Source organism: Paraburkholderia sabiae (assembly GCF_030412785.1).
GTDB classification, from domain to species: Bacteria; Pseudomonadota; Gammaproteobacteria; order Burkholderiales; family Burkholderiaceae; genus Paraburkholderia; species Paraburkholderia sabiae.
In genome coordinates this window covers 1-57671 of the sequence record NZ_CP125295.1, presented here as the reverse complement: position 1 = coordinate 57671, position 57671 = coordinate 1, and the positions used below count along the sequence as shown (strand labels likewise).

The 57671-nt window shown below is 62.3% G+C and carries 52 protein-coding genes and 2 tRNA genes (1 of these 54 running past the window's edge); 14 read left to right on the top strand and 40 right to left on the bottom strand.

Features of this window, described 5'->3' with window-relative positions:
• The 5 genes from QEN71_RS00270 to gatC all read right to left on the bottom strand — a co-directional run.
• On the bottom strand, positions 1–348 hold the 5' end (the start) of the coding sequence (locus tag QEN71_RS00270) for an exodeoxyribonuclease III (protein WP_201648724.1). Its footprint begins 432 nt before the window's first position; the window shows 348 of its 780 coding nt (coding positions 1–348); its start codon is at positions 346–348; the stop codon falls past the left edge of the window.
• 43 nt (positions 349–391) lie between these two features.
• Positions 392–1228 (bottom strand): PPK2 family polyphosphate kinase, encoded by an 837-nt coding sequence (locus QEN71_RS00265; RefSeq protein WP_201648725.1) that lies wholly within the window; start codon positions 1226–1228, stop codon positions 392–394.
• A 106-nt stretch (positions 1229–1334) separates the two neighbouring features.
• Positions 1335–2810: an Asp-tRNA(Asn)/Glu-tRNA(Gln) amidotransferase subunit GatB gene (gene gatB / locus QEN71_RS00260; RefSeq protein WP_201648726.1), complete on the bottom strand. Its 1476-nt coding sequence runs from the start codon at positions 2808–2810 to the stop codon at positions 1335–1337.
• A gap of 2 nt (positions 2811–2812) precedes the next feature.
• Complete coding sequence (gatA, locus tag QEN71_RS00255; protein WP_201648727.1) at positions 2813–4306, bottom strand: Asp-tRNA(Asn)/Glu-tRNA(Gln) amidotransferase subunit GatA; 1494 nt, start codon at positions 4304–4306, stop codon at positions 2813–2815.
• Positions 4307–4471: 165 nt separating this feature from the next.
• Positions 4472–4771 carry an Asp-tRNA(Asn)/Glu-tRNA(Gln) amidotransferase subunit GatC gene (gene gatC, locus QEN71_RS00250; RefSeq protein ID WP_007582035.1) on the bottom strand — a complete coding sequence of 100 codons (300 nt, stop codon included), beginning with the start codon at positions 4769–4771 and terminating at the stop codon, positions 4472–4474.
• Positions 4772–5151: 380 nt separating this feature from the next.
• Between gatC and QEN71_RS00245 the strand changes: the two genes are divergently transcribed.
• The 5 genes from QEN71_RS00245 to rodA all read left to right on the top strand — a co-directional run bounded on the left by QEN71_RS00245 (position 5152) and on the right by rodA (position 11613).
• Positions 5152–6195 carry a rod shape-determining protein gene (locus tag QEN71_RS00245; protein WP_004189550.1) on the top strand — a complete coding sequence of 348 codons (1044 nt, stop codon included), beginning with the start codon at positions 5152–5154 and terminating at the stop codon, positions 6193–6195.
• Positions 6196–6322: 127 nt separating this feature from the next.
• Positions 6323–7423: a rod shape-determining protein MreC gene (mreC, locus tag QEN71_RS00240; protein WP_201648728.1), complete on the top strand. Its 1101-nt coding sequence runs from the start codon at positions 6323–6325 to the stop codon at positions 7421–7423.
• Positions 7420–7932, top strand: a complete 513-nt coding sequence (mreD, locus tag QEN71_RS00235; RefSeq protein WP_201648729.1) for a rod shape-determining protein MreD — start codon at positions 7420–7422, stop codon at positions 7930–7932. Before mreC ends, mreD begins: the two co-directional genes overlap by 4 nt.
• Positions 7933–8060: 128 nt before the next feature.
• Entirely contained in the window at positions 8061–10454 is a 2394-nt protein-coding gene (gene mrdA, locus QEN71_RS00230; RefSeq protein WP_201648730.1) for a penicillin-binding protein 2, read from the top strand.
• Positions 10455–10464: 10 nt separating this feature from the next.
• Complete coding sequence (gene rodA / locus QEN71_RS00225) at positions 10465–11613, top strand: rod shape-determining protein RodA (protein WP_028363889.1); 1149 nt, start codon at positions 10465–10467, stop codon at positions 11611–11613.
• Positions 11614–11664: 51 nt separating this feature from the next.
• Here rodA and QEN71_RS00220 read toward each other — a convergent pair whose 3' ends face one another.
• From QEN71_RS00220 to def, 14 genes are all read right to left on the bottom strand, one after another.
• Positions 11665–12375 (bottom strand): tetratricopeptide repeat protein, encoded by a 711-nt coding sequence (locus QEN71_RS00220; protein WP_201648731.1) that lies wholly within the window; start codon positions 12373–12375, stop codon positions 11665–11667.
• A complete protein-coding gene (locus tag QEN71_RS00215; protein WP_201648732.1) occupies positions 12372–13154 on the bottom strand; it encodes an HpcH/HpaI aldolase family protein in 783 nt (260 codons plus the stop codon). Before QEN71_RS00215 ends, QEN71_RS00220 begins: the two co-directional genes overlap by 4 nt.
• 184 nt (positions 13155–13338) lie before the next feature.
• A complete protein-coding gene (gene queD, locus QEN71_RS00210; RefSeq protein WP_201648996.1) occupies positions 13339–13782 on the bottom strand; it encodes a 6-carboxytetrahydropterin synthase QueD in 444 nt (147 codons plus the stop codon).
• 9 nt (positions 13783–13791) lie between these two features.
• The gene (gene queE, locus QEN71_RS00205; RefSeq protein WP_201648733.1) at positions 13792–14424 is read right to left on the bottom strand and encodes a 7-carboxy-7-deazaguanine synthase; all 633 of its coding nucleotides are present in this window, start codon (positions 14422–14424) and stop codon (positions 13792–13794) included.
• A 71-nt stretch (positions 14425–14495) separates the two neighbouring features.
• Positions 14496–15227: a 7-cyano-7-deazaguanine synthase QueC gene (gene queC, locus QEN71_RS00200; protein WP_201648734.1), complete on the bottom strand. Its 732-nt coding sequence runs from the start codon at positions 15225–15227 to the stop codon at positions 14496–14498.
• A 369-nt stretch (positions 15228–15596) separates the two neighbouring features.
• Positions 15597–15672: transfer RNA gene (locus QEN71_RS00195), tRNA-Phe, on the bottom strand.
• Positions 15673–15758: 86 nt separating this feature from the next.
• Positions 15759–16448, bottom strand: coding sequence for a response regulator transcription factor EsaR (gene esaR / locus QEN71_RS00190; protein WP_201648735.1), 690 nt, complete (start codon positions 16446–16448; stop codon positions 15759–15761).
• Positions 16449–18869 carry a sensor histidine kinase gene (locus QEN71_RS00185; protein ID WP_201648736.1) on the bottom strand — a complete coding sequence of 807 codons (2421 nt, stop codon included), beginning with the start codon at positions 18867–18869 and terminating at the stop codon, positions 16449–16451. It lies immediately after the preceding gene.
• Positions 18859–19449, bottom strand: a complete 591-nt coding sequence (locus QEN71_RS00180) for a DUF4390 domain-containing protein (RefSeq protein WP_201648737.1) — start codon at positions 19447–19449, stop codon at positions 18859–18861. The genes QEN71_RS00185 and QEN71_RS00180 overlap by 11 nt, the downstream gene beginning before the upstream one ends.
• Positions 19446–20870 (bottom strand): 16S rRNA (cytosine(967)-C(5))-methyltransferase RsmB, encoded by a 1425-nt coding sequence (gene rsmB / locus QEN71_RS00175; protein WP_201648738.1) that lies wholly within the window; start codon positions 20868–20870, stop codon positions 19446–19448. Before rsmB ends, QEN71_RS00180 begins: the two co-directional genes overlap by 4 nt.
• Positions 20871–21089: 219 nt before the next feature.
• On the bottom strand, positions 21090–21947 hold the full coding sequence (htpX, locus tag QEN71_RS00170) for a zinc metalloprotease HtpX (protein WP_201648739.1): 858 nt from the start codon (positions 21945–21947) through the stop codon (positions 21090–21092).
• Between the two features lie 103 nt (positions 21948–22050).
• The gene (locus tag QEN71_RS00165; protein WP_201648740.1) at positions 22051–22692 is read right to left on the bottom strand and encodes a LysE family translocator; all 642 of its coding nucleotides are present in this window, start codon (positions 22690–22692) and stop codon (positions 22051–22053) included.
• Positions 22693–22792: 100 nt separating this feature from the next.
• Complete coding sequence (gene fmt / locus QEN71_RS00160; protein ID WP_201648741.1) at positions 22793–23776, bottom strand: methionyl-tRNA formyltransferase; 984 nt, start codon at positions 23774–23776, stop codon at positions 22793–22795.
• A gap of 23 nt (positions 23777–23799) precedes the next feature.
• Positions 23800–24303, bottom strand: coding sequence for a peptide deformylase (gene def / locus QEN71_RS00155; protein WP_201648742.1), 504 nt, complete (start codon positions 24301–24303; stop codon positions 23800–23802).
• A gap of 255 nt (positions 24304–24558) precedes the next feature.
• Between def and dprA the strand changes: the two genes are divergently transcribed.
• The 3 genes from dprA to QEN71_RS00140 all read left to right on the top strand — a co-directional run bounded on the left by dprA (position 24559) and on the right by QEN71_RS00140 (position 29121).
• On the top strand, positions 24559–25734 hold the full coding sequence (gene dprA / locus QEN71_RS00150; RefSeq protein ID WP_201648997.1) for a DNA-processing protein DprA: 1176 nt from the start codon (positions 24559–24561) through the stop codon (positions 25732–25734).
• Positions 25735–25788: 54 nt separating this feature from the next.
• The gene (locus tag QEN71_RS00145; RefSeq protein WP_201648743.1) at positions 25789–26166 is read left to right on the top strand and encodes a thioredoxin family protein; all 378 of its coding nucleotides are present in this window, start codon (positions 25789–25791) and stop codon (positions 26164–26166) included.
• A 294-nt stretch (positions 26167–26460) separates the two neighbouring features.
• On the top strand, positions 26461–29121 hold the full coding sequence (locus QEN71_RS00140; RefSeq protein WP_201648744.1) for a DNA topoisomerase III: 2661 nt from the start codon (positions 26461–26463) through the stop codon (positions 29119–29121).
• Positions 29122–29220: 99 nt separating this feature from the next.
• Here QEN71_RS00140 and QEN71_RS00135 read toward each other — a convergent pair whose 3' ends face one another.
• Positions 29221–30309, bottom strand: coding sequence for a LysR family transcriptional regulator (locus tag QEN71_RS00135; protein WP_201648745.1), 1089 nt, complete (start codon positions 30307–30309; stop codon positions 29221–29223).
• A 334-nt stretch (positions 30310–30643) separates the two neighbouring features.
• The gene (locus tag QEN71_RS00130; RefSeq protein ID WP_201648746.1) at positions 30644–32500 is read right to left on the bottom strand and encodes a phosphoenolpyruvate carboxykinase (GTP); all 1857 of its coding nucleotides are present in this window, start codon (positions 32498–32500) and stop codon (positions 30644–30646) included.
• A gap of 351 nt (positions 32501–32851) precedes the next feature.
• Between QEN71_RS00130 and QEN71_RS00125 the strand changes: the two genes are divergently transcribed.
• Positions 32852–33865: a D-2-hydroxyacid dehydrogenase family protein gene (locus tag QEN71_RS00125; RefSeq protein WP_201648747.1), complete on the top strand. Its 1014-nt coding sequence runs from the start codon at positions 32852–32854 to the stop codon at positions 33863–33865.
• A gap of 79 nt (positions 33866–33944) precedes the next feature.
• Here the strand turns inward: QEN71_RS00125 and QEN71_RS00120 are convergent, their stop codons facing one another.
• Both QEN71_RS00120 and QEN71_RS00115 read right to left on the bottom strand, forming a co-directional pair.
• Entirely contained in the window at positions 33945–34811 is an 867-nt protein-coding gene (locus QEN71_RS00120; RefSeq protein ID WP_201648748.1) for a patatin-like phospholipase family protein, read from the bottom strand.
• 55 nt (positions 34812–34866) lie between these two features.
• Positions 34867–35271 (bottom strand): PaaI family thioesterase, encoded by a 405-nt coding sequence (locus QEN71_RS00115; protein WP_201648749.1) that lies wholly within the window; start codon positions 35269–35271, stop codon positions 34867–34869.
• Between the two features lie 213 nt (positions 35272–35484).
• On the opposite strand from QEN71_RS00115, the gene QEN71_RS00110 reads away from it, so the two are divergent.
• Positions 35485–35560: transfer RNA gene (locus tag QEN71_RS00110), tRNA-Lys, on the top strand.
• A gap of 66 nt (positions 35561–35626) precedes the next feature.
• Here QEN71_RS00110 and QEN71_RS00105 read toward each other — a convergent pair.
• The 11 genes from QEN71_RS00105 to QEN71_RS00055 form a co-directional block, all read right to left on the bottom strand.
• Positions 35627–35896: a DUF4148 domain-containing protein gene (locus tag QEN71_RS00105; protein WP_201648750.1), complete on the bottom strand. Its 270-nt coding sequence runs from the start codon at positions 35894–35896 to the stop codon at positions 35627–35629.
• 176 nt (positions 35897–36072) lie between these two features.
• Positions 36073–36906: an anti-sigma factor family protein gene (locus tag QEN71_RS00100; protein ID WP_201648751.1), complete on the bottom strand. Its 834-nt coding sequence runs from the start codon at positions 36904–36906 to the stop codon at positions 36073–36075.
• A complete protein-coding gene (locus QEN71_RS00095) occupies positions 36903–37421 on the bottom strand; it encodes an RNA polymerase sigma factor (protein ID WP_201648752.1) in 519 nt (172 codons plus the stop codon). The genes QEN71_RS00100 and QEN71_RS00095 overlap by 4 nt, the downstream gene beginning before the upstream one ends.
• 147 nt (positions 37422–37568) lie before the next feature.
• Positions 37569–38306, bottom strand: a complete 738-nt coding sequence (locus tag QEN71_RS00090; RefSeq protein ID WP_201648753.1) for an anti-sigma factor family protein — start codon at positions 38304–38306, stop codon at positions 37569–37571.
• Between the two features lie 174 nt (positions 38307–38480).
• Positions 38481–39272 (bottom strand): ABC transporter substrate-binding protein, encoded by a 792-nt coding sequence (locus tag QEN71_RS00085; RefSeq protein ID WP_201648754.1) that lies wholly within the window; start codon positions 39270–39272, stop codon positions 38481–38483.
• Positions 39273–39304: 32 nt separating this feature from the next.
• A complete protein-coding gene (locus QEN71_RS00080; protein ID WP_201648755.1) occupies positions 39305–40147 on the bottom strand; it encodes a carbon-nitrogen hydrolase family protein in 843 nt (280 codons plus the stop codon).
• Positions 40148–40161: 14 nt separating this feature from the next.
• Positions 40162–41316, bottom strand: coding sequence for a pyridoxal phosphate-dependent aminotransferase (locus QEN71_RS00075; protein WP_201648756.1), 1155 nt, complete (start codon positions 41314–41316; stop codon positions 40162–40164).
• A gap of 56 nt (positions 41317–41372) precedes the next feature.
• Positions 41373–41633, bottom strand: coding sequence for a hypothetical protein (locus QEN71_RS00070; protein WP_201648757.1), 261 nt, complete (start codon positions 41631–41633; stop codon positions 41373–41375).
• Between the two features lie 3 nt (positions 41634–41636).
• Complete coding sequence (gene dbpA, locus QEN71_RS00065; RefSeq protein WP_201648758.1) at positions 41637–43028, bottom strand: ATP-dependent RNA helicase DbpA; 1392 nt, start codon at positions 43026–43028, stop codon at positions 41637–41639.
• Positions 43029–43042: 14 nt separating this feature from the next.
• Positions 43043–43228 (bottom strand): hypothetical protein, encoded by a 186-nt coding sequence (locus QEN71_RS00060; RefSeq protein ID WP_201648759.1) that lies wholly within the window; start codon positions 43226–43228, stop codon positions 43043–43045.
• A gap of 433 nt (positions 43229–43661) precedes the next feature.
• Positions 43662–44669, bottom strand: a complete 1008-nt coding sequence (locus tag QEN71_RS00055) for a helix-turn-helix domain-containing protein (RefSeq protein ID WP_233471709.1) — start codon at positions 44667–44669, stop codon at positions 43662–43664.
• Between the two features lie 360 nt (positions 44670–45029).
• Here QEN71_RS00055 and adh point away from each other — a divergent pair, with 360 nt between their 5' ends.
• Both adh and QEN71_RS00045 read left to right on the top strand, forming a co-directional pair.
• Positions 45030–46550, top strand: a complete 1521-nt coding sequence (gene adh / locus QEN71_RS00050; protein ID WP_201648761.1) for an aldehyde dehydrogenase — start codon at positions 45030–45032, stop codon at positions 46548–46550.
• 79 nt (positions 46551–46629) lie between these two features.
• Positions 46630–47022: a DUF779 domain-containing protein gene (locus QEN71_RS00045; RefSeq protein ID WP_201648762.1), complete on the top strand. Its 393-nt coding sequence runs from the start codon at positions 46630–46632 to the stop codon at positions 47020–47022.
• Between the two features lie 53 nt (positions 47023–47075).
• Here the strand turns inward: QEN71_RS00045 and eutC are convergent, their stop codons facing one another.
• From eutC to eat, 3 genes are read right to left on the bottom strand one after another with little or no spacing between them, the layout of a single operon-like run.
• A complete protein-coding gene (gene eutC / locus QEN71_RS00040; RefSeq protein ID WP_201648763.1) occupies positions 47076–47870 on the bottom strand; it encodes an ethanolamine ammonia-lyase subunit EutC in 795 nt (264 codons plus the stop codon).
• Positions 47867–49261: an ethanolamine ammonia-lyase subunit EutB gene (locus QEN71_RS00035; protein WP_201648764.1), complete on the bottom strand. Its 1395-nt coding sequence runs from the start codon at positions 49259–49261 to the stop codon at positions 47867–47869. The genes eutC and QEN71_RS00035 overlap by 4 nt, the downstream gene beginning before the upstream one ends.
• A 60-nt stretch (positions 49262–49321) precedes the next feature.
• Complete coding sequence (eat, locus tag QEN71_RS00030; RefSeq protein ID WP_201648765.1) at positions 49322–50725, bottom strand: ethanolamine permease; 1404 nt, start codon at positions 50723–50725, stop codon at positions 49322–49324.
• A gap of 250 nt (positions 50726–50975) precedes the next feature.
• Here eat and QEN71_RS00025 point away from each other — a divergent pair, with 250 nt between their 5' ends.
• Both QEN71_RS00025 and QEN71_RS00020 read left to right on the top strand, forming a co-directional pair.
• Positions 50976–51842 (top strand): AraC family transcriptional regulator, encoded by an 867-nt coding sequence (locus tag QEN71_RS00025; RefSeq protein WP_201648766.1) that lies wholly within the window; start codon positions 50976–50978, stop codon positions 51840–51842.
• Between the two features lie 25 nt (positions 51843–51867).
• On the top strand, positions 51868–52101 hold the full coding sequence (locus QEN71_RS00020) for a hypothetical protein (RefSeq protein ID WP_201648767.1): 234 nt from the start codon (positions 51868–51870) through the stop codon (positions 52099–52101).
• A gap of 68 nt (positions 52102–52169) precedes the next feature.
• Here the strand turns inward: QEN71_RS00020 and gyrB are convergent, their stop codons facing one another.
• The 3 genes from gyrB to dnaA all read right to left on the bottom strand — a co-directional run bounded on the left by gyrB (position 52170) and on the right by dnaA (position 57671).
• A complete protein-coding gene (gyrB, locus tag QEN71_RS00015) occupies positions 52170–54641 on the bottom strand; it encodes a DNA topoisomerase (ATP-hydrolyzing) subunit B (protein ID WP_201648768.1) in 2472 nt (823 codons plus the stop codon).
• A gap of 113 nt (positions 54642–54754) precedes the next feature.
• Positions 54755–55858 (bottom strand): DNA polymerase III subunit beta, encoded by a 1104-nt coding sequence (gene dnaN, locus QEN71_RS00010; RefSeq protein ID WP_201648769.1) that lies wholly within the window; start codon positions 55856–55858, stop codon positions 54755–54757.
• Positions 55859–56114: 256 nt separating this feature from the next.
• The gene (dnaA, locus tag QEN71_RS00005) at positions 56115–57671 is read right to left on the bottom strand and encodes a chromosomal replication initiator protein DnaA (protein WP_233471710.1); all 1557 of its coding nucleotides are present in this window, start codon (positions 57669–57671) and stop codon (positions 56115–56117) included.

The window sequence follows — 57671 nt, the reverse complement described above, 5'->3', positions numbered from 1 at the left end:
GCCGCTCGAACCCGACGGCACATACACCGAAATCACCGACAGATTGCCGAAGCGCGCTTCCACGTAGCGTCCTTCGGGATCGAACTCTTCGCTGCCGAAGCCGATCACGACTTCATCCGGCTCGTGACGCGTATACAGGCCCGCACCGCTGTAGCCCTTTTTCACCGCGTGCTGGAAATAGCCCGTGAAACCGTGCGGCGCGAGGAACTCGGGCGTCATGTCGTCCTGCGAGCACTTGATTTCCTGCACGCACACGACATCGGCCTTCTGCTCGCCGAACCATTCGAAAAAACCCTTCTTGGCCGCCGAACGGATGCCGTTCAGATTGGCCGTGATCACACGCAACATGTTTTTCCTTCGTTGTGTTTTCGTCTATTCGACGAGGTGAAGATCATTCGACTATCACGCCCTTCAGCGATTCTTTCGCCGGCGGGAATTCGAGCTTCAGCGACTCGAACGCGCGCAGCAGCAACTCGCCGACCATCACGTTGCGATGCGTCTTCGAGTTCGCGGGAATCACGTACCACGGCGCGTATTCCGTCGACGTCGCCGCGAGCGCATCCTCGTACGCATCCTGATACTTGCCCCACAGCTTGCGTGCGTCGAGATCGGAGACATCGAACTTCCAGTGCTTGGTCGGATCGTCGATACGCGCCTGCAGACGCTCGCGCTGCTCGTCCTTCGAAATATGCAGCATGCACTTGATGATCGTCGTGCCGTTTTCCGCGAGCATCAGCTCGAACTCGCGAATGTGCCGGAAGCGGCGTTCGCGATCGTCCTTGCTCAATGTACCGAGCACGTATGGCACGAGCACGTCTTCGTAATGGCTGCGGTTGAAGATCGTCAGTTCGCCGGCGGCGGGCGCCTGCGAATGAACGCGCCACAGGAAGTCGTGCGCGAGTTCGTTGAGCGTCGGCGCCTTGAACGGCACGATGCGCAAGCCGAGCGGATCGACTTCATGAAACACCGCGCGGATCGTGCCGTCCTTGCCGCTCGTGTCCATGCCTTGCAGCACGAGCAAGACGCGCTGAACGCGCTGCGCGTGCAGGCGTTCCTGCTGCGCATCGAGCGCCGCGCCGATTTCGGCGAGACGTTCGCGGTCGGTGTCCTTCGCTCCCGTCGAAAACGGCTTCGTCGACGGATCGTCGTCAGCGAGGGAAAACTTCGATTTGCCGTCTGCGTCGAAAAAAGGCACGCGATATTCGTCGAGACCGCTCTTCTTTGCCATCTTCGGGTTCTCCTTTGCGACGCTTTACGCCGGGTGAAAAAGCAAACGGGCCGTTGCGCGACTTTCGATGCGACAACAGCCCGTCCTGCCCGTACTTCTACCGCGTTCAGCCCAGCTTTTTCTTCAACAGCTCGTTGACCTGCTGCGGATTTGCCTTGCCCTTGGTCGCCTTCATCGCCTGACCGATCAGCGCGTTGAACGCTTTTTCCTTGCCGGCGCGGAATTCCTCGACCGACTTCTGGTTCGCGGCGAGCACCTCGTCGATGATCGCTTCGAGCGCGCCTGTATCCGAAATCTGCTTGAGGCCCTTCGCTTCGATGATGCGATCGGCGGCGGCTTCGTCGGTGGCCTTCTCTTCCCAGATCGCGAGGAAGATTTCCTTTGCGATCTTGTTCGAGATCGTGCCGTCGGCGATACGTTGCAGCACCAGCGCGAGTTGCGCGGCGGAAACCGGGCTGTCGGCGATGTCGAGGTCTTCGCGGTTCAGTTGCGACGACACTTCGCCCATCAGCCAGTTCGCCGCGACCTTCGCCTGCGCCGCGCCGACCTTCGCGACGACGGCTTCGTAGTAAGCAGCCATCGCCTTGCTCGACGTGACGACGCCCGCATCGTACGGCGTAAGGCCGTATTGATCGACGAAGCGTTGCTGCATGGCAGCCGGCAGCTCCGGCAACTCGCCCTTCACGCGCTCGACCCACGACGCATCGATCACGAGCGGCATCAGATCGGGATCAGGGAAATAGCGGTAATCGTGCGCGTCTTCCTTACTGCGCATCGAGCGCGTTTCGCGCTTGTCCGGATCGTACAGACGCGTTTCCTGCACCACCGTGCCGCCGTCTTCGATCAGTTCGATCTGACGGCGCACTTCGTACTGGATCGCTTCTTCGAGGAAGCGGAACGAGTTCAGGTTCTTGATCTCGGCGCGCGTGCCGAATTCCTTCTGCCCGACAGGACGCACCGACACGTTCGCGTCGCAGCGGAACGAGCCTTCCTGCATGTTGCCGTCGCAAATGCCGAGCCACACGACGAGACCATGCAACGCCTTCGCATACGCAACGGCTTCGGCCGCGCTGCGCATTTCCGGCTCGGTGACGATTTCGAGCAGCGGCGTTCCCGCGCGATTCAGGTCGATGCCCGTCATGCCCGCGAAGTCTTCGTGCAGCGACTTGCCCGCGTCTTCTTCGAGGTGAGCGCGCGTCAGGTTGACGGTTTTCTCGTACGCTTCCTTGCCGGCCTTTTCGTTGGCCGGAACCTGGATCGTGATCTGGCCGCCCTGCACGACAGGAATCTCGTACTGGCTGATCTGATAGCCCTTCGGCAGATCAGGGTAGAAGTAGTTCTTGCGCGCGAAGATGCTGCGCGGCGCGATCGTGGCGTCGATGGCGAGACCGAACTGGATCGCGCGCTCGACGGCGCCCTTGTTCATCACGGGCAGCACGCCCGGCAAGGCCAGATCGACGGGGCAGGCCTGCGTGTTCGGCGCGGCGCCGAACTGCGTGGCCGCGCCCGAGAAAATCTTCGAGACCGTCGACAGCTGCGCGTGGGTCTCGAGACCGATAACGACTTCCCATTGTGTTGCCATGCTCAAACTCCTGCCGGCGCCTTGCGATGCCAGTCGGTGACGCGCTGGAACGCGTCCGCCACTTGCAGCATGCGTGCTTCGTTGAAATAGTTGCCGATAATCTGCAAACCGACGGGGCGCTGCGCATTCGCGCCCGCGCCGAAACCGCACGGCACGCTCATGCCCGGCAAACCGGCGAGGCTCACCGACAGCGTGTAGATGTCCGCGAGATACATCTGCACGGGATCGTCGCCCTTCGCGCCGATATCCCACGCGACGGACGGCGCCACCGGGCCCATGATCACGTCGCACAGCTTGAACGCTTCCTGGAAATCCTGCGCGATGATGCGGCGGATTTTCTGCGCCTGCAGGTAGTACGCGTCGTAGTAGCCGTGCGACAGCACATACGTGCCGACCAGAATGCGGCGCTTCACTTCGGGGCCGAAGCCTTCCGCGCGCGACTTCTTGTACATGTCGAGCAGATCGCGATATTCCGACGCGCGATGGCCGTAGCGCACGCCGTCGAAACGCGACAGGTTCGACGACGCTTCCGCCGGCGCGATCACGTAGTACACGGGAATCGACAGTTCCGTCTTCGGCAGCGAGACTTCGACGAGCGTTGCGCCGAGCGCTTCGTATTGCTTGAGCGCAGCGTCGATCGATGCACGCACGTCGTCGGCGAGACCGGCGCCGAAATATTCCTTCGGCAAACCGATGCGCAGGCCGACGAGCGGCTTGTCGTTCGTCGCGCCCGCGCCCGACCAGTTCTGGCCGAGATAGCGTGTGTAGTTTTCGTGATCGTGCGTGAGACTCGTCGAGTCGCGCTCGTCGAAGCCAGCCATCGCGTTGAGCAGCAGGCCGCAGTCGGCGGCCGTCTGCGCCATCGGACCGCCCTGATCGAGCGACGACGCGAACGCGATCATCCCGTAACGCGACACGCGGCCATACGTCGGCTTGATGCCCGTGATGCCCGCGAACGACGCCGGCTGACGGATCGAGCCGCCCGTGTCCGTGCCCGTCGCAGCGGGCGCAAGGCGCGCGGCGACAGCCGCCGCCGAACCGCCCGAAGAGCCGCCCGGCACCGCCTTGCGGTCCCACGGGTTCTGCACGGGGCCGAAATACGAGTTTTCGTTCGACGAGCCCATCGCGAACTCGTCCATATTGGTCTTGCCGACGCACACCATGCCCGCCTGCGCGAGTCGATCGACGACAGTGGCATCGAACGGGCTCGTGTAGTTTTCGAGCATCTTCGAGCCGGCCGTGGAACGCCAGTTGCGCGTGACGAACACGTCTTTATGCGCGATGGGCAGACCCGTCAGCGGACCGGCCTTGCCGGCTGCGAGCAGCGCGTCGGCGGCTTGCGCCTGCGCGAGCGTCTGCTGCGCGTCGACATGAACGAATGCGTTCAGCGCCTTGTGGTCTTCGATCCGCTTCAGATACGTCTGCGCCAGTTCGACTGCGGAGCATTGCTTCGCGTCGAGCGCGGCGCGCAGTTCGGTCAAGCTTTTCTCATGCATTGCGTTTTTCCTGGAAAGCGCGACGGCGCAGTGCGCCGCCGTTTGGGCATCCGTTTGGGCATCCGGCCGCCCGCCGGCACGCCGGGCCGAATAGAGCGGGCCATGTTGCGCGCGCATTCGCACGCATGACACACAACCCTGTGCTAAATAACGACGTTTCGGCGCTTATTCGATGACCTTCGGCACCAGATACAGGCCGTCCTGCACAGCCGGCGCCGGACGCTGGTAATCGTCGCGATTCACGTTTTCCGTCACGGCGTCGTTGCGCAGACGCAAGGCGACGTCTTCGATCTGCTCGATCGGATGCGCAAGCGGCGCGATGCCGGTTGTATCGACCGCCTGCATCTGTTCGACGAGGCCGAAGAAGTCGTTGAGTTGGGTGAGCGTGTGCTCGGCATCGGCATCGGGCAATTCGAGCCGTGCGAGATGGGCGATGCGTTTCACATCGGTCAGAGTCAGGGCCATGCAGTCACCGGAAAAGTGGCGCCCGGCCGCAGCGATGAAAAAACAATGCTGCGACAGCGGGTTAGGTCATTGGAGCAGGCCCTCGAAATTGGGGCCGGCGATGGCAAAAAGTGCCATTCGTTTCCTTTAAATCAAGCAAAATTATAAGGTATCATTACGCGTTCGACCCAAACCCGGACCGACTTACCAAGGCCTTTCTGTCAATTTCAGAGATCGCTGAACGACAGCTCGGCTGCCTTGCTATAGCCTCCGGTACGTTCCCCCGCAGTTTCATGCTTCACTCGGCCCTGTAACTGGCCGGACATGAGGCTGCTAATTTTTTCCGCTGCCGCCCTACGCTTACTACGCGAGGCCCGGCCCCCAGCGAGACAGGATTTTGCATGTTCGGTTTTTTGCGCAGCTATTTCTCCAACGATCTGGCCATTGACCTCGGCACGGCCAACACCCTCATCTACATGCGTGGCAAGGGTATCGTTCTCGACGAGCCGTCCGTCGTTTCGATTCGCCAGGAAGGCGGCCCGAATGGCAAGAAGACCATTCAGGCAGTCGGCAAGGAAGCAAAGCAGATGCTCGGCAAGGTGCCGGGCAACATCGAGGCGATCCGCCCGATGAAAGACGGCGTGATCGCCGACTTCACCGTGACCGAACAGATGATCAAGCAGTTCATCAAGACGGCTCACGAATCCCGCATGTTCTCGCCGTCGCCGCGCATCATCATCTGCGTGCCGTGCGGTTCGACGCAGGTCGAACGCCGCGCGATCAAGGAAGCGGCACACGGCGCGGGCGCTTCGCAGGTGTACCTGATCGAAGAGCCGATGGCGGCGGCAATCGGCGCCGGCCTGCCGGTGTCGGAAGCAACGGGCTCGATGGTCGTCGACATCGGCGGCGGCACGACGGAAGTCGGCGTGATCTCGCTGGGCGGCATCGTGTACAAGGGCTCGGTGCGCGTCGGCGGCGACAAGTTCGACGAAGCGATCGTCAACTACATCCGCCGCAACTACGGCATGCTGATCGGCGAACAGACGGCCGAAGCCATCAAGAAGGAAATCGGCTCCGCGTTCCCGGGCTCCGAAGTCAAGGAAATGGAAGTCAAGGGCCGCAACCTGTCGGAAGGCATTCCGCGCAGCTTCACCATTTCGAGCAACGAAATTCTCGAAGCGCTGACCGATCCTCTGAACCAGATCGTGTCGTCGGTGAAGATCGCGCTGGAACAGACGCCGCCGGAACTGGGCGCCGACATCGCCGAACGCGGCATGATGCTGACGGGCGGTGGCGCATTGCTGCGCGACCTCGACCGTCTGCTGGCCGAAGAGACGGGCCTCCCCGTGCTGGTCGCCGAAGATCCGCTGACGTGCGTCGTGCGCGGCTCGGGCATGGCGCTCGAACGCATGGACAAGCTCGGCAGCATCTTCTCGTACGAGTAAGGTTGCCAGTCTCCATGTCTGCATCGCGCACTGAAAGGCTGGCTCTGCCAGCCTTTGTGCGCTTTGTGCATTGCGCGCGCTCCTAGCGCGCCGCCGTTTCACCCACTCGCTCGCGCTCCCGGCGACCATGGAATACAGTCCGCCGCCCCTATTCAAGCAAGGCCCTTCGGCGCTCGCACGACTGATCTTCTTCGTGCTGGTGGCGCTCGCCCTGCTCATTTCAGACGCCCGCTTCCGCACGCTCGAAATCGTTCGCGGCGTGCTCGGCGCGGGTCTGTATCCGTTGCAACGCGCGGCGCTCGTGCCGCGCGACATCTTCATGGGTGCCGCCGATCTCGCCGTCACCAGCGCGACGCTGCGCGGTGAAAACGACAAGCTGCGCGCACGTAATCTGCAGTTGTCGCAGCAGGCAAACGAAGCCGCCCAGCTCGACGCCGAGAACAAGCATCTGCGCAACCTGCTGCAGCTGTCGAACCGGATGACGACGCAATCGATCCCCGCCGAAATCCAGTACGACACGCGCGATCCGTTCACGCAGAAGGTCGTTATCGGTCGTGGCTCGCAGCAAGGCATCAAGGACGGTTCGCCCGTCGTCAACGAAGACGGCGTGATCGGCCAGGTGACGCGCGTGTTCCCGCTACAGTCGGAAGTGACGCTGCTCACCGACAAAGACCAGGCAGTGCCTGTGCAGATCGTCCGCACGGGATTGCGCAGCGTGATTTACGGCACGCCGAAGGGCGACGCGCTCGATCTGCGTTTCGTGCCGATCAGCGCCGATGTGCTAGCCGGCGACGAACTCGTGACGAGCGGTCTCGACGGCGTGTACCCGCCGGGGCTGCCTGTGGCCAAGGTAGTGCGCGTAGACAAGCAGGCGGACACCGCGTTCGCGCGCGTCATTTGCCAGCCGATCGCTCCCGTGCGCGGCGCCCGCGACCTGCTTGTCCTACACTACGAGAACAACGTGCCGCCGCGTCCCGCCGACGAACCCGACCCCGCCACGGCCGCGAAAGAAGCGAAAAAGAAGAACGCGAAGACGCCGGACAAGGGCAAAGACGCGAAAGCTGCGCAACCCGCTTCGACGGCAACGGCCGCGTCGGCGCCTGCAGCGGCGGCGGCCGCACCGAAGCCCGCTTCGACGGCCAAGCCTGCAGGCAAGGCATCGAGCGAAAAGAAGCCGGCCGCTGAAAAGGGTGCGAAGCCGCAAGCCGGCCAGGGGGCCAAGCAATGAATCGCCCGCAGTACATCCTGCAGCCAGTCAATCCGTATTTCATCGCGTTCAGTCTGGCCGCCGCATTCGTGCTGAACATGATGCCGTGGGGCCGTCTGATCGGCGTGCCGGATTTCGTCGCGCTCGTGCTGCTGTTCTGGAACGTTCATCAGCCGCGCAAGGTCGGAATGGGCATCGCGTTCATCCTCGGCCTGCTGATGGACGTGCACAACGCCAGCCTGCTCGGCGAACACGCGCTCGCGTACACGCTGCTCTCGTACGGCGCGATCACGATTCACCGTCGCGTGCTGTGGATGTCGATTGGCGTGCAGGTTTTCGCCGTCATGCCATTGCTCGTCGTCGCGCAACTCGTGCCCTTCGTGATCCGTCTGCTGACGGGCGCGGCGTTTCCGGGCTGGGGTTATCTGATCGACGGTTTCGTCGAAGCTGCGTTGTGGCCCATCGCGAGCATTCTGCTTTTGATGCCGCAGCGCCGTCCGGCCGATCCGGACGATACGCGGCCCATCTGACCGCCGCGCCGCACGCACGCTCATGAACGCGCCATGGTTTTGCTGCTTTCACGAGCGTTCGATAGCACAACGGCGCATGACCGCCGCACCGATTCAAACCGCATAACCGGCAGTTCCTGCCCAACCGCATGACCGAATTCAAGGACACCCAGCAGCAGCTCACGAAATTCCGCCTGCGCGTCGCGGCGGCGGGGCTGTTCGTGTTCGTCTGCTTCGGGCTGATCGCGTTCCGCTTCCTGTTCCTGCAGGTCTGGCACTACAGCAAGTACTCGCTGCAGGCGAATGAAAACCGCATCTCAGTCGCGCCGATCGTACCGAATCGCGGCATCATCACCGATCGCAACGGCGTCGTGCTCGCCAAGAACTACTCGGCGTACACGCTCGAAATCACGCCATCGAAGCTCAACGACACGCTCGACAACGTGATCGACAATCTCGCGACCGTCATCAGTATCGACGCTCGCGACCGCCGCCGCTTCCGCAAGCTGCAGGAAGACTCGAAGAACTTCGAGAGCCTGCCGATCCGCACCCGCCTCACCGACGACGAAGTCGCGCGCTTCACTGCGCAGCGTTTCCGCTTTCCGGGCGTCGAAGTGCGCGCGCGTCTGTTCCGCCAATATCCGCTCGGGCCGACGGCCGCGCACGTGATCGGCTATATCGGCCGCATTTCGCAGCGCGATCAGGACAAGATCGACGACGCCAGCGATCAGAACGACAGCGATCCCGAGCACTACGATCCGCGTCTCGATGCGAACAACTACAAGGGCACCGATTACATCGGCAAGATCGGCGTCGAGCAGAGCTACGAGACGGAGCTGCACGGCCTGACAGGTTTCGAGGAAGTCGAAGTGACGGCGGGCGGCCGGCCCGTGCGCACGCTGTCACGCACGCAGGCGACGCCGGGCAACAACCTCGTGCTGTCGATCGATATCGGCTTGCAGCAGGTCGCCGAGCAGGCATTCGCGGGCCGACGCGGCGCACTTGTCGCGATCGAGCCGACGACGGGCGATGTGCTCGCGTTCGTGTCCGCGCCGAGCTTCGATCCGAATTCGTTCGTCGACGGCATCGATCAGCAGACCTGGGACGAACTCAACAATTCGCCCGATCACCCGCTGCTGAACCGTCCGCTGCACGGCACGTATCCGCCTGGCTCGACGTACAAACCGTTCATGGCACTCGCCGCGCTGACGCTGCACAAGCGCACGCCGCAATGGGGCTTCCAGGATCCGGGCTCGTACACGTTCGGCGGCCACACGTTCCGCAACGACGTGCCGCAGGGTCAGGGCTGGATCGACATGAACCGCGCGATCATGGTGTCGAACGACACGTATTTCTACATGCTCGCGCACGATCTCGGCGTGAACGCGATCGCGAATTTCATGAAGCCGTGGGGCTTCGGGCAGATCACGGGGATCGATATCGCGGGCGAAGCACGCGGCATCCTGCCGTCGACGGACTGGAAGCGCAAGGCATATCGCAAGCCCGAACAGCAGAAGTGGTACGAAGGCGAGACGATCAGTCTCGGCATCGGTCAGGGCTACAACTCGTACACCATTCTGCAACTCGCGCACGCGACGGCCACGCTCGCCAACAACGGCGTGCTGATGAAGCCTCACCTCGTGAAGGAAATCGAGAATCCGATCACGCGCGCGCTGCGCGCCACGGTGCCGAAGGACGATGGCCGCGTCGACGTGAAGCAGTCCGACATCGACGTCGTGAAACGCGGCATGGAAAACGTGACGATGAATCCGTCGGGCACCGCGTATCAGGTGTTCCGCAACGCGACGTATCTGTCGGCGGGCAAGACGGGCACGGCGCAGGTTTTCTCACTGCAAGGCCAGAAGTACCACGGGCATGCGCTCGCCGAACATCTGCGCGACCACGCGCTCTTCATCGCGTTCGCGCCCGCCGACAATCCGAAGATCGCGATTGCGCTGATCGTCGAAAACGGCGGCTGGGGTGCGCAGGCGGCAGGCCCGATCGCGCGACGTGTGCTCGACTATTACCTCGTCGACAAGACGAAGCCCGGCGTCGAAGCGGCCGCTGTGACGGCGGCTGCGTCGGCGACGGAGGAAAGCTCGGCGCCTGTGATCGGCAGCGCGCCGGCCGCGCCCAGCGGTGAGGTGCAGCCGGTTTCCGTTGCGGCTGGCTTCACGGCGCTGCCGCTGCCGGCAGGCGCATCGACACCGCGCGCTGCGGCGGCATCGGATGCATCCGGTGCGGCGGCGGCTGGCGCAGCCTCTGGAGCCGCATCGGCTTCGGCGCCTGCTGCAGCATCGGCGGTTGCGCCTCGCGCCGCTTCGAGCGCGAAGTCTGCGAAGGCGCCGCGCGCTGCGTCAGCGACGGCCGCGCCGTCATCGGATGCAACCGCCGCCGCGCCCGTGAAGGCGTCCGACGCCCGCAAGTCCCCACGCAAACCCCGTCCGGCCAGCGAATCGCGGCCGGTCGCCGCCGCGCCGTCGCGCAACGAGGAATCGCAGGCCGCGCCGCGCGGCCCCGTTTCCGGCGGCATCGACGAGTAAGGAGAAAGGCATGCAAATCGACAAGCGCGCCTGGCTCGAACGCATCAAGAAAATGTTTGCGGGCTTCGATCGCCCTCTCGCGCTGATCGTGTTTCTGCTGCTGTGCGTCGGCATCGTCACGCTCTATAGCGCGAGCCTTGACGTGCCTGGCCGCGTCGAAGACCAGCTGCGCAACATCATCCTGACGTTCCTGCTGATGTGGGTGCTGGCCAATATTCCGCCGACCACGCTGATGCGCTTCGCCGTCCCGCTCTATACGGTCGGCATAGCGTTACTGGTGGCCGTCGCGGCCTTCGGCCTGACGCGCAAGGGCGCGAAGCGATGGATCAACGTCGGCGTAGTGATTCAGCCTTCCGAAATCCTGAAGATCGCTACACCGTTGATGCTCGCGTGGTACTACCAGCGTCGCGAGGGCAATATTCGCTGGTGGGATTACATCGTCGGTTTCGCGATTCTCGCCGTACCTGTCGGCCTCATTGCGAAGCAACCCGACCTCGGCACGGCTGTGCTCGTGTTCGCGTCGGGGCTCTTCGTCATCTATTTCGCGGGCTTGAGCTTCAAGCTGATCGTCCCCGTGCTGGTGGCGGGCGTGATTGCCGTCGGCGCGATCGCGACGTTCCAGGACAAGATCTGTCAGCCCGAAGTGCAGTGGCCGCTGATGCACGATTACCAGAAGCACCGCATCTGCACGCTGCTCGATCCGACATCCGATCCGCTCGGCAAAGGCTTCCACACCATTCAGGCCGTGATCGCGATCGGCTCGGGCGGCCCGCTCGGCAAGGGCTGGTTGAAGGGCACGCAGGCGCACCTCGAATTCATCCCTGAAAAGCACACCGACTTCATCTTCGCGGTGTTCTCCGAGGAGTTCGGTCTCGCGGGCGGTCTTGTCCTGCTGACGCTCTACATGGCGTTGATTGCGCGCGGCCTCTACATCGCGGCGAACGGCGCGACGCTATTCGGCCGATTACTGGCCGGTTCGCTGACGATGGCGTTCTTCACCTATGCGTTCGTGAACATCGGCATGGTGAGCGGGATTCTTCCTGTGGTCGGCGTGCCTTTGCCGTTCATGAGTTACGGCGGCACTGCGCTGACAACGCTCGGTTTCGCGATCGGCCTGATCATGAGCGTCGCGCGACAGAAGCGACTGATGCAGAGTTGATCTCTCCGCAGCGAGATAAAAAACGGCGCCTGAAAAATCAGGCGCCGTTTTTCATTGCGGCTTCGCTTCGTGCGATTCGCGCAGCTGCGTGCTGAGCTGCTGATACTTGAGGCGCGCCGCCGGGTCGCCTTGTGCAGCGGCGGCCGCGTAATACGCGCGCGCGACATTCAGGTTCTGCGGCACACCATCGCCGCCGCGCTCATAGAACGAGCCCGTCACGTACTGCGCGGTCATGTCGCCGCCTTCAGCCGCTTTCTTGTACCAGACGAACGCCTGCTGGTTGTCGCGCGCGGTGCCGCGTCCATCGAGAAACTGATTCGCCAGCGCCAGCTCGGCCTGAATGTGCCCTTGCTGCGCAGCCTTCAAGAACCATTGATGCGCCTCGACAGGATCGCGCGCAACGAATTCGCCATCGTCGTACATCTTGCCGTACACGTACTGCGCGTGCGACATGTTGGCGTCCGCGGCCTTGCGCAGCCACTTCTTGCCTTCTTCGACATTCGCCGGACCGCCCTCGCCGTTGAGCAGCATCATCGCGTAATTGAACTCGGCGAGACGGCTGCCGCGTTGCGCCGCCTTGCGAAACTCGGCGAGCGCCGACGTGAAGTTGCCCGCGTTGTAATCGGCGACGGCCGTCTGCGTTTCCATATCCGACGCCGGCGGTGTCTTGCTTTGCGCATGTGCCACTGCGCCCGCCGTCAGCGCGGCCAGCACGACAGCGCGAATTGCTATGCGCGTCGCGCGCAACGACAACAGCTTCATGACCGAACCTCCTGCAGTGCCTGTCGCGTGGTGCGCAACAGCCACATCACGTCGGCGGCCAGCGCGATGAAGCGGAAGCCCTCCGACCGGTATTGCCGCGCACTCGCCACGTCCATCGCGAAGATGCCCGTCGCGACGCGCGCGCGATGCGCCACATCCTGAATATGCTTCATCGCCTCCTGAACCTCGGGATGCTTCGAATCGCCGAGATGTCCGAGGCTTGCCGCCAGGTCTGCCGGTCCCACGAACAGGCAGTCGATGCCCGGCGTCGCCACGATCTGTTCCAGATTCGCGAGTGCGCGTTGCGATTCGATCTGCACGATATTCGCGATCTGCGCGTTGGCGTTCTGCAGATAGTCGCGCCGCATGCCATAAGCGGCAGCACGTACTGCGCCAGCAACGCCGCGCAGACCGTCCGGCGCCTCGGCTGTCGCGTATTGAGTCAGGCGAACGGCATAGGCCGCTTCCTCGGCCGTTTCGATGTTCGGGAACATCAGCGTGCGTGCGCCTGCATCGAGCACTCGCTTGACGAGCCACGGCTCGACGGCAGGCAGACGCACGACGGGCTCTGTCGGCAGATGCGCCGCAGCAATCGCGCGCAACTGCCCCGTGACATCGACGCTGTCGTTCGGCGCGTGCTCCATGTCGATCAACAGCCAGTCGAAGCCGGCATGCGCGAGCGCTTCGGCCGCGCTATCGCTGCCGAGCGAAAGCCACAGACCGAACAGCGGATCCGGATCCTTGAGACGCAGTTTGAGTGGATTCGTGAACGTGCTCATCGCGTGCCTCCGTCGTTAAGAGGGGCAGCCGTGAGCAGGCGGGAGCAGAAGACGACGCGGCCCGAAAGGCCGACGTGAACAGCTTGAAAGTTGTAGCGGGCGTCGAGCCCGCTGCGTAGCGCGGTGACCGGCATGTCTCGCTCCGTGTGGTTATCGAAACGATCATACCGTGACAATAACCCGTTTAGTCGCGGACGACGTCGGCCCAGCAATTCGGCGTCTCATACAGACGCACCTTGTGCAGCCGCAGATTCACGCCATAGTGCGCGTCGTAGACGTTCGCGAGAATGTCGAACGCGACAGCCGCGAGATTTTCGACAGTCGGAATGCGGTCGATCACGACCGTCTTGTGACCGGCCATCGTTTCGAGAAAACCGCGCACCTGCGTATCGCCTTCGTAGACGAGAAACGCGTGATCCCACTTGTCGACGAGATGCTGGTTCGCGAGCGCTTTCACGTCGGCGAAATCCATCACCATGCCGCGATCCGGCGCGCCTTCCGTTTCGACGAGATCGCCTTGCAGCGTGATTTCGAGCACGTAGCGATGGCCGTGCAGATTACGGCACTGGCTGCGGTGATCGGGAATGCGGTGACCCGCGTCGAATTCGAGTTTTCGTGTAATCGTCAGCACGGCAAATCAGGGAATGTTCAGGTACTTGTGAGTCTGCATCGACATACGCCATTGCGGATGGCGCTTGCACCAGTCGATCGCGAGCTTCGTGTTGATGTCCCGCGACGGACCGTCCATCGGCTGGACGAGGAAATAGTCGAACTCGAGCTTCGCGTAGTCGGCGAGACGTTGATTGTCTTGCGGCACGACCACTTTCAGTTCGTTGCCTTTGGTCTGCACCAGCGGCGCGTCGGCCTTCGGGCTCACGCAGATCCAGTCGATCGTGTCGAGCACGGGGAGCGAGCCGTTCGTCTCGATAGCAATTTCGAAGCCTTGCGCATGCAGCGCGTCGACCAGCGGCTGATCGATCTGCAGCATCGGCTCACCGCCCGTACACACGACGAAGCGCTGGCCCTCGCCTTCCGGCCACAGCGACGCGATCATCGCCGCGAGTTCTTCGGGCGTGCGGAATTTGCCGCCGTTCTCGCCGTCCGTCCCCACGAAGTCGGTATCGCAGAACTTGCACACGGCTTCCGCGCGATCTTCTTCGCGGCCCGACCACAGGTTGCATCCGGCGAACCGGCAAAACACGGCCGGGCGGCCGGCGTTCGCGCCCTCGCCCTGCAACGTGTAGAAGATTTCCTTGACCGCGTACGTCATGCTGCTTTCTGCCCGATGCTCCGTAAAGCTCTGTTGATGTGTGTGCTCGATGCTGCTCTGCGTAGTGACGCTCAGGCCGGTTCCGTGACCTGCTCGCCGCTCAGATACGCTTCGTAACCACGTTTGCGCAAGCGGCATGCAGGACACTCGCCGCAACCGAAGCCCCACGCATGCAGTTCCGCCCGCTCGCCGAGATAGCACGTGTGCGTCTCGACGCGAATCAGTTCGACCAGTTCGTCGCCGCCCAGCTCATGCGCGAGGCGCCACGTATCGGCCTTGTCGATCCACATCAGCGGCGTTTCGAGCACGAAGCGGCTGTCCATGCCGAGATTCAGCGCGACTTGCAGCGCCTTCATCGTGTCGTCGCGGCAATCCGGGTAGCCGGAGAAATCCGTCTCGCACATGCCGCCAACCAGCACGCGCAGCCCGCGTCGATATGCAATCGCCGCCGCAATCGTCATGAACATCAGATTGCGGCCGGGCACGAATGTGTTCGGCAGGCCGTTCGACGCCGCGTGAATCTCGATTTCGCGCGTCATCGCGGTATCGCTGATCGAGCCAAGCACGGACAGATCGATCATGTGATCGTCGCCGAGCCGCTCGCCCCACTCGGGGAACGTGTGCGCCACCGCGCTGCGGAAACCTTCGCGGCATTCGAGCTCGACGCGATGCCGCTGGCCATAGTCGAAACCCAGGGTTTCGACCGTTTCATATCGATCCAGCGCCCAGGCGAGACATGTGGCCGAATCCTGGCCACCGGAAAACAGCACCAGGGCGCTACGCTTGGCGTCTTTGCGGTTCACCGTGAAACTCCGTGTATGTTGATTTCCGCGCCTGGCGCGCCGCGGCCTCGGGGCCGGGGAGACTTGCCGCGCGGGCCGGCACCTCGGCCGGCTCAAGCAGTATAGGCGGCGCCTTTCGCGCGCCAAGCTGCCTTGGCTTATACCGCTGATCGTCCGCTAGAGAGTTTCACGCTACGCGATGCCTCGGACCTGAAACGAAAAAGGACTTGCGAAGAACATATGGCAAGTCCTTGATCCAGTGCGATTTTATCATGCGGAGCCTAGCCCCGCTCGCGGCCGCCGCACCGCCTGTGCCACGTAGCAAATCATCATATTCGCCAGCACATAGGAAAAGCCCCAGGAATCTTGCGATTTCCTGGGGCTGAATCCTGGTGGCCTGGGGCGGAATCGAACCACCGACACGCGGATTTTCAATCCGCTGCTCTACCAACTGAGCTACCGGGCCAACGAAGAAGCGAGAGTATAGCAAGCGTTTTTGCGTTCCTCAAGCCCTTCGCGAAAAAAACTTCAACGACATCCGTGCACGTCGCGTCACTCGCCCTTGTTCTTGCCGAGATCGACGCCGAGCTGCTTGAGCTTGCGATACAAATGCGTCCGTTCGAGCCCCGTCTTTTCCGCGACGCGCGTCATGCTGCCGTTCTCGCGCGCGAGATGATACTCGAAGTAGGCGCGCTCGAACGCGTCGCGCGCATCGCGCAACGGAATGTCGAACGAAATCGACGCCGTCTGCGCGGACAACATGCCGCCGCTCAAACTATCCGACGACATCATCGGCAGTGCCGCCGCCGACGCAACCGCCGAAGCGTTCGCCGTCATCGCAGGCTTCGCCGCCATGCCGCCCGCAGCGGGCGCCGCGCTGCCACGCGCGAGTCCCTGCTCGACTGCCTTCAGCAGCTTCTGAAGCGCGATCGGTTTTTCCAGGAAGTTCAGCGCACCGATCTTCGTCGCCTCGACGGCTGTGTCGATCGTCGCGTGGCCCGACATCATGATGACGGGCATCGTCAACGTGCCTTGCGCGGCCCACTCTTTGAGCAAGGTCACGCCGTCGGTATCGGGCATCCAGATGTCGAGCAGCACCAGATCGGGTGCCTGGCGTTGCCGGTAGTCGCGCGCCTCCTGCGCGTTCTCCGCGACCTCCACGACATGCCCTTCGTCGCTCAGGATCTCCGAGAGCAATTCCCGGATGCCCATTTCATCATCTACCACCAGGATGGTTGCCATTTAAGCTGCCCTTGTCTGCACTGTTGCTTTTGTCTTTCCCTGCGACGCGCTACCGCCATGCGCCGCCTGCGGCCCGCTTCCAGGCGCCGCAGCCTTGTTGTCTGCAAGTTGAAGGAAGAGGATCGAAATCTGCGCACCTTCGATCACATCGCCCGCTTTCAGACGATTGCGTATGTCGATTCGTGCGCCATGTTCATCGACGATCTTCTTGACCATGGCGAGTCCAAGACCTGTACCTTTGGCCTTGGTCGTCACGTAAGGTTCGAACGCACGCGTGAGGATGCGCGCGGGGAAGCCCGGACCGTTATCCGACACGGTCAATCGCACCGCGACGCTCACTTTGCCATCTGCGTCGGGATCGCCATATTCTACTGTCCTCGTTTCGAGCAACACACGCGGATGCTGGACATCTGACACAGCATCCTGTGCGTTCTGCAGCAGGTTATGGATCACCTGACGCAATTGCGTCGCGTCACCGCGTATAACGGGCAAGTCCGCCATTTCGACGACAATCGGGCTCTTGCCTTCTTCGATTCCATACAGCGTCAGCACTTCGCTAACGAGTTCGTTCAGTTGCAGATTCGCGAGCACCGCCGGCGGCGTCCGCGCATAGTCGCGGAAATCGTCGACCATCTGCTTCATCGCCGCGACCTGATTCACGATTGTAGTGGCACCGCGTTTCAACACTTCGGCATCCGACGGCATCAGCTTGTCAGCGAGCTTCATCTGAAGACGCTCGGCGGAAAGCTGGATCGGCGTGAGCGGATTCTTGATCTCGTGCGCGAGACGCCGCGCGACTTCGCCCCATGCAATGGAACGCTGCGCGGAGATCACGTCGGAAATATCGTCGAACACGACAACGTAACCCGACGTCTCTTCGTCGTCGCTATCGTTGCCCGCCGCCGACACGAGCCGCGCGCCGCGCGCGAGCAGCGTCAGCGGATCGACTTCGCCCGGCACCTGCAGCGCCATCTGCTGCTGCCAGTGCCCTGTGTCACCCTGATCGTTGCCACCTGCCGCTTCGAGATCCGCGAAGGCCTTGCGCACCATCGCGCCGAATTCGCTCAACACGCCGATGCGATCCAGCGACGACCCCAGCAGCGACGCGAACGGCTGACGGAAGATGCGCTCCGCGCCGCGATTCGCGGTGGTGAGACGGAATTGCCGGTCGAACACGAACACGCCCGCTGTCAGATTCGCCAGAATGCTTTCGAGGTACGACTTCGAATGCTCGAGTGCGATGCGGTTCGCTTCGACCGCGAGCCGCGCTTCCGACAACTGCCGCGTCATCGCATTGAACGACTGCGTGAGGAAGCCGAGTTCGTCACGCGACTTGATTTCGCGCTTCGGCGTGTAGTCGCCTTCCGTCACTTCCTTCGTGCCCTGCGCGAGCAGGAACAGCGGCCGCGCGAGCTGATTGCCGAGCGCGAGCGCGAGCATCATCGCGATGAAGGTGGCGAGGAACAGCGCGAGCGTCAGTGTGCCGATGTACATCTTGCGCAAACCCGTGCGCCCGATCGCCTTCTCCTGATACTCGCGATACGCGCGCTGCACGGCATCCGCGTTACGCGCGAGCGATTGCGACACGGGCTGCGTGAGTTGCAGGAAGCGTTCGGTCGGTTGCAGCTGCGACGCGTTGGCATCGGGAATGCGCGTCACCACGCGCAGCCGCAACGCGCCCTTTGCGCCATGCGCTTTCGGATCGCCGTCCACCTCGCCTTCGATCGACGCGAAACCGCGTCCGCGCGCCTGCTCGATCATGATCGGCGTGGGCAGATCGCTGGGCACGAGCGATGCGTAGTTACTGGTCGCCTGTGCGACGACGTGCATGTCCGGCGTCGCGCCCGAAATGCTGCGCGACGGCTCGACGATCGTCGCGTCCTGCACGCCGAACTGGTCGCGCAGACGCAAGAGCGTGAGCGTCGTGCCGGCGGAATCGGCGCTCGCGAGCTGCTCGGCCATCAGGCGGCCCTTGGTCTGCAGATCGGACAGCGACGCATCGAGCATCCCGCGTCCGAGATTCAGCCCAGACGTGAGCGCAGTTTCGACGTTCACATCGAACCACGACTCGATACTGCGCGACACGAACTGATACGACACGATGTAGATGATCCCGCCCGGCACCACGCCGACGAGCGCGAAGAAGAACGCGAGCTTCGCTAAAAGCCGCGTGCCGAACTTGCCCTTGCGCAATCGCGTGACGATGATCACCACCAGCACCGCAACGATCAGCATGAAGATCAGCGCGACGGCGACGTTGGCGGCGTAGAGCCAGCCATAGTAGCGGTCGAAGAATTCGGTGTTCGCGCTCGCGGCTGCGAGCAGCACGAGCAGCAGGACAGCCGTCACCGCTACTGTCGATACGAGCAGTCTGACGACGAGGTTGCCGGCACTGGTGGCGCGGCGTACTTTATTTAGCACGTTCGGTCACCGTGAAGGTAAAACGCTTCCAGTCGGAAGCAAGGTTCCAGTCGCGGTTGTTGACCGCGTCGATCTGGAACGGCTTGGGCATCAACGCGATATCCAGCTGCATGCGTACCGATGCGTTGTACGTCTCCCCCGTATGAACCTGGCTGCGATCGATCACATGCCACGACGTGACATGCTTGATGACGGCAAGCGCCTCGTTCAACGAAGCGAAACCGAGTTGCAAGCCGCCCGTCGACACGCGGTACTCGCGCGTGAGCGGCTGAAACGAGAGTCGAATGCTTTGCGATACGCTCACCGGCTGTTCGTCGAACCAGTACCAGCGTGGCCGGCTCAGTTCGAAGTCCGTTGTGAAGTAAAGCGGTATGCCTTTGTTGACGGCGTCTTCGAGGTTGCTGTTCAGCTCGAACTCGAAGCGCGCATCGAGGCTCCAGCCGCTGCCGTCGGATTGCAGGGACGCGCGTTGCACGGCGATCGATTCGGCGCGCGCCGGCCCGGCTGCCGTCAGCCAGAAGGCCAGCGCAATCCAGAGCGCGGCCATGAGCCGCAGCGGAAGAAAGCGTTTGATGATCACCGTTTCTGAAAGCGCGCGTAGAAGAATCCGTCGTGGTCTAAGCTCGAACCAGTGCTTTGTCCGGCGCGGGAACCAGCCGATACATCGGCGGGCGCGCGGGCGACTGCTGGGAGCAGTTGCCCCGGCGCGTCCAATCGTACCGCATCCGCGTGTCGGTTTCCAAACCACTGAGCCTGCAACTCGCCTTCTTCCGGAAAGATCGAACACGTAACGTACAGCAACTCGCCGCCCGGTTTGACGAGCGGCCATAGCGCTTCGAGAATGCGTCGCTGTTCTTCGACGAGCGCAGGAATGTCCGACGCGCGACGCAGCCAGCGAATATCCGGATGACGCCGCACGATGCCCGACGCGGAACAAGGCACGTCGGCGAGAATGCGATCGAAAGGCGGGTCGGCGGCGTCGTGCCATTGCTCCGGGCTGCCCGCATCGCCGACGCGCACATGCGCGCTCAAGCCCAGACGCTGCAGGTTTTCTCCGATCCGGCGCGCGCGCGTCGCGTCGCTTTCGAGCGCGATCAAGTCGATATCCGCGAGTTCGAGCAGATGACCCGTCTTGCCGCCAGGCGCCGCGCACGCATCCAGCACGCGCATGCCGTCCTGCACGCCGAGCCACTGCGCGGCGAGTTGTGCGCCCGCGTCCTGCACGGACACGACGCCTTCGCTGAAGCCGGGAATGCGATCCACCGGCATCGGCGTATCGAGACGCACGGCATGCTGGCCCGCTTGCGTCGCGGAAATCTGATGCTCACGCAACGTTTGCAGATAGGCGTCGACGGTCGAATGGCGTGCGTTCACTCGCAGTGTCAGCGGACCCTGGCTGTTGCCCGCTGCGAGCATGTCTTGCCATGCGTCGGGCCATGCCTTGCGAACAGCGTCGATCCACCAGACGGGGTAATTCCAGTGAGCGACGGCGTCGTTCTGCGCTTCGGCAAGCAAGGCATCGCGCTCGCGCAGGAAGTTGCGCAGCACCGCGTTCGTCAAGCCTTTGGCAAAGGCGTACTCGCGCCGCGCGCCGATCGCGTTCACCGCCTGATCGACCACCGTGAAGGGCGAGTACGCAGCGTTGCTCTCTTCATCGATCAGCAGGGCAAACGCACAGGCCAGCACATGCGCGATATGCGGCGGCGGCGCCTTGCGCACGAGTTTCGCGACGAGCCATTCGGCCGTGCCGAGCCGGCGCATCGTCCGGTACGCGATGTCCTGCACGGCGCCACGCGACGCCGTCGCGAGGTTTTCCGGCAACGACACGAAGATCGCATGCAAAGCAGCGGGCAGCGCCGCACCCTGACGCACCGCGCCGACGGCCTGAGCTGCGCAATCGAGCGCGAAGCCGAGCGATTCGGGTGCGAGATGCAGCGTCGGCAGACGGGTATCGCGCGAACGCGGCGGCGAGGCAGGACGCTGAGAAGGCTTTCGGGTCATGAACGGGCAGAAAACGGTGCGCACCGGAAGTGTCGCGCAAACGCCACATTGTAGCGTGACGAGCCGAGTCGTCCGGCCGCTTGTGCCGATGACGCATCGCTTTTCGGAAGTGCCTGGCGCGATCAAGCCACCCGGTTCCCGCCGGAAATGAAAAAGGGGCGAGTTGCGCTCGCCCCTTTTGGGAAACACCTTCGACCTTCGGCCGAATTGCCAATCCGATTATTCGAAGCGCCCCGTACGCGCCATTTCCATCAGACGCGCAATGCGTTCCTCAGTGGCCGGGTGCGTCGAGAACAGGTTCGCGATGCCGCCGCCTGCGAGCGGATTCATGATCATCATCTGCGCCGTGGCGGGATGCGCCTCGGCCGTCGGGAACGGGATGCCGTTCGCGTAGCGATGGATCTTGTCCAGTGCCGAGGCGAGCGCCTGCGGATCGCCCGAAATCTGCGCGCCGCCGCGGTCCGCTTCGAACTCACGCGCACGCGAAATCGCCATCTGGATCAGCGCGCCCGCGATCGGCGCAAGCAGCGCGACGGCGATGCCCGCAATCGGATTCGCCGGACGGCCATTCTCGTCGCGGCCGCCGAAGAACATCGCGAAGTTCGCGATTGCCGAAATTGCGCCCGCCATCGTCGCCGAAATCGTCGAGATCAGGATGTCGCGGTGCTTCACGTGCGCCAGCTCATGCGCCATCACGCCGCGCATTTCGCGCTCGGACAGCACGCGCAGAATGCCCGTCGTCGCCGCGACAGCCGCGTGTTCGGGATTGCGCCCCGTTGCGAACGCATTCGGCTGGTCTTCGTCAATCAGATAGACGCGCGGCATGGGCAGATTCGCGCGCGTGGACAGTTCGCGGACCATCCGGTAGAACTGCGGCGCACTCGTCTCGTCGACTTCCTGCGCGTTGTACATGCGCAGAACCATCTTGTCGGAGAACCAGTACGAGAAGAAATTCATCCCGAGCGCGACCAGCAGCGCGAGCATCATGCCGCTCCGTCCACCGATCATGCCGCCGATCACGATGAAGAGTGCCGTGATCGCGGCCATCAGCATCGCGGTTTTCACCCAGTTGAACATATCCAAGACTCCTTGCCCGCCACGCGGTCCCTATTGACGCCGCCTATTCGCGGCGAATGATTGTAAGCGAACTGTTAGATATGGACGAGCGGGAAAAATTCAATCACCGCGTTGCGGAGGCGAGCCTGATGCCCAGTCCAACGAACGCGCTGCCAACCGTGCGATCCAGCCATTTCTTCACGCCCGGCTTGCCGGAGAAGCGGCGCGTGACGCTGCCAGCAATCCACGCGACGAAGCTGTTCCAGGCCATGCTCATCACGACGAACACGACGCCGAGCGTCAGAAACGCGACCGTCTTGTTGCTGCTGTCGGCGGACACGAACTGCGGAAAGAAGGACACGAAGAACAGCACGACCTTCGGATTCAGCACGTTGGTCCAAAAGCCTTGCAGGAAAAGCTGGCGCAGGGATTTCGGCGCACCCGTCGAACGCGCGTCTCCCGCGGCTTCGCCGGATTCCGGCTTGGTCAGGATGAGACGCACGCCGAGATAAACCAGATAAATCGCGCCGACGAACTTGATCACGGTGAACGCCGTAGCCGACGCGGCCAGCAGCGCCGTCAGCCCGAACGCGCAAGCGAGCGAGTGCACGCAGCATCCCGCCGATATGCCCAGCGCCGACATCAGCCCCGCGCCGCGCCCTTGGGCGACGCTGCGGCCGACGATGTAAGCGGTGTCGGGTCCGGGCGTGACATTGAGCAGAAAGACCGCGACGACGAAAAACTCGAAATGGGTGATGCCGAACATGTGAATCCTCTTCAGGCAAGTTGCACCGAAGATTCTAACGCGCCGCGCGAACGCGGCGCGCCCTGGCCGAACGGCATATGGTGCAACGTCGCGGGTGACGTTATTGTGGCTGCGCGAGTTCGAAACGCTGGCCTGCAGCGAGGGTCGAGCCGGCCAGAAAATCGCGCACGGGCAGGCGCTTGCCGCCGGGCTTCTGGAGTTGCGTGATACGCAACGCGCCTTCGCCGCACGCCACGACTACGCCTTCGGGCGAGACATCGACGATCGTGCCCGGTTCGGCCTTGCTCGGAGCATCGATCGCGGCAGCGGACCAGATCTTGAGCACAGCGCCGTCGAGCGTCGCGGCGCCGCCGGGAAACGGGTCGAACGCGCGAACCTGGCGCGCCAGTTCCGCTGCCGGCCGTCGCCAGTCGAGCGCCGCTTGGTGCTTGCCGATCTTTTCGGCGTACGTCGCGCCCTCGGCAGGCTGCGGAGTCGACGCGAGCTTGCCGCTGCGTTCGAGTTCGATCAGCGCGTCGACGATCAGCTTCGCGCCCGCTTCGGCGAGACGGTCGTGAAGCGTCGCCGTCGTATCGGTGCCCGCGATTGGCGTGCGGGCCTCTGAAATCATCGCGCCAGTGTCGAGGCCCGCGTCCATCTGCATCAGCGTGATGCCCGTCTCGGCGTCGCCGGCTTCGATTGCGCGATGAATGGGCGCGGCGCCGCGCCAGCGCGGCAGCAGCGACGCGTGAATGTTGATGCAGCCGTGCGGCGCGATGTCGAGCACTTCCTGCGGCAGCAGCAGGCCGTAGGCGGCGACCACCATCACGTCGTGCGGCGTGGCGCGCAACTGATCGATGGCAGCCGTGGCTTCCGCCGGAAACTTGCCGTTACGGCGCAACGAAGGAGGCTGCGCGACCTCGATCCCATGGTCCTGTGCATAACGCTTGACGGGGCTTGCCTGCAGCTTCATGCCCCGGCCTGCCGGGCGGTCCGGCTGGGTAAGCACGAGCGGCACCGGGAAGCCCGCCTCATGGATCGCGGCAAGCGCCGCGGCGGCGAACTCCGGCGTACCGGCAAAAATAACGCGCAACGTATGACTCATGTGCTGATGACCGTCCGAAAGCGTCACATCGCGTGCGCGAGCTTTTTCATCTTGCTCTTGATGCGCGTCTGCTTGAGCGGCGACAGATATTCGACGAACACCTTGCCCATCAGGTGATCCATTTCGTGCTGGATGCAGACGGCGAGCAGCCCGTCGCAATCCAGTTCGTAGGTTTCGCCCTTCTCGTTCAGCGCGCGGACGCGCACCTTCTCGGCACGCTCGACGTTGTCGTAGATGCCCGGTACCGAAAGGCAGCCTTCCTCGTGGATCTTCCGCTCGTCGCTCGACCAGATGATTTCCGGGTTGATGAACGCGCGCAGTTCTTCGTGCGTATCGGACACGTCGATCACGATCACGCGTTCGTGCACGTCGACCTGAGTCGCCGCGAGGCCAACGCCGGGCGCCGCGTACATCGTCTCGGCCATGTCGGCGACGAGCTTGCGGATACGGTCATCGACCTTCTCGACCGGCTTCGCGACCTTGTGCAGCCGTTTGTCCGGGTAATTGAGGATGTTGAGTAAAGCCATAGTCCTGAAATTGATTGAGCGCCGACGCGGTTGAAAAATCGCGCGATTGGCCATTCGGCCAGGTTGTTCGCCAGTCGCGACACGCACAGGATAGATAGCGACCGAACCGCGTTGATTCAACGCCTGTTCGACGCTCATGCGCATGTCGCCGGGCTCGCGCTGAACGCGGCGCAGCAGGGGTTTCGGTTATTTCGGATGATGAAAATTTTAGCATGGCGACTGAAAGACCGTTTGCCATGCGCGAGGACGCCAGCCATGCAGCCCCTTCCCCTGACAGACTCAGAACTCACCGCCTGGTTGCGGCTTGCCGCGGCGCCCGGCCTGAATCCGGCCGCCCTGCGCCGCCTCCTGTCGGTCTTCGGCCTGCCTGAAGCGGTGCTGTTGCAGACTTTCGCAGCACTCGCCGAGGCCACCGACGAAGCCATAGCCCGCGCCGCGCTCGCGCCGCCGTCGGCGGACTTTCCCGCACAACTCGACGCAGTGCGCGCCTGGCGCGCGCTGCCGGGCAATGCGCTGGTCACGCTCGACGATCCTGTCTATCCGCCTTCGTTGCTGACCATGCCCGATCCGCCGCCGCTGCTATATGTAAAAGGCCGGATCGAGTTGCTGCATGCGCGCAGTGTCGCGGTAGTCGGCAGCCGCAGTGCGACGCCGCAGGGACTCGAAGACGCGTCGCGCTTCGCACGCGCCTTCTCGGACGCCGGCGTGACTGTGGTGTCGGGGCTCGCGGCGGGGGTCGATGGCGCGGCGCATCGCGGGGCGCTTCAGGCGCGCGGCAGCACGGTCGCCGTGATCGGCACAGGCGCGGACGTCGTCTACCCGGCCTCTCATCACGCGCTCGCACACCAGATTGCCGACCACGGCGCGATCCTATCGGAATGGCCGCTCGGTACGCCGGCACGGTCGGCGAATTTCCCTCAGCGCAACCGGCTGATCGCGGGGATCGTGCGCGGCGTACTGATCGTCGAGGCGGCGATGCGCTCTGGCTCGCTGATCACAGCGCGTCTCGCCAATGAAATGGGCCGCGACGTCTTTGCGATTCCCGGTTCGATCCACGCGCCGCTGGCGCGCGGCTGTCACCGGATGATCAAGCAGGGCGCGAAACTCGTCGAAACGCCCGAAGACGTGCTCGAAGAACTGGGATTCGCCGCGCCGCCGCCAGAGCCGGCGCCCGCGCCGAAGCTGCGAGTCGTTCCACAGCCGCTTCGAACGGATACCGGTTCGCGGGCGGAAGCTCCCCCGGGTTCGACGGCCGATGCGAGACGCCTGCTCGACGCACTCGGTCATTCGCCCGCCACGCTTGAAATCCTCGCCGAACGCACCGACATGGACGACACCCTGCTGCAAAGCACGCTGCTGCGGCTCGAACTGGCTGGCGAACTCTGTGCGCTACCCGGCGGCCGGTACGTTCGCGCGGTGCGCAGCGCCTGACGCGACGTGCTACATTCGCGCCAAATAACCTATGCAATACCGAAGGAAGCCGCCATGCCCGCGCTGAACCTGGACACCGACTCGAAACGGATCGCCGAGCTCGTCAGCAATAGCGAGACGCTTTTCGTTGCGTGTCTGTGCGCGGAATGGTGCGGAACCTGCCGCGAATACCGCGCCGCGTTCGATGCGCTGGCGGACCGACATCCTGACATCTGCTTCGCGTGGGTCGATATCGAGACGCACGCAGATCGCTTCGACGATCTTGATGTTGAGAATTTCCCCACCATTCTTATAGAAGACGGCGTTACCACGCGCTTCTTCGGAACGGTTCTGCCGCAAGCGTCGATCGTCGAACGGATGTTGATCGATCTGACGGCCGTGCCCGGCATCAAAGGGGCGCCAAAAATGCGGCCGGCGCTGCTCGAAGCCTGAGCGGCGACCCTCGTTTCGTCTCATTCGAGGGTTTTCCCGATACCGGCGGCACGCCGCTTGCAAAAATCGTCGCGTGATGTGGGAAAAATGGCCTAAAACAGCTACGAAACCACCCGCGGACCCGCTCGTCACACGCTTGCCCAACCGATCTGCGCGCAATTATGATGAGCCGCTTTTTTGGGCCCACCGATTGCCGTTGCAGCGGCGTGTGCTATAAAGCGGTCGTTAATGGGTGCCTAACCCGGGTGGGAAAACCCGAGGTACCGGCCCGAATCCACCAATTTATTTTCAGTCATGTCCAAAGCACTGATCATCGCCGAAAAGCCATCCGTCGCGAACGACATCGCGCGGGCTTTGGGCGGTTTTACCAAGCATGACGAGTACTTCGAAAGCGACGACTTCGTCCTTTCGTCGGCGGTCGGCCATCTGCTGGAGATCGCCGCGCCCGAGGAATATGAGGTCAAACGGGGCAAATGGAGTTTTGCCAATCTCCCCGTTATTCCGCCCCATTTCGACCTGAATCCGATCGCGAAAAGCGAATCGCGGCTGAAGGTGCTGAACAAGCTGATCAAGCGGAAAGACGTCGACCGTCTGATCAACGCATGTGACGCGGGGCGCGAGGGCGAGCTGATTTTCCGTCTGATCGCGCAACACGCAAAGGCTAAACAGCCGGTGCAGCGCCTGTGGCTGCAGTCGATGACGCCCGCCGCGATCCGCGACGGCTTCGCTCAACTGCGCACCGACCACGACATGCAGCCGCTCGCGGATGCCGCACGTTGCCGCTCGGAAGCGGACTGGCTCGTCGGCATCAACGGCACGCGTGCGATGACCGCGTTCAACAGCAAGGGCGGCGGCTTCTTCCTGACCACGGTCGGGCGCGTGCAGACACCGACGCTGTCGATCGTCGTCGAACGCGAAGAAAAGATTCGCCGCTTCATTCCGCGCGATTACTGGGAAGTGAAGGCGGAGTTCGTCTGCGCGGGCGGTTTTTACGAAGGCCGCTGGTACGACCCGAAGTTCAAGAAAGACGAGTTCGATCCGGAAAAGCGCGATTCGCGCCTTTGGAGCCTGCCGGCTGCGGAAACGATCGTCGCGGCCTGTCGCGGTCAGACGGGCACCGTGACGGAAGAATCGAAGCCATCGACGCAGTTGTCGCCCGCGCTGTTCGACCTCACGAGCTTGCAGCGTGAAGCCAACGGCCGTTTCGGCTTTTCGGCGAAGAACACGCTTGGCCTCGCTCAGGCGCTGTACGAAAAGCACAAGGTGCTGACCTATCCGCGTACCGACGCCCGCGCGCTGCCGGAAGACTACCTGGAAACGGTCAAGCACACGATGGAGATGCTCAAGGAGAGCAACAACTATCTGCCGCACGCAAAGCAGGTGCTCGACAAGGGCTGGGTGAAGCCGAACAAGCGCATCTTCGACAACTCGAAGATCAGCGACCACTTTGCAATCATCCCGACGCTGCAGGCTCCGAAGGCGCTGTCCGAGCCCGAGCAGAAGCTGTACGACCTCGTCGTGAAGCGCTTCCTCGCCGTGTTCTTCCCGGCTGCCGAGTACCGCGTGACCACGCGTATCACGGAAGTCGTCGGCCATCATTTCAAGACCGAAGGCAAGGTGCTCGTCGAGCCGGGCTGGCTGCAGGTCTATGGCCGCGAGACGGGCGGCGAAGACGCGAACCTCGTCCCGGTTCAGAAGGACGAGAAGGTCAAGACCGACAAGATCGCGGCGCAGCAACTCGTCACGAAGCCGCCCGCACGCTACAACGAAGCGACGCTGCTCTCGGCGATGGAAGGCGCGGGTAAGCTCGTCGAGGACGACGAACTGCGCGAAGCGATGGCCGCGAAGGGTCTGGGCACGCCAGCGACGCGCGCGGCCATCATCGAAGGTCTGCTCGGTGAAAAGTATCTGGTCCGCGAAGGACGCGAACTGATTCCGACCGCGAAGGCTTTCCAGCTGATGACGCTGCTGCGCGGCCTCGACGTGAAGGAACTCACCGCGCCGGAACTGACGGGCGAATGGGAATACAAGCTGTCGCAGATGGAACGCGGCAAGCTGCCGCGCGACGCGTTCATGCAGGAAATCGCCCGCATGACGCAGACCATCGTCAAGCGCGCGAAGGAATACGATTCCGACACGATTCCCGGCGATTACGCGACGCTGCAGACGCCTTGCCCCAATTGCGGCGGCCAGGTGAAGGAGAACTATCGGCGCTTCGCGTGCACGAAGTGCGAGTTCTCGATCTCGAAGATTCCGGGCGGCCGGCAGTTCGAAATCGAGGAAGTCGAAGAGTTGCTGCAGAAGAAGGAAATCGGTCCGCTGTCGGGTTTCCGCAGCAAGATGGGCCGTCCGTTCTCAGCGATTCTCAAGCTCTCGTTCGACGACGAAACGAAGAACTACAAGCTCGAGTTCGACTTCGGCCAGGATCAGGGCGGCGAAGACGGCGAGGCGCCGGACTTCTCCGAGCAGCAGCCCGTCGGCGCGTGTCCGAAGTGCAGCGGCAAGGTGTTCGAGCACGGCATGAGCTATGTCTGCGAAAACTCTGTCGCGAATCCGAAGACTTGCGACTTCCGTTCGGGCAAGGTGATCCTGCAGCAGGAAATCACGCGCGAACAGATGGCGAAGCTGCTCGAAAACGGACGCACCGACCTGCTGACGAACTTCAAGTCGTCGCGCACGGGCCGTAACTTCAAGGCGTTCCTCGTCAAGCAGAACGACGGCAAGATCGGCTTCGAGTTCGAGAAGAAGGAACCGAAGGAAGGCGCGGCGAAGAAGACGGCAGCGAAGTCCGCTGCAAAGGCAGCGCCTGAGTCGGAGGCCGACGAAGCGGCGAATGAAGCGGCGCCCGCGAAGAAGACCGCCGTGAAAACGGCTGCAGCCAAGAAGGCGCCTGCCAAAAAGGCCGCAGCGAAAACTACGGCTGCGAAATCCGCGGCTCGCAAGACGGGCTCGTAAGCCGCACGCGGCGCCGCGCGCCAACAAAAAGCGCAGTCACTTTTTACGGTGACTGCGCTTTTTTTATCGCTGAAGCGGACGTCGATTGCCTTCCGCGTGTCAGTGCGTCGGCGAAGCGATGCCGCGCGATCGGTTCAACGTGCGCGTCGGCTTGGCTGGAATCTCGCCATCCAGCAGGCTAGATAGCGGCTCAGCGCCGTCGAACGCTTCAGGCGGCATCGACATAGCCGTCGATTCGAGCATCGAAGGCGCGCGCTCTACGCCGTCTTTCACCCACTGTTCGCCGAGCTTGCTGTTCGGCGTCTGGTTGAAGTGCTCGACGAGGTGATCGATGAACGTGCGAACCTTCGCCGGCAGATGTCGGCGGCTCGGGTACGCGATGTTGATCTCGACCTGCGGCAAACGGTAGTCGCTCAACAGACGCACCAGCTTGCCGCGTGTCGTGTCGCGCCCGATCAGATAGCTCGGCAGAATCGCGATGCCCATGCCGAGCAACGCGAACTGGCGCAGCATTTCCGTGTTGTTCGCGACAATCACATTGGTCGGACGCACGCGCACCTCGCCGTCCGGGCCGGTGAACACGCGCTCGTCGCCCCAGTATTCGGACGGCAGCGACAGACACGGATGCTCGAGCAGCTGCTCGGGGCGCGTCGGTGTGCCGTGCTTCTCCAGATACGCAGGCGTCGCGCAGACGGTCATGCAGCCCGTCGTCAGACGGCGCGTGACGATGCTCGCGCTGCGCATATGTCGCGCGATCACGACGCCCACATCGAAGCCTTCTTCGACGAGATCGACCTGCCGGTCGACCAGCGTCACATCGGGAATCACCTTCGGATAGCGCTCGGCGTATGTCTGCAGCACGGGCGCCAGGTTGTGCAGACCGAACACGACGGGTGCGACGATACGTAGCGTCCCAACGGGCTCGTGATTGCGCGCGACAACCATCTGCTCGACGTCCTCAAGCTCGTTGAGAATCTGACGCGCGCGTTCCAGATAAACCTGACCAGACTCGGTCAGCGAAAGACTACGGGTGGTGCGGTTGAGCAGTCGGGTGCCAAGACGGCCTTCCAGATCGGCGACGTGACGTGTGGCAACTGCGTTTGAAATATCCATCGCGCTAGCTGCGCGGGCGAAACTTCCGAGATCCGCCACCTTGACGAAAACTCGCATCGACTGCAAATGATCCATGAACAACTCCTGCCGTAGTACCGCTCCCCTCACGAACAGGAAGCACACTTGGAATTTTCCTACGACTAGGGAAATCCTGCAGAAGTTGCCTAAGATGGCAGAAATTTTATAAAAATCTGAGTCAATATCTTCGGGGACGGAATAACAAAGGGTCGATTGTTCCCATCAACGAAACAATTTGCTGCATTGCGTCGAAAAGCGACAATCAGTTCGAACAGCGAAAGCACCGCGTCGGCGGCGGAATGGGGGTCGAAAGGTGAGGAGAAATTGGCCTGATGAATGGAAAAAGCCGCCCGAAGGCGGCTTCCTCATACGTGAGTGAGCACTCACAAGATCATGCGGCCAGCTTCTTCTCCAGCGCGCTTCGCGCATCTTGCAGTGCGGCAGGCAAGCCTTGCTTCAGCGTGTCGAACAGTTCGCTATGCAGCGCGAGTTCCTTGCGCCACGCGGCATCATCGACGGAAATCACCTGCTCGAACTGCTCACGGGTGAAGTCGAGCCCGCTCCAGTCGATGTCGTCGTAGCGCGGCGACACGCCGAACGCGTGTTCCTCGCCCTGCGCCGTACCTTCGATACGGTCGACCATCCAGCGCAGCACGCGCATGTTTTCGCCGAAACCCGGCCACACGAACTTGCCGTCGTCGCCCTTTCGGAACCAGTTGACGCAGAAGATCTTCGGCGCGCGCACGCTCAGCTGCTCCAGCTTCGCGCCTGTCTTCAGCCAGTGGCCGAAGTAGTCGCTCATGTTGTAGCCGCAGAACGGCAGCATCGCGAACGGATCGCGCCGCACGACGCCCTGCTGGCCAGCCGCCGCCGCCGTCGTTTCGGAGCCCATCGTGGCCGCCATGTAGACGCCCTCGATCCAGTCGCGCGCTTCCGTCACGAGCGGCACGGTGGTCGAGCGGCGGCCGCCGAACACGAACGCGTCGATGGGCACGCCCGCCGGGTTTTCCCAGTCGGCGTCGATCGACGGACATTGCGACGCAGGCGCCGTGAAGCGCGCGTTCGGATGCGCGGCCTTGCGGCCCGTTTCCTTCGCGATTTCAGGCGTCCAGTCCTTGCCCTGCCAGTCGATCAGATGCGCAGGCGGCTCGTCCGTCATGCCTTCCCACCAGACGTCGCCGTCGTCCGTCAGCGCGACGTTCGTGAAGATGACGTTTTCCTTGAGCGTCGCCATCGCGTTGAAGTTGGTCTTCTCGCTCGTGCCGGGCGCGACGCCGAAATAGCCCGCTTCCGGGTTGATCGCGTAGAGACGCCCGTCCTTGCCAGGCTTGATCCACGCGATGTCGTCGCCGATCGTCGTGATCTTCCAGCCGTTCATGCCTTGCGGCGGAATCAGCATCGCGAAATTAGTCTTGCCGCACGCCGACGGGAACGCCGCCGCCACGTGATGCTTCTTGCCTTCCGGCGAGGTCACGCCGAGCACCAGCATATGCTCGGCGAGCCAGCCTTCGTCGCGGCCCATCGTCGACGCGATGCGCAGCGCGAAGCACTTCTTGCCGAGCAGCGCATTGCCGCCGTAGCCCGAGCCGTAGCTCCAGATTTCACGCGCCTCCGGGAAATGGACGATGTACTTCGTGTCGTTGCACGGCCACGCGACGTCCTTCTGCCCGGCCGCGAGCGGCGCGCCGACGGAGTGCACGCACGGCACGAACGCGCCGTCTTCGCCGAGCACGTCGTACACCTTGCGGCCCATGCGCGTCATGATCCGCATGTTCGTGACGACGTACGGGCTGTCGCTCAGCTCGACGCCGATATGCGCGATCGGCGAGCCGAGCGGTCCCATCGAGAACGGCACGACGTACATCGTGCGGCCGCGCATCGCGCCGTCGAACAGACCGTTGAGCGTCGCGCGCATTTCGGCGGGCTCGATCCAGTTGTTAGTCGGGCCGGCGTCTTCGCGGCGCTTCGAACAGATGAACGTGCGATCCTCGACGCGGGCGACGTCGGACGGATCGGAACAGGCGAGATAGGAATTCGGCCGTTTGGCCGGGTTGAGCTTCTTGAGGGTGCCGGCCGCGACCATCTGCGCGGACAGCCGGTCGTATTCCTCCTGCGAACCGTCGCACCAGACGATCCGTTCCGGCTTTGCCAGCGCCGCGACGCGCTGCACCCACTCGATCAGTTTTTGATGTTTGACCCAGGCAGGCGCTTCGAGGGTCGAATGGCCTGCAAATGCGGGATGATTCATCGAGCTGTCTCCGTTTTGGTAGAAGTAGAAAAACGGTGCTAGCCCAGCGACGCTGCGTGCGAGAGGCGACAATCTGCGCGAAAGGATCTCTGACGCGCGATTCTGCAGGTCGTAAGGGCCTTTCCAGCCTGTCGCCGGCACGTTGAAACCGTCTGTAAAGCGGCTTGCGCGGACATGCAACAAACTGTTAAAAACGAGGGAACTTGCCCCGCCGTCATGGCTCCGTCATAGCGGCTCCTTATACGGTAAGGCATTCAAAACAAGCATCATGTGGTCCAGGTCACATGATGGGACACCCGAATCAGACTCTCCGTTCCGCATCCTATGGGTGCGTCGCAAAACATATACGCCATGAAGATTGCCATCCTTGACGACTATCAAGACGCCGTCCGCAAGCTCGACTGTTTCCAATTGCTCGCTGACCACGAGGTCAAGGTTTTCAACAACACCGTTCGCGGACTCGGCCAGCTCGCCAGCCGCCTGTCGGAAGTCGACGCACTCGTCCTGATTCGCGAACGCACCCGCATCAGCTCTCAACTGCTCGACAAGTTGCCGCATCTACGCATGATCAGCCAGACGGGCAAAGCAGGAAGCCATATCGACATGGCTGCCTGCACGGAGCGCGGCATCGCCGTGCTCGAAGGCGTTGGCTCGCCTGTTGCTCCCGCCGAACTGACGTGGGCTCTTATCATGGCCGCGCAACGCCGCATTCCGCAATACGTAGCAAACCTTAAGCAAGGAGCGTGGCAACAATCAGGCCTGAAAACGTCGGCGCTGCCGCCGAACTTCGGCCTTGGTCAGGTGCTGCGCGGCCAGACGCTCGGCATCTGGGGTTACGGGAAGATCGGCCGGATGGTCGCGGGTTACGGCAAGGCGTTCGGCATGAACGTGCTGATCTGGGGCCGCGAGCACACGCGCGAAGCCGCCACCGCCGACGGCTATCAGGTCGCGGAAAGCCGCGAAGCGCTGTTCGAACAAAGCGACGTGCTGTCGCTGCATCTGCGTCTGCACGACGACACACGCGGCATCGTCAAACAGGACGACCTGATGCGCATGAAGCCGACCGCGCTTTTCGTGAACACTAGCCGCGCGGAACTGCTGGAAGAGAATGCGCTGATGGGCGCGCTGTCGCACAACCGGCCGGGCATGGTCGCGATCGACGTCTACGAAAGCGAGCCGATCCTGCAGGGTTACAGCCTGTTGCGGATGGAAAACGTGATCTGCTCGCCGCACATCGGCTACGTCGAGAAGGAAAGCTACGAGCTGTACTTCAGCGCGGCATTCAAGAACATTCTCGCGTTCGATCAGGGCGATACGGTGAGTGTCGCGAATCCGGAAGCGCTGCAGGGCGGGCGACGGAAGTAAGCGCCGGAAATAAGCGCCGAACTCACCGGAAATAATCGAAAGCGGCCCTCAGCGGCCGCTTTTTGTTTAAATGCGCGCTTCAGTCGTGCGCGGCGGCATCGAGCAGTTCAGGCATGCGTTGTAGAAACTGCTCGCCGTCCGTGCGGCCGAGGTTGTACGCGTGCAGCATCTGCGACGGACTCGTGTAATCCCAGCTCGAAATCGGCACCTTGGCCGAGGGCTGCACGTACAGCCGCTGCTGCGCGCCGTGCGGCACGACGAACATCTGCGGACGCGGATAAAGGCGCGTCACCATCACGAGCACCATGCCGGGCGTCGGATCGAGCGCGCCGACGGGCACGTTGTCGACCATCCCGCCATCCAGCACGGGACGTCCATTGCGCCGCAGAACGGGCGTAAACGGCGGCGTACACGACGATTGCAGAATCAGATCCGCGAGTTCCTCGACGCTCGCGCAATCCTGAGCGCGCACGAACTCCGGATGAAAGCCGATCGACTGGCCCAGTGTGGGATGCAGCGTCTTGCGGATGTATTTTTCGATGTTGTACGCGATCAGCCCGGCCGCGACGGCGCTGCGCGCGCCGAGCCAGCGCGGCACATGCGACACGCCAATGCGAATTTCCGGCGCGTCCGCGAGTTGCGCGAACTTCTCGCCGTAGATGTCCAGCAGCGCCTGACGGTAAATCCGGTAGTGCGGAAACACCGATTCGCCGCGCAGCAGGTTGCCCCAGTACGCGTTCTTCGTGTTGTTGCGCAGCGCGTTCTCGTAGTAGCGCATGACCCAGTCGGCGTCGCGCGTGTAGAGCATGCAGGCCGTCGCCGCGCCCGCCGAAATACCCGTGATGACGCGCGGTTTGATCGCCAGTTCCGGCTGGATCACATCCCAGAAACCCGCCTGCCACCAGCAGCGATTGCCGCCGCCGGCGAATACGACCTGATCGAACATCCGTTGCTTCCTTCGATTGCCGCAGCACGCGTCCGCGCTATCGGCGGATGCGCGCTCAGTTGAGCAGCGCGTAAGTGATCGTGGCGTGGACGGCCATCTTGCCGTCTTCGTCGATCAGTTCGACTTCGCCGAACACGAGATTGCGGCCCATGCGCAGCACGCGCGCCGTGATCTGGACGTCGCCTTTGCGGACGGCGCGCATGAAGCTGATGTTCAGCGAGACAGTTGTCATCGGCTTAAAGCCGCCGAGCGCCGCCGAAATGGCGACGACCATCGCCGTATCGGCGGCCGCCATGAAGACCTGGCCGCAGATGACGCCGCCGCTGTGACGCAGTTCGCCCGAAAACGGCAGGCGCAGCGTCGCGCTTTCATCGTCGACCTTGACGGGCGTGAGGGACAGCGCTCGCACCCACGGCGCGAGCACACGGTCGAGCAGTTCCCGGACTTCGTTGTCGTCCATCGTGATTTTCCGTTGGAGCCGCGCGGAAGGCCGCTCGGCGTGATGTCGCGACATCATACCGGGACGAACGCGCGTGCGCTTCGTTGGTGCTTTCGGCTGCTTTCCGCGCCTGGCTTTGACTTCGTACCGACGCGCTTTCGCGATCTTTTTTAAGAATTTTGCGAGAAGGTATTGCCAAGCAAGAAAAACTCCTGCATACTTTCGCTTCTGTTGGGGGCGTTAGCTCAGTTGGTAGAGCAGCGGACTCTTAATCCGTAGGTCGAGTGTTCGAGTCACTCACGCCCCACCAAGAATTTGAAAGGCCGGTTAGCGAAAGCTAACCGGCCTTTTTCATTTCCGCCCCACCCAAGCCCGTTCAATTCCCCGGCACCGCCGCATCCGAAGCCGCCTTCGCCATCTTGTTCGCGCTGTCGGCTTTGGCCTGCGCCTGCTTCTTCAGATACGCAACCGTACCTTCGAACGCCGGACTGACTTCGGGATACGACGCATCGGTGATGTAGTTCAAGCCGTTCTGCTGGGCCTCGATCAATTCCTGATAAACCTGCGCGCGCGTCTTGCCTTGCGCGAAAACATTCGTCGAACCGAGAACAGCGACGGATACGGCCAACAGGGCGAGCATCTTCATTTCCAACTCCTTTGAAAACGTGCGGTACGCACCATGACGAACCACGCGACGCCGCGATCTATTCCCAACCGTCCACAAAAATACGGATCGCTAACTAAAAGAAGCAAAAACAAAAACGGCCGCATCCGAAGATGCAGCCGTCAATGCAAAACCCAAAGCTAAAAACCTGGCGAAGATCAACCCGGCGTCGCCGCCGTCAACTGCGCATACACATCATGCGCGATCTGCAGCATCACCTTTCGATCGATACCGCCCGACACCGCATAGCCGAAATCGCCGTCGACCCAATAGAACACGTTCACGGGCCCTTCCTGATACAGCTTGAACGCCGTCGTATTCGCACTAGCCTTGCGATGAGAAATGCACAGCGTCACGCGCTCGCCCTTCGCGTTGTGATACATGAACTGCGCAACAGGCCCGTCGTCGCCGGGCAGCACGCGGCCGCCCGCAAGCTCGAAGCCGTTCTTCGTGAGCATCGGCGGATGCACATCGGTGCCGAGCTTGTTCGCCAGATACTGCACGAACTCCTGCTCGTGATCCTCGCCGATCTGCGAAGGCCGATCGACAGCGGGCATGTACACGACATGCGCCAGCGCCGCCTTCTGCGCGAAGACTTCCGAAGCATCGGCGCTCACCGGCCGCGTGTTCGATGTCGTCGACGAGGCGCCCATCCACGGCGCAGCCACGTCCTTGCCCATGTTCGTGCCGACGCCAATACCGATACCCAGCACCAGCGCCGCGGCCATGCCCGCGAACTGCGGCCAGTTCGCCGCGCTCATCCAGCGACGCTTCTCCGGCACACGCAAACGCGCCGGCACCGGCTCGTTCAGCACGCGGTCGTAGCGCTCGTGGAACATGTTGTTCAGCGAGAAGTAATCGCTGATACGTTCGGCCAGCGCGGGATTCAGTTCGATCGCGCGCTCCACCTGTTCACGTCGTTCGTCGGACAGCGTGCCGTCCACGTACGCATGAATTTCCTCTTCGCTGACGGGAGTCTGTTGATCGCTCATCGCACCACCTTCAGTTTCGCGCCGGGCTGTGCGCCCGCCATCAACGCGCGCAAACGCTCGCGTCCACGCGAGAGCCTCGACATCACCGTACCGACGGGAATGTCGAGCGCAATCGCCACTTCGGCGTAACTCATTTCTTCGAGCCCGACGAGCAGCACGACTTCGCGCTGATCGGCGGGCAAACGCTGCAATGCAAAGTCGAGATCGCGCACTTCGAGCGAACGCGTCTGCTCGCCCGACACCGCAAATTCGCTCTCGACGATGCTCTCGTCATCCACCGACACGTGCACCGCGCGCGACGACGACTTGCGCACCTGATTGACGAACACGTTGTGCATGATCGTGAAGAGCCATGCGCGCAGATCGCTCCCTGCTTCGAACATTTTCGTGCGCGTCAGCGCGCGCTCGAGCGTGTCCTGCACGAGGTCGTCCGCGAGATCGCGATTGCTGATCAGCGCCCGCGCGTAGCGGCGCAATCGCGGAACGTGATCCATCAACTCGTTTCGGATGTCCATTTACTCTACCCATCGAATATCGCTCGGCACGCCAAGCCGCCGCGCGCGTCGCCTCTTGAAGCAGAGAACACAACCTAAAGCATTTTATTCCGGCTGTTTTTCAGTAGCTCGACAAAGGCGCGCAATTTCGCAAAACGAGCGGCTTCGTCAGCGGATCGTCAGTGCGTCTGCTGCGCGCATCAGCCCGTGCGTCGTGGCACGGCCCGCGATCACGTACCGCCTGCCGTTCACGGTCCACGACAGCAGCCGCACATTGCCGATCCGCTGCGCCGACCAGTGCAGCTGATCCGTCGAGAACGGCGCTGAGGCCGAAAGCAGGACGACAGGCTCGCCGTCGGCGTTCCGGTAATCGAGTATGTCGATGCTCGCGAGCGCGTTCGGATGGCGCGTTTTTGCCGCCACCAGCTTTAATCCCAAAGGCGCGAGGTCGACGGCATGCGGATCGTTGCGCATGGCGGCCGGCACATCTGCGACCGGCTGGCCGCCGTCTCGCATCAACGCCATGACAGCCGCAGCATCGAGCATTTCCGGCGAAACGCGCGACGCAACGAGCCAACCGCTCGCCGCCAATATCGCCACCGCGACGCCGAGCAGTACGAAGCCCACGCGCCGCATCGAAAACCGGCGCATCGTCGCGCGCAAATCGACGCCGCGTCCGCGCCCGGCGCGCGGTGCGTGAACCCGCTGCGGAAATGCGCCTTCGAACACGCTGCGCATCTGCATGTTCAGCTGTCGATAGAACGCGATCCGGTCGGCTTCGCCCGGACGCGAACCGAGATACTTCCGCACGCGCGCCGCCCGTTCCGGCGACAGGTTGCCATCGGCGAATGCCTGCATGTCCGCTTCGGTCAGCGGCTTGTCGGTCGGTCGATGGGTGCGGGACATGATGGTTCGGGCGTGCAAATATCGGGCTCTTGCTGCGCTAACAGGAGCATTGCAGGCTTTATTCCATCGGCTTTCGGTAATTCATTCGTCAGACGTTAAGCAAAACTTTGCGCAAAAAGAAACGCGCCGCATGGCGGAAACCATGCGGCGCGTTGTGTAGCGCGACCAACGAAATTATTTCGCCGATACGTCGATATTGCCGAAGTACTTTTCCGCGAGCGTCTTCACGGTGCCGTCCGACTGCACCTTCGCGATCGCCGCATTCAACTGGTTGCGCAGCGCGGTATCGCCCTTGCGAATACCGAACGCGATGCCGCTACCGAGAATCTTGTCGTCGCGAACCGGCTGGCCGACGAACGCGAAGTCCTTGCCGTCTGTACGCGACAGGAAGCCCGTCTGTCCTGCCGGCGCGAGTACAAGTGTGGCATCGAGGCGGCCGGCGACGAGATCGGTATAGACCTGATTCTGGTCCTGATATGGCACGACCGTGACGCCCGCGTTTTCCCAATGCGCCTTCGCAAACGTCTCCTGGATCGACGCCTGCAACACGCCGACGCGCTTGCCCTTCAGCGATTCGGGCGTAGGCTGCAGTCCGCTGTCCTTGCGCGCGATCAGTTGCGTCGGCACGCGGTAGATCACGTTGGTGAAGTCGATTGCCTGACGGCGCTTTTCCGTGGCGTTCATCGCCGAGTTGATCGCGTCGAACTTGCGGCCCTGCAATGCCGGAATCAGGCCGTCGAACGACGTTTCAACCCAGCTGCATTTCAGGTTCGCGGTCTTGCAGACGGCGTTGCCGACGTCGATATCGAAGCCCTGCAGCTCACCGTTCGAGCCCTTCGATTCGAACGGCGGATATTGCGCCTCGAGCCCATAGCGCAGCGTCGTGGCATCGGCGGCCATGGCCGATGTCGTCGCCACCGAGGCGAACGCGCATGCCAGCATCAGCAGATTCTTCATTAGCTTCATCTCGATCTCCTTCCCCTTGTGTTCAATGCGGTTCAACGCACGTCAGACGGCGTAGCGATGCGCCGATGCGTGAGCACCGGCAGACGATTGCGCGCTTCGTCGAGCGCGCTTTGTGTGAGTGTCGCGAGCGCGATGCCGGGCTCGTCGTCGTGCCGCGCGAGCACTTCGCCCCACGGCCCGACGATCATACTGTGTCCAAAAGTCCGCCAGCCATTCGAATGCGTGCCGCATTGACCGGACGCCAGCACGAACGCCTGGTTTTCGACGGCGCGCGCACGCAGCAGCAGTTCCCAATGCGCGAGGCCCGTGGTGTGCGTGAACGCGGCGGGCACGGCGATCACATCGGCATCCGGTCCCGCGCGATACAGCTCGGGAAAGCGCAGGTCGTAGCAGACCGACAGCCGCAACGTGCCGAACGGCCCTTGCGCCGTGCCGATGCTGTCGCCGCCGACCATCGTGTCGCCTTCGGCATGCTGCTCCGCGCCCTGGTTGAAGCTGAACAGATGGATCTTGTCGTAGCGCGTCGAGCATTGTCCCGACGGATCGAACACGAGCGACGTGTTGTACGCGTGCGTGCCGACCTGCGGCCCATGCGACGGACGCATCGGCACCGTGCCGCCGATCAGCCACGCGCCCGTTTCGCGCGCGAGTTCCGCGAGCGCTTGCTGAATCGGGCCGTCGCCGAATGTTTCGGCGAGCGCGACGCGCTGCATTTCGTCGTCGCCGATCCAGCAGAAGTATTCGGGCAGGCAGATCAGCGTCGCGCCTTCACGCGCGGCCTGATGCACCCAGCGGCGCGCTTCGCCGAGGTTCTGCTGCACATCGGCGCTGCTGCTCATCTGCACGACGGCTGCGTTGATCGATTGCTGCATCATCGCGTGGTCCTCGCTCAGATGGAACGCAGACGGCGCGCGCCTTCGATCAGCGTCGCGTCGTCCTTCGAAAAGCTCAGGCGAATCACGCCGGAATCCGTGCCGTCCGTATAGAACGCGGACAGCGGAATGGTCGCGACCTTCGCATCGCGGATCAGACGCAGCACGAAGTCGCTGTCGCGTTCATCCGAAAAGCCGCGATAACGCGCGAGCATGAAGAAGCTGCCTTCGCTCGGCAACAGCTCGAAGCGCGACTCGCGCAGTTCTCGCGCGAGCAGATCGCGTTTCTTCTGATAGAAGTCGGACAGGCCCAGATAGCTTTGCGGATTCGACAGTGCCTCGACGAACGCATATTGCATCGGCGTGTCGGCGGAGAAGACCATGAACTGATGGACCTTGCGGATTTCGTCCATCAGCGCGGCGGGTGCGAGGCAATAGCCGACGCGCCAGCCCGTCACGTGATACGACTTGCCGAACGACGACACGATCACGCTGCGCTCCGCCAGCTCGCGATGACACGCCATGCTGTGATGCTTCGCGCCGTCGAACACGACGTGTTCGTACACTTCGTCGGACAGAATCACGATGTCCGTGTTGCGCGTGACAGCCTTCAGACGTTCGATATCGGCGTCGCTGAAAATCGTCGCGGTCGGATTGTGCGGCGTGTTGACGATGATCAGGCGCGTCTTCGGCGTGATCGCGGCCGACACTTCGTCCCAGTTCACGCGGAAGCCGGGCGCGGACAGCTTGATGGGAATCGGCTTCGCGCCCTGCAGACGCACGATGGGTGCGTAGCTGTCGAACGACGGCTCGAAGTAGATCACCTCGTCGCCGGGATGCACGAGCGCGCTGATCGTCGAATAGAGGCCTTCGCTCGCGCTCGCGATCACAGTCACTTCCGTCGACGGATCGTAGTGCACGCCGTACAGCGTTTCGACCTTCGCGGCGAGCGCCGAGCGCAACGCGCCGATGCCCGCCATCGGCGCGTACTGGTTGTGTCCCGCGCGCATCGCCTTGGCCACGCCGTCGACAAGCGCTTCGTCGGGCGCGAAGTTCGGCGCACCCTGCGACAGGTTCAACGCGTTATGTTCGGCGGCCAGCTGGCCGATCACCGTGAAAATGGTCGTGCCGACGTCCGGCAACTTCGAGCGTGCTTGCAAAGCGCTCTGCATGAGATTTCCTCCTTCTCGCTGCAAATCGGCGGGCCGCGCCTGGCGCGTCGGTCCGTTCAGTTTGTACGATTAGGCAACATCGCGCGCATCGGAACAAACGAAAGTTTGTCATGCGCGGCATGCGTTTGGCTCATGCGCCCGGCGAAGTCATGCGACGTGGAAAATCGGAGGAAACGCTTTCGCGTGGATGCCGCAACGCGGAATGCGTCGCGTGGCAGGGTAATCCCGCAGGCATGAGAAGGAATGATGCCTGTGAGCGACAGACCATCCGTAGGACGAAGAGCCGGGCGATATGCGGCATCGCCCGGCTCTTGCATGCGTCACTCGTCCATCAGACGCACTTTGACTTTCTTGCCCTTCACCTTGCCCGCGTTCAGCTTGCGTAGCGCATCGCGCGCGACGCTGCGATCGACAGCAACGTAAGTCGAAAACTCCGTCACGTTGATCTTGCCGATCTGCGAACCAGCGAACCCGGCGTCGCCCGTCAGTGCGCCCAGCACGTCGCCGGGACGGATCTTTTCCTTGCGGCCGCCGAGAATCTGCAGCGTTTCCATCGGCGGCAGCAGCGGCTCGTCGCTCGCGGCCTTCAGTTCGCCCAGCGGATGCCATTCGACGTCGCGCCCTTGCGCCTCTTCGATGCCGCCCACGCGCCCCATCTCGTTCATGCTCGCGAGGCTCAGCGCCCAGCCGTCCTGATCCGCGCGGCCCGTGCGTCCGATGCGGTGCGTGTGCACTTCGGGGTCAGGCGTCACGTCGACGTTGATCACCGCTTCGAGCTGCGCGATGTCGAGACCGCGCGCGGCGACGTCGGTGGCGACGAGCACCGAGCAGCTCCGATTCGCGAACTGGATCAGCACCTGATCGCGTTCGCGCTGATCGAGTTCGCCATGCAGAGCGAGCGCGTGGAAACCTTGCGCGCGCAGCACGTCGAGCAGATCGCGGCACTGGTTCTTCGTGTTGCAGAACGCGATCGTGCTTACCGGGCGGAAGTGGTTCAGCAGCTGACCGACGGCATGCAGACGCTCGTCTTCCGTCACTTCGTAGAAGCGCTGACGGATCTTGCTGTCGTCGTGACGCTCTTCGAGCTTCACTTCCTTCGGGTTGCGCAGGAACTGCTGGCTCAGCTTCGCGATGCCTTCGGGATACGTCGCCGAGAACAGCAGCGTCTGCCGCTCCTTCGGACATTGACGCGCGACCTTGGCGATATCGTCGAAGAAGCCCATGTCGAGCATGCGGTCCGCTTCGTCGAGCACGAGCGTGTTGAGCGCGTCGAGCGACAGGCTGCCGCGCTCCAGATGGTCCATGATGCGCCCCGGCGTGCCGACCACGATATGCGCGCCATGTTCGAGACTCGCCGTCTGCGGACGCATCGGCGTGCCGCCGCACAGCGTCAGCACCTTGATGTTCTCTTCGGCGCGCGCGAGTCGGCGGATTTCCTGCGTGACCTGATCGGCGAGTTCGCGCGTCGGGCACAGCACCATCGCCTGCACAGCGTAACGGCGCGAGTCGAGCCGCGCGAGCAACGCGAGCGAGAACGCTGCCGTCTTGCCGCTGCCTGTCTTCGCCTGCGCGATCAGATCGTGACCGGCGAGCGCGATCGGCAGGCTCGCGGCCTGGATGGGCGTCATCTCGGCATAACCGAGTTGCGTGAGATTCGCGAGCGCCGCCTGCGAAAGCGGCAGTTCGCTAAAAGGACGAGCCTTGGTTGTCATAGTCGTGTGCGGGCTTAGATGTAGGGGCGGCCTTCGATCTGTTCATAGACGATCGTGCCGTCGTCGGCATCGAAGCGCTCGACATAGTTGCGCGCGCCGCACATCGGACAGCGGAACAGCAAGCCTTGTCCTTCGTTCTTGATGACGACGTCGGACACTTCCCACTGCGCGCCGCAGCTCTGGTTGATACATGTGAACACGGTGAATCTCCAGCGTGAGTCGCCAACGCGCCTTCCCTGCCCGCGCTGGCTTTTCAACAATAGGTTTACTTTATATATACGTAGTAGCAGTTAACAAGCACGCGACATTTCTGTGGATAACGCAGGTTTACCCAAACGAATCAGCGTTTTGCCGGACGCATAACCGCGTGCGCCCAATGTGCGCAGCGGATGGCGTTCGATGAACAACTTTTTCGGTCCGCGCGTGCGTGTCGAGTTACCCCGTTTACGTCCACATCGATTCCACACGTGTTTCGCCCGCTACTCCTGCCGTTATCCACAGGTTGCTGTGGATACGTCGGGACAGGCCGGCGCGCGTGGTGCGAAGTCGATGAAGATGGTGGGTCGGGCGGCGAGACGAGGCCGCGCATGCCGCAATTCTAGCGGATGCGCGTGTAAACCCCGGCGATGGACGCTAGTGAGCCAGTTGCGACCTGGCGTGGACGGGACTCGTCCTCAGCGTGTCGGAAGGACGCACGCCGAAAAGCTTGCGATAGTCGGTCGCGAACTGGCTCAGATGCCAGAAGCCCCACGCAGCCGCGACGTCCTGCACGGTGAGTTCGCCGGGCGTCGCGCCACACAGTTCGCGGCGCGCGCCGTTCAGCCGGATCGCGCGCAGATAGCTCGCGGGCGCGAGGCCCAGCACGTCCTGAAAGCAGTACTGCAACGTCCGGCGGCTGACGTGCAGATGCTCGCACAGCTCCGGCACACCGACGGGACGTTCGCGATTCGCGATCACGTAATCGCGTGCCTCCGACACGATCCACTGTCTGCGCGGACGCGCCGGTATCGCGACCGGTTCGAGCGCCGTGGTCGCGCACAGATCGAACAGCGACGACAACACCGATGCCTGCAGATTGCGCCGCGCGCGTTCCGACAGCACGGCATGCGCGGTGCCGTCGAGCACTTCGCGCAAGAGCCCGCAAAAGCGGGCCTTGTTAGCCGTTTCGATCGGCACGATGCCCGTTTGCGTCGCGCGATCGAGCAGATCGGCATGTTCGACGGAAGCCGCATGCTGCCGCAAGGTGTCGCCGCGTACGACGACGCCGAAGATCGCATAACCGCCCGGCGTGAGCAGTTCGAACTCGACGCCGCCGCGCTGAAACGCCAGCGCGTCTCGGTTGATCGGCTGCGGTCCAATGCGGCCGATGCTTTCATCGTCGGCGGGAACGCCGAACCAGTACGCGTCCGGAGGCACCTCGCACGTCTGGCGCAACGTCTGGCTCGTCGTTTCGCAGAACACGTGCATGCCGTCGAGATGCAAACCCGTCAGCTGTCCGACGAAGCGTCCCGCCGTCAGCTGGTCATACGTCTGCGTCCAGCCGTGAAGATTGCGCGCCTGCTCATCGGCATCGTGCGCGACGCTGGTTTCGACGCGGCACGCGGCCGGTTGCGCGGACAAGGAATGAAGGTCGGTCGTCATAGGGGGCATCGATGAGGGACATGCACCTGCATGCGCCATTGAACGAACAGGCGCCGACCGACGCAAGTCCCATGCCGAACGGACGTTCCCGCTTACCGGCGATGCAACACCTTGTCCTGTTCAATCGATGAACACTCGCTCTTCGAAGTGCTCATGGATGCAACGTCATCGACGCACACCTGTTTCGCCCGGAAATCGCGTGCATCGCGACAGTGCTGCGTGCACCGGCATCGGCCGCCGACGCATCGACGTTGGCACGCTTCTGGCGATAAGCACCCGCGGCAGCAGAACACCGCCTAGCCGGGTGAGTGATATACCCAACCGAATACATCGACATCAGATCATGTGAGGAGCACACAGATGAATCACGCAGAAATGAAGTTTCTGACGACCGAATTCCCGTACAAGAAGCAATACGCGAATTTCATCGGCGGCGAATGGGTGAAGCCGGTTGGCGGCGAGTACTTCGACAACATCTCGCCGATTACGGGCGAGCCGTTCACGTCGATTCCGCGCTCGCGTGAAGCCGACATTGAACTCGCGCTGGACGCCGCACATCGCGCGAAGGCCGCGTGGGGCAAGACATCGACCACGGAACGCGCGAACATCCTCAACAGGATCGCCGATCGCATGGAAGCGAATCTGCAACGCCTCGCGGTCGCCGAGTCGATCGACAACGGCAAGCCGCTGCGCGAAACCATGGCGGCTGATATCCCGCTTGCGATCGATCACTTCCGCTACTTCGCGGGCACCGTGCGCGCGCAGGAAGGCGGCATTTCGGAGATCGATCACGACACGGTCGCGTATCACTTTCACGAGCCGCTCGGCGTGGTCGGCCAGATCATTCCGTGGAATTTCCCGATCCTGATGGCCACGTGGAAACTTGCGCCGGCGCTCGCGGCAGGCAACTGCGTCGTGCTGAAGCCCGCTGAACAGACGCCCGCTTCGATCCTCGTGCTGGTCGAACTGATTCAGGATCTGCTGCCGGCTGGCGTCCTGAACGTCGTGAATGGCTTCGGCCTCGAAGCGGGCAAGCCGCTCGCGTCGAACAAGCGCATCGCGAAGATCGCCTTCACGGGCGAAACGACGACGGGCCGCCTGATCATGCAGTACGCGAGCCAGAACATCATTCCCGTGACGCTCGAACTCGGCGGCAAGAGCCCGAACATCTTTTTCGCCGACGTGCTCGACAAGGACGACAGCTTCTTCGACAAGGCGCTCGAAGGCTTTGCGATGTTCGCGCTGAATCAGGGCGAAGTCTGCACGTGCCCGTCGCGCGTGTTGATCGAAGAATCCGTGTATGACCGCTTCATGGAACGTGCGCTGAAGCGCGTCGCGGCAATCCAGCAAGGCCATCCGCTCGATTCGAAGACGATGATCGGCGCGCAGGCTTCGCAGGAACAGCTGGAAAAGATCCTGTCGTATATCGATCTCGGCAAGCAGGAAGGCGCGCAATGCCTGATCGGCGGCGAACAGAACAAGCTCGACGGCGAACTCGCGAAGGGCTATTACGTGAAGCCGACCGTGTTCCGCGGCCACAACAAGATGCGCATCTTCCAGGAAGAAATCTTCGGGCCGGTGGTGTCCGTCACGACGTTCAAGAATGAAGAAGAAGCGCTCGAAATCGCCAACGACACGCTGTACGGTCTCGGCGCCGGCGTCTGGACGCGCGACGGCACGCGTGCATATCGCTTCGGCCGCGAGATTCAGGCGGGCCGCGTGTGGACGAACTGCTACCACGCCTATCCGGCGCATGCGGCATTCGGCGGCTACAAGCAGTCGGGCATCGGACGCGAGAATCACAAGATGATGCTCGACCACTATCAGCAGACGAAGAATCTGCTCGTCAGCTATAGCGACAAGCCGTTGGGTTTCTTCTGAGCGCAGTGCTCCTGTTGGGCGAATCGCTTAAAGCGGTTCGCCCGTTTTTTCCGCAGGTCAAAGCGAGAGAGGAAGCGAGATGAGCGAAGAAGGCGTTGCGCGTGTCGTGGCGACGGACGCCGCCATCAAACTGATCCAGCAACTGAGCGCCGAACACGGGTCGATCATCTTTCATCAGTCGGGCGGATGTTGCGACGGCAGCGCGCCGATGTGTTTTCCGTCGAACGAATTCATGGTCGGCGGATCGGATGTGAGGCTTGGTGAGATTGCGGGCGTGCCGTTCTACATGAGCGAATCGCAATTCGAGTACTGGCAGCACACGCAGTTGATTATCGATGCCGTGCCGGGCAATGGCGGCATGTTTTCCCTGGAGCGTCCGACAGGATTGCGATTCCTGACGCGCTCGCGTCTGTTCGACGATGATGAAAGTGCGTGGCTCGAAAAGCATCCTGTGAGCAAGGCGGATGCTTAGATGATTCGTTGTGTGTGCCCGGATGTTCTATTCAATGCATCCGGGCACTTCTTTTATAGAGGCTTTGAATCGTCGGCGATAACTGTTGTCGCTTCGGGCGCTTTCAGCAACGCATCGCTATCGTCCTTCAAACCGACGCCCGTCAGCCCCAGACGACGCGCATGCGTCAACAGATAGTGCAGCTTGTGCGCGGCCGCTTCGTAATCGAGCCCTTCAGGCCGCACGTTCGAAATGCAGTTGCGCTGCGCATCGCTGCATCCCACTTCCGGCGCGTACGTGAGATAGATGCCGAGGCTATCCGGCGAACTCAGTCCCGGCCTTTCGCCGATCAGCATCACGACCAGCTTCGTCTTCAACAACTCGCCGATCTCGTCGCCCAACGCGACACGCGATTGACGCGCGACCACAACGGGTCCGATCTTCCAGTCGGTGAGGCGCTTCGCGATGGCCTGCAAAAAAGGAATGGACTGTTTAGAAGCGGCGAACGCGGATAGCCCATCGGCGATGACGAAAACCACATCGGGCGCGTCGCCTAAAGCCGTCTTTGTCAGCGCTTCGCGGCTCTCGTCGGATAAACGTCGTCCCATATCCGGACGCCGCAGATAATGCGCGCGATCGGGCGCGGCGCTATGCACATCGAGCGACGAAAAACCGTGCGCACGCAGTTGCTCGTGCAGAACGTCGGCATCGAGCGGATGATGCACGGCGTCGCGCGCCTGCGCATGCGACAGGTTGAACGCAAGCAGCGGCGCAGTCGGCAGACTGTTCCCCGCGCGGCCCAACGCGATGCGCGCATTCGTGAACGCACGCAACGCCTGCCACGCATTCTTTTCGATCGAATCGCTCATGCGATGCCCATCCATTCGCTCGCGCCTTCGAGCAAGGGCTGATGCGCCGGCGCATTCAGCAGTGCGCCGCGCGCGTCGGCGATCTGCATCGACTCCAGCCACTCTTCGAACTCGGGCGCGCGGCGCAAGCCGAGCACTTCGCGCACGTACAGCGCATCATGGAATGACGTGCTCTGATAGTTGAGCATCACGTCGTCCGCGCCGGGAATGCCCATGATGAAGTTGATGCCCGCGACGCCGAGCAGCGTCAGCAGATTGTCCATATCGTCCTGATCGGCTTCCGCGTGATTCGTGTAGCAGATGTCGCAGCCCATCGGCACGCCGAGCAGCTTGCCGCAGAAATGATCTTCGAGACCCGCGCGCGTGATCTGCTTGCCGTCGTACAGATACTCCGGGCCGATGAAGCCCACCACGGTATTCGTCAGGAACGGATTGAACTGGCGCGCGACGGCATAGGCGCGCACTTCGCACGTTTGCTGATCGACACCATGATGCGCATCCGCAGACAATGCGCTGCCCTGCCCTGTCTCGAAGTACATCACGTTGTCGCCGACCGTGCCGCGTTTGAGCGACAGCGCGGCTTCATACGCTTCCTGCAGCAACGCGAGCGAAATGCCGAAGCCCGCGTTGGCCTTCTCCGTTCCGGCAATCGACTGAAACACGAGATCGACGGGTGCGCCCTTCTCGATCGCCGAAATCGTATTGGTCACATGCGTGAGCACGCACGATTGTGTCGGCACCTGATAGCGCGTGCGGAAATCGTCGATCATCAGCAGCAGATTGGTGATCGCCGACAGGCTGTCCGAGGCGGGATTGATGCCGATCATCGCGTCGCCGCATCCGTACATCAGACCGTCGATCATCGACGCGGCAATGCCCTTCACATCGTCGGTCGGATGGTTTGGCTGCAAGCGCACCGACATATGTCCCGGCAAGCCAACCGTGTTGCGAAAGCGCGTGATGACAGGTCGTTTGCGCGCCGCCAGAATCAGATCCTGGTTGCGCATCAGCTTCGACACGGCCGCGACCATCTCGGGCGTGAGCCCTTTCGTGATGCGCTCGAGCGCCGCCGTATCGGTGTCGCTCGACAACAGCCAGTTGCGAAACTCGCCGACCGTCAAATGCGCGATCTCAGAGAACGCTTCCGGCGAGTGCGTATCGATGACGAGGCGCGTGACTTCGTCGCTCTCGTACGGAATCAATGCCTCGCTGAGAAACGTGCGCAACGGCACGTCCGCCAGCGCCATCTTCGCGGCGACGCGCTCTTCCTCGCTCGCCGCCGCAATGCCGGCGAGCTGATCGCCGGAACGCAGCGGGCTCGCCTTCGCCATCAATGTCTTCAGATCGGCAAACCGATACGTGCGGCTGCCGATTGTCTCCGTGAAGCTCATATCGTGTACTCCATCGCCGCGGCTACTGCGCGGCTTGTTGCCAGTGCGCCGGTGTTGCCGTCATTCTTCGAGCAGAACATCTGCCGGGGCGACTTCGCGTTGATGACGCGTCATCAGGAAGTAGCCGTAGCCGAGCGCGACGAATGCAGCAAACACGAGCGCGACGAGCAGATTGAAGTAGATCATCGTCGCCAGCGAAATCACCGCGGCCACCAGCGCGAACGCCGGAAAGTACGGAAACAGCGGCGCGCGGAACGGACGCTCCATGTCCGGCTCGATGCGGCGCAGCTTGAACAGCGCGAGCATGCTGATGATGTACATCACGATAGCGCCAAATACCGACATCGTCACGATATTCGCCGTCAGCGTCTGGCCGCCGAACTGGATCAGCTCGTCGCTATAGATGGCTGCGATGCCGACCACGCCGCCCGCGAGAATCGCTCGATGCGGCGTCTTGAAGCGCGGATGCACTTTCGACAGAAACTCCGGCAAGTAGCCCGCGCGAGCCAGCGCGAAGATCTGCCGCGAATAGCCGAGGATGATGCCGTGGAACGACGCGACAAGACCGAACAGGCCCAGCCACACGAGCATATGCATCCAGCCGCTGTTTTCGCCGACGATGTATTTCATCGCTTGCGGCAGCGGGTCGTTGATGTTGGCGAGCTTCGTCCAGTCACCGGCGGCGCCCGCGAACAGCATCACGCCGATTGCCAGCACGACGAGCGTCAGGATGCCCGTCACGTAGGCAATCGGAATGGAACGCTTCGGGTTCTTCGCTTCCTCCGCGGCCATCGCGACGCCCTCGATCGCGAGGAAGAACCAGATCGCGAACGGAATCGCGGCGAACATGCCGTGGAATGAGCCCATGCTGAAGGAGTCGGAACCGGACCAGCCGCCCTTCGTGAAGTTCGACCACTGGAAGCCCGGCGACACGACACCCATGAACACCAGCAGTTCGAAGATGGCGAGCAGCGTCACGCAGAGTTCGAACGCCGCCGCGATCTGCACGCCCACTATGTTGAGCGCCATGAACACGAGATACGCGCCCATCGCCGCGTGCTTCGGTTCGAGCCCGGGAAATTGCACATGCAGATACGCGCCGATCGCGAGCGCGATGGCGGGTGGCGCGAACACGAATTCGACCAGCGTCGCGGCGCCTGCGATGTAGCCGCCTGTCGGGCCGAATGCGTGTCGCGCGTAGGCGAACGGGCCGCCCGCGTGGGGAATGGATGTCGTGAGTTCGGTGAAGCTGAAGATGAACGTCGTGTACATCGCGGCGATGAAGAGCGCGGTGATCACGAAACCGAGCGTGCCGGCGCTCGCCCAGCCGTAGCTCCAGCCGAAGTATTCGCCCGAAATCACGAGGCCCACGGCGATGCCCCAAAGCTGCCAGGTGCCGAGCGTCTGCTTCAGTTCGTGATGCGTGACGGTGCCGTGGTGCTGGGTTGTCGACTCTTGTTTCATCGGAGGCTCCCTTTTGAAGTTGCCGGTTGGCAGTCGCTTTTGCGTCGCCCATACCGGCGGCATCTGGCGATGGTAGGAAGCCATTAATCGAGGTGTTATCGAAAATCGGCAAAGTTGACGCTGGCTCGGCATTAAGTCTGCGCTGAATAATGCGCGCTGAATGGCGTGTCGCAACGCACGACAAGTCAGCAGGATTTGGTAAATCGCAGCGTGCTATCGTATTTTCGTCGCCCTTCCCTTTACGCTTGCCATGAACGATATCGGCCATCGCGCGCGCTACGCCGCGCGGCTCTCGCGCGTGCTCGACCATATCTACGATCATCTCGACGAGCCGCTCGATATCGACCGGCTTGCCGGGATCGCGTGTTTGTCGCCGTATCACTGGCACCGGATCTATCAGGCGATGTACGGTGAAACCGTCGCGACCACGGTGCGGCGCTTGCGTCTGCATCGCGCGGCGGGTTTTCTCGCGAATGGATCGATGTCGATTGCCGAGATCGCGGAGCGGTCCGGATACAGCAGCTTGCAGTCGTTCACGCGGACGTTCAGCGCCGTCTTCGGCATGCCGCCCGCGCAGTATCGAAAGTCGGGAACGCACATACGCTTCCGGCCATCTCTTGCAGACTCAGGAGGTAACGAAATGACGATGAGAGACGTGGTGATTCGGGATATCGACGGCTTCGACGTGCTGACGGTCGATCATGTCGGTCCGTACATGCAGATCGGCAAGGCGTTCGATACGCTGATGGGCTGGCTCGCATCGCGCGGCTTGCTGTCGGGCGAGATGCGCATGATCGGGATTTACTACGACGATCCGACTGCGGTGGCTGAGAATGAGTTACGGTCGAAGGCTGGCGTGTGGCTGCCGCGTGCCGTCGATGTGTCGGGTGATGCGCTGGTGAGCGTGACGTCGATTATGGGCGGCCGGTATGCCGTGTTGCGGCACAAGGGACCGTATGCGGATATGGCGGCGGCGTATCAGTGGCTTTACGGCGAGTGGCTCGTCAATTCGGAACATGAGGCTGCGGACGCGCCCGTGTTCGAAGAATATTTGAACAATCCGAAGGAAACCGCGCCGGCGAATCTGCTGACGGATATTTGTTTGCCGGTGGTTTAGGAATGCATCGTGCGGGCTTGCGGCGATGAAGCGCTATCGGAATCTGAGTGGCAGTTCGGGGGTGGTCGCCTACGAGACGGCTGACGACGGAATCGTCGTGAAGTTTCTGACCGGCGATATGTATCTCTACGACTATGCAAGGCCGGGTCGAAAGGAAGTTGAGGAGATGAAGCGGCTGGCAGTCGCCGGGCGCGGGTTGGCTACTTATATTTCGAAAGTGGTCAAGGATCGGTACGCCCGCAAGTGGCAGCATGATTGACGCGGGAATAAAAAACGCCAACCGGTTTCGGTTGGCGTTTTTTTTCGGGCTAATGCAAGTCTCAACGCTTAAACGTCAATATTCCCCGCCCGCAGCGCATTGCTCTCGATAAACGCGCGACGCGGCTCGACCTCATCGCCCATCAGCGTCGTAAAGATCCCATCCGCGGCAATCGCGTCTTCAATCTGCACGCGCAACAGACGACGCACGCTAGGATCCATCGTCGTTTCCCAGAGCTGCCCAGGATTCATCTCACCGAGTCCCTTATAGCGCTGCTTCGACACGTTGCGTTCTGCATCGGCGATCAGCCACTTCATGGCGCTCTTGAAGTCGCCCACGGCCATACTGCGCTCGCCGCGCTTGATCACAGCGCCCTCGCCGATCAAACCCTTGAACGTGTTCGCCGTGTTCACGAGTTGCTGATAATCCGCCGTCAGCTGGAATTCTTCGTCGATCACCGAAACCTTCACGTTGCCGTGATGACGACGCTCGACGCGCAGCGATCGCAGTTCACGCACCGGATCGTACATTGCGATCACGTTGACTTCCGGCTTGAGCGGATCGTCGCGCAACTTGTCCTGCAGCGCGCGTGCCGACGCTTCCGTCGATTGCTCGTTCGACAGGTCGATCGTCACGCCATCCATCACCGCGCCGAGCGCCGCTTCGTCGTACAGCCTGCTCAGACGATCTACGACAGCCTGCGCCAGCAGATAAGAACGGGCCAGCTCACCGAGCGCATCGCCCGCGATCGGCGTCGCGCCTTCGGACGCAATCAGTTCAGAACCGTTCAGAGCAAGACGCAGCATATGTGCGTTCAACTCTGCCGTGTCCTTAAGATAACGCTCGTCCTTGCCCGCCTTCACCTTGTACAGCGGCGGTTGCGCGATGTAGATGTAGCCGCGCTCGATCATCTCCGGCATCTGACGATAGAAGAACGTCAGCAGCAGCGTACGGATGTGCGCGCCGTCGACGTCCGCGTCGGTCATGATGATGATGCGGTGATAGCGCAGCTTGTCGAGGTTGTAGTCTTCCTTGCCGATGCCGCAACCCAGCGCGGTAATCAGCGTGACGATCTGCTCCGACGACAACAGCTTGTCGTAACGCGCCTTCTCGACGTTCAGCACCTTGCCGCGCAGCGGCAGAATGGCCTGGAATTTTCTGTCACGGCCCTGCTTCGCCGAGCCGCCTGCCGAGTCGCCCTCGACGATATAAATTTCAGACTTCGCCGGATCTTTCTCCTGGCAGTCTGCAAGCTTGCCCGGCAGACCGACGCCATCCAGCACGCCCTTGCGTCGCGTCATTTCACGCGCCTTGCGCGCTGCGTCGCGCGCACGCGCCGCGTCGACGATCTTGCCGCAAATGATCTTCGCGTCGTTCGGCGTTTCGAGCAGGAATTCTTCGAGCGCCTTCGCGACCACTTCTTCCACGGGCGCGCGCACTTCCGACGACACCAGCTTGTCCTTCGTCTGCGAGCTGAACTTCGGCTCCGGAACCTTCACCGACAGCACGCACGACAAGCCTTCACGCATGTCGTCGCCGGACGTTTCGACCTTCGCCTTCTTCGCGATTTCGTGATCGACGATGTACTTGTTGATCACGCGCGTCATCGCCGCGCGCAGACCCGTCAGGTGCGTGCCGCCGTCGCGCTGCGGAATGTTGTTCGTGAAGCACAGCACGTTTTCGTTGTAGCTGTCGTTCCACTGCATCGCCACTTCGACGCCCACGCCGTCCTTCTCGCCGACGATGTGGAAAATGGTCGGATGCAGCACGCTCTTCGTCTTGTTGATGTATTCGACAAAGCCCTTCACGCCGCCCACGAAAGCGAAATCTTCTTCCTTGCCCGAGCGCTGGTCGGTGAGACGAATCCGTACACCGTTGTTCAGGAATGAGAGTTCGCGAATGCGCTTCGCCAGAATGTCGTAGTGATATTCGACATTGCCGAAGATCGTGTCATCGGCCATGAAATGAACTTCGGTGCCACGGTTTTCCGTGTCGCCGACAACCTGAATCGGCGACAGACGTTCGCCGCCCATTTCTTCGATCACGCGGTTTTGCGGCACGCCACGGTGGAATTCCATGAAGTGCTTTTTGCCGTCGCGGCGCACGGTGAGGCGCAGCCAGGACGACAGCGCGTTCACGCACGACACGCCCACGCCGTGCAGGCCGCCCGACACCTTGTAGCTGTTCTGGTCGAACTTGCCGCCCGCGTGCAGTTCCGTCATCACGATTTCGGCGGCGCTGCGCTTCGGATCGTGCTTGTCGTCGCGCTTGACGCCCGTCGGGATGCCGCGGCCGTTGTCGGTCACGGAAATCGAGTTGTCGGCGTGGATGATGACCTGAATGTCGTCGCAATGACCGGCGAGCGCCTCGTCGATCGAATTGTCGAGCACCTCGAACACGAGGTGATGCAGACCGGTCCCGTCCGAAGTATCGCCGATGTACATACCCGGCCGCTTGCGCACGGCCTCCAGACCTTCGAGGATCTGAATGGACGAGGCGCCGTAGCTGTTATCGGGTTGCGAATTGTTCGTATCAGTCATGGATTTCTTCCGGATCTGCGTTACTGCTTCGTTACTGCTCGAGGCTTTTCAAAACACCATAAAAACACCAAAGGGGCGCTGCGCCCCTTGATGTGTTCTTCGTGTCGGACGCGTCAGATGCGCATCGGCATCACCACGTATTTGAACTCGTCGTTCTCGGGAATCGTGATCAGCGCGCTCGAACTGGCGTCGCCGAGGCTGATTTCCAGCATGTCGACCTTCAGGTTCGCGAGCACGTCGAGCAGATACGTGACGTTGAAACCGATGTCGATGCTGTCGCCCTGATAAGCGATTTCGAGTTCTTCCTGCGCTTCTTCCTGGTCCGCGTTCGTGGACATGATCTTCAGCTGGCCCGGCTCGACGATGCAGCGCACGCCCTTGAACTTGTCCGAAGTCAGAATGGCCGCGCGTTGCAGCGAGCGCTGCAGTTCTTCGCGGCCGATCACGAACGTGTTCTTGTGCGACTTCGGGATCACGCGCTGGAAATCGGGGAACTTGCCTTCGACGAGCTTCGAAACCAGTTCGACGCCGCCGAACGTGAATTTGACCTGCGTCGGCGCGATGTCGATCTTCAGCACGTCGTCGATGTCTTCGAGCAGACGTTGCAGTTCGAGAATCGTCTTACGCGGGATGATGACTTCCTGGCGCGCAAACGAGCCTTCGATCTTCATCGACGAGAACGCGAGACGGTGACCGTCCGTTGCGACAGCCATCAGCTGATCGCCGTCGACCACCAGCAGCATGCCGTTCAGGTAGTAACGGATGTCCTGCTGCGCCATCGCGAAGTGGACCATGCCGAGCAGCTGGCGGAACGTCTTTTGGGGAACCGCGAGGTTCGCGCCGAAGTCTTTAGCTTGAGCGACGGTCGGGAACTCGTCGGCCGCCAGCGTTTGCAGCGCGAAACGGCTCTTGCCGGACTGCACCGTCAGACGCTTGTCGTTCAGGGTGAGCGTGACTTGCCCGTCGGGCATCGCGCGCAGAATGTCGAGGAGCTTGCGTGCCGCCACCGTGGTGGCCACCGATTCGCCGCCGACGCCGAAATCGGCGCGCGTGGTGATTTGCAGTTCGAGGTCGGTGGACAGGAACGAGACGTCCGGGCCGTTCTTGGTGATAAGCAAATTGGCGAGGATCGGCAACGTATGACGGCGTTCGACAATGCCGCTCACGGTTTGCAGCGGCCTGAGGAGGTTATCGCGTTCGGTCTTGACCAGTTGCATAGAGTTCCTTCGTTGATGTGACGGCCTGCGCGCCTTGCCCGGCAATATTGAAGCGCGCGGCCCCGGCCCCCCGCCGGCGTCGTACTGCGCCAGTCACGGCGTGAATCCCGCCCGCTTTTGCCGGGCGGTTAAACCTGTATTGTGCCTGAAAATGGAAGCACTTCCCTAAATTGGGGGTGGCTTGCGCAATAAACAGATCGAATTTTCCGACGGGTTCGAGGAACCCTTCGGTTTCATCCGGCCCTTCACGGCGTTTTCAACCCTTGAGCGTCTGCTCCAGCACGTGCAGTTCGTGGTTCAGCTGCGCGTCCTTGCCGCGCTCGTCGGCGATCTTGCGGACTGCGTGCAGCACCGTCGTGTGGTCGCGACCGCCGAACAGTTCGCCGATTTCAGGCAGACTCTTCTGCGTCAGTTCCTTGGCCAGATACATCGCGATCTGCCGCGGCCGCGCGATATTGGCCGGCCGCTTCTTCGAATACATGTCGGCGACCTTGATGCTGTAGAAGTCGGCGACCGTCTTCTGGATGTTTTCCACCGAAATCTGCCGGTTCTGCACCGTCAGCAGGTCTTTCAGCGCTTCCTTGGTCAGTTCGATCGTGATTTCGCGGCCGTGGAACTTCGAGTACGCGAGAATTTTGCGCAGCGCGCCTTCCAGTTCGCGGACGTTCGAGCGCAGATGCTTTGCGACGAAAAATGCGACGTCCTCGTTCAGACTCACGCCTTCCGATTGCGCCTTGCGCATCAGAATCGCGACGCGCATCTCAAGCTCGGGCGGTTCGATTGCGACAGTCAGGCCGGAATCGAAGCGCGAGATCAGACGATCGTCGATGCCTGAGATTTCCTTCGGATAGGTATCGCTGGTGATGATCACCTGCGCCTTGTTCGCAACCAGTGCCTCGAACGCGTAGAAGAATTCTTCCTGCGTACGGGATTTGCCCGAGAAGAACTGAATATCGTCGATCAGCAGCAGGTCGAGCGAATGGTAGTAACGCTTGAAGTCGTCGAACGCCTTGCGCTGGTACGCCTTCACCACGTCCGACACGTACTGTTCCGCGTGGATGTAGCGGATGCGCGCGCCGGGCTTGTCCATCAGCAGCTGGTTGCCGATCGCGTGAATCAGGTGGGTCTTGCCGAGACCCACGCCGCCGTACAGAAACAGCGGGTTGTACGAAATGCCGGGATTGTCGGCGACCTGGATCGCGGCCGCGCGCGCCAGCTGATTGGCCTTGCCGGTCACGAAGTTGTCGAAAGTGAGCACGGGGTTCAGCTTCGAGCGCTCGTACGTCGAATCGCTCTCGCCGCTCGCCGCCTGCGCGGCCACACCCGGACGCCACGTGCGGCGTGCTGCCGCGGCTTCGTTGGCATCGAGGCTGGGCAGATCGAGGTCGGCGGCATCGTCGGTAAGCTGCGCGGCGTTCGTCGGCATGCCGAGACCGGCCATGCCTCCCACGCGCGACGCGTGGGCCGCTTGCACGGCGCCGACGGCAGCATCGACGGCCGCGGCCGCATTGTTCGCACCAATGGACGACGGGCGCGACGGCGCGGCAGGCGCCGCACGCACGCCGGCTTTGGGATCGAGGACGAACTGGACGTCGACGGGCGAATGCCAGAAATCGCGCGCGAGATCGGTGATGCGGCCCGAAAACTGGCTCTTGACCCAATCCAGCTTGAAACGGTTCGGCGCGGCGATGCTCAGGGTATTCGCATCGGCGTCGAAGGCGACCGGGGCCAACGGTTTGATCCACGTCACGTACTGCTGGGGCGTCAATTCACGCTCCAGCAATGCGGAACAGTGTTGCCAGAATTCGTTCAT

Bases quoted from the DNA above. Each gene is read 5' to 3' on its own strand.
- QEN71_RS00105 (WP_201648750.1), bottom strand. From the start codon at position 35,896: ATGAAGATGCTCGCCCTGTTGGCCGTATCCGTCGCTGTTCTCGGTTCG.
- QEN71_RS00080 (WP_201648755.1), bottom strand. From the start codon at position 40,147: ATGATGCAGCAATCGATCAACGCAGCCGTCGTGCAGATGAGCAGCAGC.
- QEN71_RS00120 (WP_201648748.1), bottom strand. From the start codon at position 34,811: ATGTTCGATCAGGTCGTATTCGCCGGCGGCGGCAATCGCTGCTGGTGG.
- QEN71_RS00265 (WP_201648725.1), bottom strand. From the start codon at position 1,228: ATGGCAAAGAAGAGCGGTCTCGACGAATATCGCGTGCCTTTTTTCGAC.
- QEN71_RS00245 (WP_004189550.1), top strand. From the start codon at position 5,152: ATGTTCGGTTTTTTGCGCAGCTATTTCTCCAACGATCTGGCCATTGAC.
- QEN71_RS00115 (WP_201648749.1), bottom strand. From the start codon at position 35,271: ATGGACGACAACGAAGTCCGGGAACTGCTCGACCGTGTGCTCGCGCCG.
- QEN71_RS00135 (WP_201648745.1), bottom strand. From the start codon at position 30,309: ATGGATCATTTGCAGTCGATGCGAGTTTTCGTCAAGGTGGCGGATCTC.
- QEN71_RS00215 (WP_201648732.1), bottom strand. From the start codon at position 13,154: ATGAGCACGTTCACGAATCCACTCAAACTGCGTCTCAAGGATCCGGAT.
- QEN71_RS00140 (WP_201648744.1), top strand. From the start codon at position 26,461: ATGTCCAAAGCACTGATCATCGCCGAAAAGCCATCCGTCGCGAACGAC.
- esaR (WP_201648735.1), bottom strand. From the start codon at position 16,448: ATGGCAACCATCCTGGTGGTAGATGATGAAATGGGCATCCGGGAATTG.
- gatA (WP_201648727.1), bottom strand. From the start codon at position 4,306: ATGCATGAGAAAAGCTTGACCGAACTGCGCGCCGCGCTCGACGCGAAG.
- gatB (WP_201648726.1), bottom strand. From the start codon at position 2,810: ATGGCAACACAATGGGAAGTCGTTATCGGTCTCGAGACCCACGCGCAG.
- gyrB (WP_201648768.1), bottom strand. From the start codon at position 54,641: ATGACTGATACGAACAATTCGCAACCCGATAACAGCTACGGCGCCTCG.
- fmt (WP_201648741.1), bottom strand. From the start codon at position 23,776: ATGAGTCATACGTTGCGCGTTATTTTTGCCGGTACGCCGGAGTTCGCC.
- QEN71_RS00070 (WP_201648757.1), bottom strand. From the start codon at position 41,633: ATGCAAGAGCCGGGCGATGCCGCATATCGCCCGGCTCTTCGTCCTACG.
- QEN71_RS00100 (WP_201648751.1), bottom strand. From the start codon at position 36,906: ATGAGCGATCAACAGACTCCCGTCAGCGAAGAGGAAATTCATGCGTAC.
- QEN71_RS00085 (WP_201648754.1), bottom strand. From the start codon at position 39,272: ATGAAGCTAATGAAGAATCTGCTGATGCTGGCATGCGCGTTCGCCTCG.
- queE (WP_201648733.1), bottom strand. From the start codon at position 14,424: ATGACGTACGCGGTCAAGGAAATCTTCTACACGTTGCAGGGCGAGGGC.
- QEN71_RS00090 (WP_201648753.1), bottom strand. From the start codon at position 38,306: ATGTCCCGCACCCATCGACCGACCGACAAGCCGCTGACCGAAGCGGAC.
- gatC (WP_007582035.1), bottom strand. From the start codon at position 4,771: ATGGCCCTGACTCTGACCGATGTGAAACGCATCGCCCATCTCGCACGG.
- QEN71_RS00130 (WP_201648746.1), bottom strand. From the start codon at position 32,500: ATGAATCATCCCGCATTTGCAGGCCATTCGACCCTCGAAGCGCCTGCC.
- QEN71_RS00045 (WP_201648762.1), top strand. From the start codon at position 46,630: ATGAGCGAAGAAGGCGTTGCGCGTGTCGTGGCGACGGACGCCGCCATC.
- QEN71_RS00035 (WP_201648764.1), bottom strand. From the start codon at position 49,261: ATGAGCTTCACGGAGACAATCGGCAGCCGCACGTATCGGTTTGCCGAT.
- def (WP_201648742.1), bottom strand. From the start codon at position 24,303: ATGGCTTTACTCAACATCCTCAATTACCCGGACAAACGGCTGCACAAG.
- dnaA (WP_233471710.1), bottom strand. From the start codon at position 57,671: ATGAACGAATTCTGGCAACACTGTTCCGCATTGCTGGAGCGTGAATTG.
- rodA (WP_028363889.1), top strand. From the start codon at position 10,465: ATGCAAATCGACAAGCGCGCCTGGCTCGAACGCATCAAGAAAATGTTT.
- QEN71_RS00025 (WP_201648766.1), top strand. From the start codon at position 50,976: ATGAACGATATCGGCCATCGCGCGCGCTACGCCGCGCGGCTCTCGCGC.
- htpX (WP_201648739.1), bottom strand. From the start codon at position 21,947: ATGTTCAACTGGGTGAAAACCGCGATGCTGATGGCCGCGATCACGGCA.
- rsmB (WP_201648738.1), bottom strand. From the start codon at position 20,870: ATGACCCGAAAGCCTTCTCAGCGTCCTGCCTCGCCGCCGCGTTCGCGC.
- QEN71_RS00165 (WP_201648740.1), bottom strand. From the start codon at position 22,692: ATGTTCGGCATCACCCATTTCGAGTTTTTCGTCGTCGCGGTCTTTCTG.
- QEN71_RS00055 (WP_233471709.1), bottom strand. From the start codon at position 44,669: ATGACGACCGACCTTCATTCCTTGTCCGCGCAACCGGCCGCGTGCCGC.
- dprA (WP_201648997.1), top strand. From the start codon at position 24,559: ATGCAGCCCCTTCCCCTGACAGACTCAGAACTCACCGCCTGGTTGCGG.
- eat (WP_201648765.1), bottom strand. From the start codon at position 50,725: ATGAAACAAGAGTCGACAACCCAGCACCACGGCACCGTCACGCATCAC.
- mreC (WP_201648728.1), top strand. From the start codon at position 6,323: ATGGAATACAGTCCGCCGCCCCTATTCAAGCAAGGCCCTTCGGCGCTC.
- QEN71_RS00145 (WP_201648743.1), top strand. From the start codon at position 25,789: ATGCCCGCGCTGAACCTGGACACCGACTCGAAACGGATCGCCGAGCTC.
- QEN71_RS00220 (WP_201648731.1), bottom strand. From the start codon at position 12,375: ATGAAGCTGTTGTCGTTGCGCGCGACGCGCATAGCAATTCGCGCTGTC.
- QEN71_RS00020 (WP_201648767.1), top strand. From the start codon at position 51,868: ATGAAGCGCTATCGGAATCTGAGTGGCAGTTCGGGGGTGGTCGCCTAC.
- dbpA (WP_201648758.1), bottom strand. From the start codon at position 43,028: ATGACAACCAAGGCTCGTCCTTTTAGCGAACTGCCGCTTTCGCAGGCG.
- adh (WP_201648761.1), top strand. From the start codon at position 45,030: ATGAATCACGCAGAAATGAAGTTTCTGACGACCGAATTCCCGTACAAG.
- mrdA (WP_201648730.1), top strand. From the start codon at position 8,061: ATGACCGAATTCAAGGACACCCAGCAGCAGCTCACGAAATTCCGCCTG.
- QEN71_RS00125 (WP_201648747.1), top strand. From the start codon at position 32,852: ATGAAGATTGCCATCCTTGACGACTATCAAGACGCCGTCCGCAAGCTC.
- eutC (WP_201648763.1), bottom strand. From the start codon at position 47,870: ATGAGCGATTCGATCGAAAAGAATGCGTGGCAGGCGTTGCGTGCGTTC.
- dnaN (WP_201648769.1), bottom strand. From the start codon at position 55,858: ATGCAACTGGTCAAGACCGAACGCGATAACCTCCTCAGGCCGCTGCAA.
- mreD (WP_201648729.1), top strand. From the start codon at position 7,420: ATGAATCGCCCGCAGTACATCCTGCAGCCAGTCAATCCGTATTTCATC.
- QEN71_RS00075 (WP_201648756.1), bottom strand. From the start codon at position 41,316: ATGCAGAGCGCTTTGCAAGCACGCTCGAAGTTGCCGGACGTCGGCACG.
- QEN71_RS00095 (WP_201648752.1), bottom strand. From the start codon at position 37,421: ATGGACATCCGAAACGAGTTGATGGATCACGTTCCGCGATTGCGCCGC.